The organism is Variovorax sp. LjRoot290, assembly GCF_964253985.1.
Classification (GTDB): domain Bacteria; phylum Pseudomonadota; class Gammaproteobacteria; order Burkholderiales; family Burkholderiaceae_C; genus Variovorax.
Window position 1 is genome coordinate 1,067,138 of sequence record NZ_CAXURW020000002.1, and the last position, 56,736, is coordinate 1,123,873.

52 protein-coding genes and 1 pseudogene (2 of these 53 only partly in view) are annotated in these 56,736 nt (G+C 64.3%); 13 read left to right on the forward strand and 40 right to left on the reverse strand.

The genetic code is table 11. The features are described 5' to 3' along the window. From ACSQ9A_RS34155 to ACSQ9A_RS34220, 14 genes are all read right to left on the reverse strand, one after another. Positions 1–943 carry the 5' portion of a PstS family phosphate ABC transporter substrate-binding protein gene (locus tag ACSQ9A_RS34155; RefSeq protein WP_436307206.1) on the reverse strand. Its footprint begins 212 nt before the window's first position, so the window shows 943 of its 1,155 coding nt (coding positions 1–943); it begins with the start codon at positions 941–943; the stop codon falls past the left edge of the window. A 59-nt stretch (positions 944–1,002) separates the two neighbouring features. Continuing rightward, entirely contained in the window at positions 1,003–2,034 is a 1,032-nt protein-coding gene (locus ACSQ9A_RS34160) for a PstS family phosphate ABC transporter substrate-binding protein (protein ID WP_436307207.1), read from the reverse strand. A 32-nt stretch (positions 2,035–2,066) separates the two neighbouring features. After that, the gene (locus ACSQ9A_RS34165) at positions 2,067–4,976 is read right to left on the reverse strand and encodes a TonB-dependent siderophore receptor (RefSeq protein ID WP_436307208.1); all 2,910 of its coding nucleotides are present in this window, start codon (positions 4,974–4,976) and stop codon (positions 2,067–2,069) included. Positions 4,977–5,092: 116 nt separating this feature from the next. Beyond that, positions 5,093–6,205, reverse strand: a complete 1,113-nt coding sequence (locus tag ACSQ9A_RS34170; RefSeq protein ID WP_436307209.1) for an ABC transporter substrate-binding protein — start codon at positions 6,203–6,205, stop codon at positions 5,093–5,095. Positions 6,206–6,279: 74 nt separating this feature from the next. Next, positions 6,280–6,510 (reverse strand): hypothetical protein, encoded by a 231-nt coding sequence (locus tag ACSQ9A_RS34175; RefSeq protein WP_436307210.1) that lies wholly within the window; start codon positions 6,508–6,510, stop codon positions 6,280–6,282. A gap of 23 nt (positions 6,511–6,533) precedes the next feature. Further along, the gene (locus ACSQ9A_RS34180; RefSeq protein WP_436307211.1) at positions 6,534–8,612 is read right to left on the reverse strand and encodes a PepSY domain-containing protein; all 2,079 of its coding nucleotides are present in this window, start codon (positions 8,610–8,612) and stop codon (positions 6,534–6,536) included. Positions 8,613–8,821: 209 nt separating this feature from the next. After that, positions 8,822–9,535: a hypothetical protein gene (locus ACSQ9A_RS34185; protein WP_436307212.1), complete on the reverse strand. Its 714-nt coding sequence runs from the start codon at positions 9,533–9,535 to the stop codon at positions 8,822–8,824. Continuing rightward, on the reverse strand, positions 9,532–10,497 hold the full coding sequence (locus ACSQ9A_RS34190) for a Bug family tripartite tricarboxylate transporter substrate binding protein (RefSeq protein ID WP_436307213.1): 966 nt from the start codon (positions 10,495–10,497) through the stop codon (positions 9,532–9,534). Before ACSQ9A_RS34190 ends, ACSQ9A_RS34185 begins: the two co-directional genes overlap by 4 nt. 10 nt (positions 10,498–10,507) lie before the next feature. Then, positions 10,508–11,566, reverse strand: a complete 1,059-nt coding sequence (locus ACSQ9A_RS34195; RefSeq protein WP_436307214.1) for an ABC transporter substrate-binding protein — start codon at positions 11,564–11,566, stop codon at positions 10,508–10,510. Positions 11,567–11,599: 33 nt separating this feature from the next. Continuing rightward, positions 11,600–12,664: a YncE family protein gene (locus tag ACSQ9A_RS34200; protein WP_436307215.1), complete on the reverse strand. Its 1,065-nt coding sequence runs from the start codon at positions 12,662–12,664 to the stop codon at positions 11,600–11,602. Positions 12,665–12,817: 153 nt separating this feature from the next. Beyond that, complete coding sequence (locus tag ACSQ9A_RS34205) at positions 12,818–13,531, reverse strand: hypothetical protein (protein WP_436307216.1); 714 nt, start codon at positions 13,529–13,531, stop codon at positions 12,818–12,820. 96 nt (positions 13,532–13,627) lie between these two features. Further along, complete coding sequence (locus tag ACSQ9A_RS34210; RefSeq protein WP_436307217.1) at positions 13,628–15,205, reverse strand: hypothetical protein; 1,578 nt, start codon at positions 15,203–15,205, stop codon at positions 13,628–13,630. Positions 15,206–15,222: 17 nt separating this feature from the next. Further along, a complete protein-coding gene (locus ACSQ9A_RS34215; protein WP_436307218.1) occupies positions 15,223–16,212 on the reverse strand; it encodes a hypothetical protein in 990 nt (329 codons plus the stop codon). A 77-nt stretch (positions 16,213–16,289) separates the two neighbouring features. After that, positions 16,290–16,823 carry a hypothetical protein gene (locus ACSQ9A_RS34220; protein WP_436307219.1) on the reverse strand — a complete coding sequence of 178 codons (534 nt, stop codon included), beginning with the start codon at positions 16,821–16,823 and terminating at the stop codon, positions 16,290–16,292. A gap of 164 nt (positions 16,824–16,987) precedes the next feature. Here ACSQ9A_RS34220 and ACSQ9A_RS34225 point away from each other — a divergent pair, with 164 nt between their 5' ends. Then, positions 16,988–17,653, forward strand: coding sequence for a winged helix-turn-helix domain-containing protein (locus tag ACSQ9A_RS34225; RefSeq protein ID WP_436307220.1), 666 nt, complete (start codon positions 16,988–16,990; stop codon positions 17,651–17,653). After that, a complete protein-coding gene (locus ACSQ9A_RS34230) occupies positions 17,650–19,023 on the forward strand; it encodes a sensor histidine kinase (protein WP_436307221.1) in 1,374 nt (457 codons plus the stop codon). The genes ACSQ9A_RS34225 and ACSQ9A_RS34230 overlap by 4 nt, the downstream gene beginning before the upstream one ends. Here ACSQ9A_RS34230 and ACSQ9A_RS34235 read toward each other — a convergent pair. Then, the gene (locus ACSQ9A_RS34235; RefSeq protein WP_436307222.1) at positions 18,987–20,123 is read right to left on the reverse strand and encodes a tetratricopeptide repeat protein; all 1,137 of its coding nucleotides are present in this window, start codon (positions 20,121–20,123) and stop codon (positions 18,987–18,989) included. The genes ACSQ9A_RS34230 and ACSQ9A_RS34235 overlap by 37 nt on opposite strands. 1,003 nt (positions 20,124–21,126) lie before the next feature. Then, on the reverse strand, positions 21,127–23,199 hold the full coding sequence (locus ACSQ9A_RS34240; RefSeq protein ID WP_436307223.1) for a thioredoxin domain-containing protein: 2,073 nt from the start codon (positions 23,197–23,199) through the stop codon (positions 21,127–21,129). A 78-nt stretch (positions 23,200–23,277) separates the two neighbouring features. On the opposite strand from ACSQ9A_RS34240, the gene ACSQ9A_RS34245 reads away from it, so the two are divergent. Next, entirely contained in the window at positions 23,278–23,523 is a 246-nt protein-coding gene (locus tag ACSQ9A_RS34245) for a hypothetical protein (RefSeq protein WP_436307224.1), read from the forward strand. Between the two features lie 134 nt (positions 23,524–23,657). Continuing rightward, positions 23,658–23,969, forward strand: coding sequence for a hypothetical protein (locus ACSQ9A_RS34250; protein WP_436307225.1), 312 nt, complete (start codon positions 23,658–23,660; stop codon positions 23,967–23,969). A 663-nt stretch (positions 23,970–24,632) separates the two neighbouring features. Here ACSQ9A_RS34250 and ACSQ9A_RS34255 read toward each other — a convergent pair. After that, positions 24,633–25,859: a GTPase gene (locus ACSQ9A_RS34255; protein ID WP_436307226.1), complete on the reverse strand. Its 1,227-nt coding sequence runs from the start codon at positions 25,857–25,859 to the stop codon at positions 24,633–24,635. Positions 25,860–26,205: 346 nt separating this feature from the next. Here ACSQ9A_RS34255 and ACSQ9A_RS34260 point away from each other — a divergent pair, with 346 nt between their 5' ends. Then, the gene (locus tag ACSQ9A_RS34260; RefSeq protein WP_436298182.1) at positions 26,206–26,418 is read left to right on the forward strand and encodes a hypothetical protein; all 213 of its coding nucleotides are present in this window, start codon (positions 26,206–26,208) and stop codon (positions 26,416–26,418) included. 384 nt (positions 26,419–26,802) lie between these two features. On the opposite strand, the gene ACSQ9A_RS34265 is transcribed toward ACSQ9A_RS34260, so the two are convergent. Next, positions 26,803–27,667 (reverse strand): IS5 family transposase gene (locus ACSQ9A_RS34265; protein WP_436298215.1). Its coding sequence is split into 2 segments (ribosomal slippage): positions 26,803–27,250 and positions 27,249–27,667, totalling 867 coding nucleotides; the frame shifts between segments, so codons are not numbered across the junction. 75 nt (positions 27,668–27,742) lie between these two features. Here ACSQ9A_RS34265 and ACSQ9A_RS34270 point away from each other — a divergent pair. Next, a complete protein-coding gene (locus tag ACSQ9A_RS34270) occupies positions 27,743–28,105 on the forward strand; it encodes a transporter substrate-binding domain-containing protein (RefSeq protein WP_436307227.1) in 363 nt (120 codons plus the stop codon). 1 nt (position 28,106) lies between these two features. Next, complete coding sequence (locus ACSQ9A_RS34275) at positions 28,107–28,379, forward strand: hypothetical protein (RefSeq protein WP_436307228.1); 273 nt, start codon at positions 28,107–28,109, stop codon at positions 28,377–28,379. Positions 28,380–28,671: 292 nt separating this feature from the next. On the opposite strand, the gene ACSQ9A_RS34280 is transcribed toward ACSQ9A_RS34275, so the two are convergent. Both ACSQ9A_RS34280 and ACSQ9A_RS34285 read right to left on the reverse strand, forming a co-directional pair. Then, positions 28,672–31,860, reverse strand: coding sequence for an AAA family ATPase (locus ACSQ9A_RS34280; protein WP_436307229.1), 3,189 nt, complete (start codon positions 31,858–31,860; stop codon positions 28,672–28,674). 818 nt (positions 31,861–32,678) lie between these two features. Beyond that, a complete protein-coding gene (locus ACSQ9A_RS34285; RefSeq protein WP_436307230.1) occupies positions 32,679–33,578 on the reverse strand; it encodes an alpha/beta hydrolase in 900 nt (299 codons plus the stop codon). 697 nt (positions 33,579–34,275) lie between these two features. Between ACSQ9A_RS34285 and ACSQ9A_RS34290 the strand changes: the two genes are divergently transcribed. After that, complete coding sequence (locus ACSQ9A_RS34290; RefSeq protein ID WP_436307231.1) at positions 34,276–35,661, forward strand: Fic family protein; 1,386 nt, start codon at positions 34,276–34,278, stop codon at positions 35,659–35,661. A 67-nt stretch (positions 35,662–35,728) separates the two neighbouring features. Here the strand turns inward: ACSQ9A_RS34290 and ACSQ9A_RS34295 are convergent, their stop codons facing one another. Together ACSQ9A_RS34295 and ACSQ9A_RS34300 are read right to left on the reverse strand one after the other, a co-directional pair. After that, positions 35,729–36,316 (reverse strand): nucleotidyltransferase family protein, encoded by a 588-nt coding sequence (locus ACSQ9A_RS34295; protein WP_436307232.1) that lies wholly within the window; start codon positions 36,314–36,316, stop codon positions 35,729–35,731. Between the two features lie 59 nt (positions 36,317–36,375). Next, complete coding sequence (locus ACSQ9A_RS34300) at positions 36,376–36,627, reverse strand: hypothetical protein (protein WP_436307233.1); 252 nt, start codon at positions 36,625–36,627, stop codon at positions 36,376–36,378. A gap of 157 nt (positions 36,628–36,784) precedes the next feature. Between ACSQ9A_RS34300 and ACSQ9A_RS34305 the strand changes: the two genes are divergently transcribed. From ACSQ9A_RS34305 to ACSQ9A_RS34315, 3 genes are all read left to right on the forward strand, one after another. After that, complete coding sequence (locus ACSQ9A_RS34305; protein ID WP_436307234.1) at positions 36,785–37,054, forward strand: hypothetical protein; 270 nt, start codon at positions 36,785–36,787, stop codon at positions 37,052–37,054. Continuing rightward, a complete protein-coding gene (locus tag ACSQ9A_RS34310) occupies positions 37,051–37,476 on the forward strand; it encodes a type II toxin-antitoxin system PemK/MazF family toxin (protein ID WP_093110896.1) in 426 nt (141 codons plus the stop codon). Before ACSQ9A_RS34305 ends, ACSQ9A_RS34310 begins: the two co-directional genes overlap by 4 nt. A 432-nt stretch (positions 37,477–37,908) precedes the next feature. Beyond that, positions 37,909–38,721: a class I SAM-dependent methyltransferase gene (locus ACSQ9A_RS34315; protein ID WP_436307235.1), complete on the forward strand. Its 813-nt coding sequence runs from the start codon at positions 37,909–37,911 to the stop codon at positions 38,719–38,721. Positions 38,722–39,450: 729 nt separating this feature from the next. Here ACSQ9A_RS34315 and ACSQ9A_RS34320 read toward each other — a convergent pair. From ACSQ9A_RS34320 to ACSQ9A_RS34380, 13 genes are all read right to left on the reverse strand, one after another. Further along, entirely contained in the window at positions 39,451–40,056 is a 606-nt protein-coding gene (locus ACSQ9A_RS34320; RefSeq protein WP_436307236.1) for a class I SAM-dependent methyltransferase, read from the reverse strand. 102 nt (positions 40,057–40,158) lie between these two features. Then, entirely contained in the window at positions 40,159–40,611 is a 453-nt protein-coding gene (locus ACSQ9A_RS34325) for a hypothetical protein (RefSeq protein ID WP_093110950.1), read from the reverse strand. 931 nt (positions 40,612–41,542) lie between these two features. Beyond that, positions 41,543–43,144 (reverse strand): IS66 family transposase, encoded by a 1,602-nt coding sequence (gene tnpC / locus ACSQ9A_RS34330; RefSeq protein ID WP_436306685.1) that lies wholly within the window; start codon positions 43,142–43,144, stop codon positions 41,543–41,545. 76 nt (positions 43,145–43,220) lie between these two features. After that, positions 43,221–43,559 carry an IS66 family insertion sequence element accessory protein TnpB gene (tnpB, locus tag ACSQ9A_RS34335; protein WP_436306686.1) on the reverse strand — a complete coding sequence of 113 codons (339 nt, stop codon included), beginning with the start codon at positions 43,557–43,559 and terminating at the stop codon, positions 43,221–43,223. Continuing rightward, positions 43,556–43,951: an IS66-like element accessory protein TnpA gene (gene tnpA / locus ACSQ9A_RS34340; RefSeq protein WP_436306687.1), complete on the reverse strand. Its 396-nt coding sequence runs from the start codon at positions 43,949–43,951 to the stop codon at positions 43,556–43,558. The genes tnpB and tnpA overlap by 4 nt, the downstream gene beginning before the upstream one ends. A gap of 154 nt (positions 43,952–44,105) precedes the next feature. Then, on the reverse strand, positions 44,106–44,897 hold the full coding sequence (locus ACSQ9A_RS34345) for a GNAT family N-acetyltransferase (RefSeq protein WP_436307237.1): 792 nt from the start codon (positions 44,895–44,897) through the stop codon (positions 44,106–44,108). A gap of 285 nt (positions 44,898–45,182) precedes the next feature. Next, the gene (locus ACSQ9A_RS34350; protein WP_436307238.1) at positions 45,183–46,595 is read right to left on the reverse strand and encodes a M20/M25/M40 family metallo-hydrolase; all 1,413 of its coding nucleotides are present in this window, start codon (positions 46,593–46,595) and stop codon (positions 45,183–45,185) included. A gap of 144 nt (positions 46,596–46,739) precedes the next feature. After that, positions 46,740–47,162 (reverse strand): GNAT family N-acetyltransferase, encoded by a 423-nt coding sequence (locus tag ACSQ9A_RS34355; RefSeq protein WP_436307239.1) that lies wholly within the window; start codon positions 47,160–47,162, stop codon positions 46,740–46,742. 108 nt (positions 47,163–47,270) lie between these two features. After that, entirely contained in the window at positions 47,271–47,996 is a 726-nt protein-coding gene (locus ACSQ9A_RS34360) for a site-2 protease family protein (RefSeq protein WP_436307240.1), read from the reverse strand. A gap of 17 nt (positions 47,997–48,013) precedes the next feature. Next, positions 48,014–48,878, reverse strand: a protein-coding gene (locus ACSQ9A_RS34365; RefSeq protein ID WP_436298215.1) for an IS5 family transposase whose coding sequence is annotated in 2 segments (ribosomal slippage) — positions 48,014–48,461 and positions 48,460–48,878 — 867 coding nt in all. Because the reading frame shifts where the segments join, the coding sequence is not laid out codon by codon here. A 65-nt stretch (positions 48,879–48,943) separates the two neighbouring features. Further along, positions 48,944–49,918, reverse strand: a complete 975-nt coding sequence (locus tag ACSQ9A_RS34370; RefSeq protein ID WP_436307241.1) for a DUF2167 domain-containing protein — start codon at positions 49,916–49,918, stop codon at positions 48,944–48,946. A 212-nt stretch (positions 49,919–50,130) separates the two neighbouring features. Next, positions 50,131–50,889: a uracil-DNA glycosylase family protein gene (locus ACSQ9A_RS34375; protein WP_436307242.1), complete on the reverse strand. Its 759-nt coding sequence runs from the start codon at positions 50,887–50,889 to the stop codon at positions 50,131–50,133. A 61-nt stretch (positions 50,890–50,950) separates the two neighbouring features. Beyond that, entirely contained in the window at positions 50,951–51,178 is a 228-nt protein-coding gene (locus ACSQ9A_RS34380) for a hypothetical protein (RefSeq protein WP_436307243.1), read from the reverse strand. Between the two features lie 828 nt (positions 51,179–52,006). Between ACSQ9A_RS34380 and ACSQ9A_RS34385 the strand changes: the two genes are divergently transcribed. Beyond that, entirely contained in the window at positions 52,007–52,354 is a 348-nt protein-coding gene (locus ACSQ9A_RS34385) for a hypothetical protein (RefSeq protein ID WP_436307244.1), read from the forward strand. 59 nt (positions 52,355–52,413) lie between these two features. On the opposite strand, the pseudogene ACSQ9A_RS34390 reads toward ACSQ9A_RS34385, so the two are convergent. The 5 genes and pseudogenes from ACSQ9A_RS34390 to ACSQ9A_RS34410 form a co-directional block, all read right to left on the reverse strand. Further along, positions 52,414–52,596, reverse strand: a pseudogene (locus ACSQ9A_RS34390) (ABC transporter ATP-binding protein); the annotation flags it as partial. Positions 52,597–52,660: 64 nt separating this feature from the next. After that, positions 52,661–52,822, reverse strand: coding sequence for a hypothetical protein (locus ACSQ9A_RS34395; RefSeq protein WP_436307245.1), 162 nt, complete (start codon positions 52,820–52,822; stop codon positions 52,661–52,663). A gap of 10 nt (positions 52,823–52,832) precedes the next feature. Then, positions 52,833–53,228, reverse strand: a complete 396-nt coding sequence (locus ACSQ9A_RS34400) for a DUF2917 domain-containing protein (protein WP_436307246.1) — start codon at positions 53,226–53,228, stop codon at positions 52,833–52,835. 306 nt (positions 53,229–53,534) lie between these two features. Further along, positions 53,535–53,945: a hypothetical protein gene (locus ACSQ9A_RS34405; protein WP_436307247.1), complete on the reverse strand. Its 411-nt coding sequence runs from the start codon at positions 53,943–53,945 to the stop codon at positions 53,535–53,537. A 21-nt stretch (positions 53,946–53,966) separates the two neighbouring features. After that, entirely contained in the window at positions 53,967–54,200 is a 234-nt protein-coding gene (locus ACSQ9A_RS34410) for a hypothetical protein (protein WP_436307248.1), read from the reverse strand. A gap of 139 nt (positions 54,201–54,339) precedes the next feature. Between ACSQ9A_RS34410 and ACSQ9A_RS34415 the strand changes: the two genes are divergently transcribed. Continuing rightward, positions 54,340–56,736, forward strand: the 5' portion of a protein-coding gene (locus ACSQ9A_RS34415; protein WP_436307249.1) for a BTAD domain-containing putative transcriptional regulator. It continues 1,419 nt past the right edge of the window; the window shows 2,397 of its 3,816 coding nt (coding positions 1–2,397); its start codon is at positions 54,340–54,342; its stop codon lies beyond the right edge, outside the window.

A 56,736-nucleotide genomic window follows, 5' to 3' on the forward strand; every position in this document is an offset into this window, starting at 1 on the left:
ACGTCGGCGCCTGAGGCGCGTCTCCCGCATTGGCAACGACTGGAATCATCCGCACGGGCGCATCGATGTACGCGATGCCGGAATAGCCGACGCCGTAGCGGTCGCTGGCCACATTTTTGGCCATCGGGAACACCAGCTTTTCAAACTGGATGTCGTCGCGCCATTCGCCGCGCTTGTCACCCTTGCTCATCACGCGCTGGCGCACGAACTCCTCGAAGCCGTTCCATGGCTTGATGCCGTACAGCTTGACCGGCTTGTCGGCCCATTCGCCCGTGAGCCCGAGCTCGCCCCAGGTCGTGATCGCCTTGCCGCCCCGATGCCGCGTCGTCGAGTACATCGCATCGATCTGATCGAAGCTGAGCTTCTCGATCGGGTTGTCCTTGTGGACGAAGAAGCCGACCGCGTCGAGCGCGCCGTAGTGGCGATACGAGCCACCCACGACCGGCACGGTCAACGGGTCGTAGCCAAACTTCGCCTTGAAGTTCACGATGTCGTCGGGCTTGAGCTCGCGCGACACGAACACGAAGTCGAGGTTCTCCTTCACCAGCTCGTTCGCGCCGTAGCTGCCTGCAAATGGTGGAGAGATGCTCAGCGTGACGCCGGGGTGGTAGGTCTTGAACTTCTCGAACCATTTCTGGACCAGCGCCTTCAGCACGTCGGACGAGGCGCCCTTGAACGTGCCGGTCAGCTTTTCCTTTCGGGGCTGATAGGCGGGAAGCGCCTTGTCGAGCGTCGGCTGCAGCACTTCGGGCGCCGGCAGTTGGCGTCCGCGCTGCCGGCTCGCGTCGGCCTGCTCGGGCGTCTGCGGCGCGTTCGTCGGCAGGGCCGGGATGACCCACTCGACCATCGGACGGGTATCGGCGGGCTGTGCGACCGATGCCGCCGCGGCAGCGCAGGCAACGATCGATAGCATCGCTTGTCTTGCACGAAGTAGTGCTTTCATGGGGCGGATTCTCCTTGTTGGCTCAACCACGACTTCAACAAACCAGCGCGAGTGCCGCGCTATTCGACCTTGGCGCGCTCCGCGGCGGCGTCTTTCGCCGACAGCGGCAGGTAGCCTTGCGGTGAAGCGGCAATCGCCTCCTGACCTTCTCGCGAGAGGGCGAAGCGAACGAACTCGCGCGCGAGCGGCGTGACCGGCCACGGTACATAGATCAGCAGGTGACGATCGAGTGGATAGCGGCTGGCGATGATGTCCTCGCAAGTCGGCGTGACGGCTTCGGCCCCTTCTATCGCGGCGATCGCAACGGCGCGCACGTCCGGCGTTGCGCGCATCGCTGCCGCGAATCCGATCGCCAGGGGATCGGACGCGACCTTTTCGACGAGCTCGGCGGACTGCAGCACACCAACCATGCGCGCGCCGAAATCCCTGCGAGGCATCACCCTCTGCTGCAGCTCGAACGCCAACGCGGTGCCCGGCTTCATGCCATAGGCATTCACGCCGCGCCCCGCCCAGGCACCGCCGAGGCCAAGATCGCTCCAGCGCGTGACGTCGCCCGCGAAGACCTTCGCGACCTGTGCCAGCGTGAGGGAGCGGATCGGGTTGTCGCGATGCACGAAGATCGCGAGCGGCCCGCTCAGCGCACGGGCGTCCAGTGACGCGTGAGCGATGCGCACGGCGAGCGGATCGCTGCGCGCGATCGTCCGGTATTCCTCGAGCTGCTGCGGCGTGAACAGCGCCCCCATCGGGGCGAACGCGGACACGCCTCGCGCCAGCGCGGCCGGCGCGAAACGCGTGCCGGGAAGATCGAGCTTGAAGCGAACGTTTCGATGCGCCGCGCTGAACTGCGAGGTGAGCGATTCCATCATCTCGCGCATGTCGTTGTAGCCGACCACCATGACAGCGCCGTCGGGACCGATGTAGCGCTCCTCGCGCGCCAGTTCGATCGCGAGCGGTTCATAGCCCGGCAGCGCCGGATCGATGCTCGCCGCACGAGCACCCGCGCACGCGACGTCGGAGGGCTGCGCCGCCTGCGCAGCGCCACCGAGGAGCGCGCACAGCACGACAGCGCGGATGCAGAACTTGTGTTTCATGACCGGAATCCGCTGCGAGCCGGCGGCTGCGCTCAGAAATTGACCTTCGCGTTGAACCTGATCGAGCGGTCCATGCCGATGCCGTAGGTGCCGTCGGCCACCGAGTTCCAGTAGCGCTTGTTGGTCAGGTTGTCGATGCTGAGGCTGAACGACGTCGGGCGGCCTTCGATGCGCGTGGCGTAGCTCAGGCCGGCGTCGTAGAGCGTGGTGCCGGGGAGATAGCCCTGGTTCTGCGCATTCAACGGCCGCTTGGTGATGATCTTCATCCCGGCCCTCACCGTCAGGCCCGGGACCGCCGCCACCCGGTAGCTCACGCCGAAGTTCGCGTTCCACTTCGGTGTGTTCTCCGGCGCCTTGCCGTCGATCAGCGGCTGGCCTGGCGCGTCCTGCTTCGCGTTCAGCCGCAGCACCGCCGCATTGACCTTCCAGTCGCGATTGATCTCGTAGCTGGCCGTCGCCTCGATGCCCTTGTACGAGAGGTTGCCGTTGTACCCGAAGATGCCGGTCGCCGGGTCGGTCACGGCGTTGGCGCGCATGATGTCGAAGTACGAGACGCTGAGCTGCAAGCCCTTGAAGTAGGAGTCGCGGATGCCGATTTCCTTCTGCTTCGAGATCGCCGGCGGCAGGATTTCGTTTGCGTTCGCGGCGTTCGCGGGCGCGGTCGCGCCCGCTTCGAGACCTTCCATGTAGCTCGCGAACAGCGTCGTCGTCGGTCGGATGTCGTACAGCACACCGTAAGCGGGCGAGGTGTGGTAGGTCTTCGTCTCGGTGCTGCCGAAGACCTCCTTGTCCTGCACCCTGCGCACGCCCAGCAGCATCTTCAGCTTGTCCGTGATGCCGATCGTGTCGTAGCCATAGAGGCCGGTGTCGGTGCTGCTTTGCATCGGCCTCGGGACCGACGGGCCGATGAGCGGCGGGTTGAGCCGGATCGGGTTGTAGATGTTCTGCCTTTGCGGCAGCGTGATGGTGGCGCTCTGCGAGGTGTTCGACTCGCGTTCGCTGCTCGACAGGCCGATGGTCAGGTCGTGCGTGAGCCCCCAGGTCCTGAATTTCCCGAGCACCTCGGTGCGCCAGAAGGTGTTGGTGTAGTCGTTGTCGATCGGTTGCACCGTCACGATGCCGCCGGCGCCGGTGAGGATGTTGTAGTTGCGGATGCGCACCGTATTCCGGTGGCGCTCCGACTGGGATTGCCCGCCCTGGAGCAGCACCTTCCAGTCGTCGTTCAGGACGTAGTCGGCCCGCCCCTGGATGTTGGTGGTCCTGGGCGTGTAGAGATTCCAGGTGCCGGACAGCAGGTTTCTCGGACTGGGGACCGGCGTGAGCGGAATGACCCCGTTCACGGGCGACAGCAGCGCGATGCCTGCCTGCTCGGGCACGTCGCGGCGGTAGTGCTCGAAGTCGCCCTGCAGGGTCAGGCGCGGCGTGACCCGCACGTCCACGCCGAGGCTGGCGAACGAGCCGTCCCCGCCCATGTCGCGCACGCCGTTCTCGAGGTGGGTCGCCGATGCATTGAGCCGCACGCCGACCTGCTCGTCGGTGCCGAAGCGTCGGCCGAGATCCAGGGCAAGGCCGTATTGGCCGAAGGAATTGCCGGCTGCGCCCACGGTGGTGATGTCCCGCGGACCCGCCCGCTTGGTCACGAAGTTGATGATGCCGGCCGGGCTGGCCACCCCGAACATCAGCGCGTTCGCGCCCTTCAGCGTCTCGACGCGCTCCTTGTTCTCCGTCGGGTTCGTGATCACGCCTGCGACCGGCAGGCCGCCGTCGAGCCTGTAGTTCGAGAACAGGTTGAGCTTGATGCCGCGGATGGCGAAGGCATCGTTGGCGCTGCCGGCCGAGTTCGTCGCCTGCACGCCGGCCTGGTTCTTGATGGCCTCCGAATAGCCTTCCTGCGTCTGCCCGATCGCCTGTCCCGAAGCGACCTCCTTGGTCATCGGCAGGTTCTGCTTGTTGCCGAGCTCCTGCTTGTTGTACTCCTCGATCGCGTCGGGCTCCTTCGCCAGCGCCGTGGCCGGGTACGGACCTTCGAGCAGGGCGGCGCTCGCGATGCGTTGCCCCATCTCGGCCGCAATCGCCTCGGCGCGGCGTTGCAGCGCCTCGGGGTTGGCAGCCGCTCCGAGCGGGAACACGACCCCGAGCGCACCGACGATGGCGCCTGACGCGTCCTTCACCGGAACCTTGACTTCGAAGCGTGCGCCGCGTGCATCGGCCTTGCCGTACGGCTGGCCGCTGCGGACGACCGCGAGATCGCCCTCGTCGGCCGGCCTGCCGATGCGGCCGATATTCGAGGCGACGATGGGGTAGTCGCTTCCCGTCCTCGGCGTGCGCGCGTGCAGCGCGATCACCTCGATCCCGGGATGACGGCGCAGCAGGTCGTCGACGAGGAACTGCGCGTAGCTGCGCAGCGGGATGCGCGGGTCGAGTTGCGCCGGCTCCATGAGGCTGCCGGCGTCGAAGATGCGACGGCTCATCTCGTCGCGGTAGTGTCCGGCCTTCTTGACGAGCGCATCCGGGTCGGTCTCGGGCGGGTACGGGAAAGTGAACGCCACACTCCCGACGGTCTGGCGGAAGATGTCGAACAGCTGCACCTGGACGTCCACGTTGCCGTCGCCGCGGCGGTTGATTTCGATGCGCGGCTCGCCGCTCCTGAACACCGCGATCGCGGCGTCGTCGTCGGGACGGCCGATGCGCGCGGGCGACTTCGCCGCGACGATCGTGCCCTGCGTGGCGCCGGAAGGCGTTGCATGCAGGTCGATCTCGATCAGCTCCGGGTGCATCGCCGCGGTGCTCTCGACCAGCGTCTGCGCGTAGCTGGCGGCGCCGGTCGGTGCCGCGTGCAGGACGCCGGGCGGTTGCGGCGTCGGCAAAGCATCGCTCTGCGCCTGCGCCAAGGGGAATGCGGCGATCATCGCCAGCGCCAAGGCCGTCTTCGTGCTTCCCATCCTCGTCTCCTTCATTTTTCTCTCGAGCGTGGGCGGCCGCACTGAGGTCAGCCTGCATCGCTCATGAACAATTCTGAGCTTTCCTTCCGCTGCGCGCCTCCCGCGGGGGCTGCACTTCAGCGCGCGACGCCCGCCAGCGCGCTCTTCCAGTTCGCGATGAAGGCACGCTGCTGCTTCTCGTCGAGCGCGGCGGCGATCTTCGGGTCGATCGGGATCGGCCGCGCCGCCGAGCCGATGCGCTCGCGCAGCTTGGCCGCGGTGTACTCGGCATCGACGTCATCGCGCACGGCGAACAGCTCGATCGCGTCGCCGATGATCTTCTGGCCACGCTGCGACAGCAGGTAGTCGGCCCACAGCTTCGCGGCGTTCGGATGCTTCGCATGCTTGCTGATGAACATCACGCGCGACAGCACCAGCGTGTAGTCGCGCGGCAGCACGACGCCGAGCGACGGCAGCTCCTTCTTGCTGCGCACCAGCGCGTAGGCGCCCATGATGTTGTAGCCGAGCAGGTACTCGCCGGAGTTCACCTTGGAGAGCATCTCGCCGGTGCCGACACCCTCCTGCACCCGGGCGCGGCCCAGCGCCTGCAGCAAGGCCGGCAGCCGCTGGCCTTGTGCCTCGTCCTGCACGGCGAACAGGTAGCCCACCCCTGCCTTGGCGATGTCGAACATTGCGACCTTGCCGGCGAACTTGTCGGCGCGCTCGGTGAGCAACTTGGCGAGCGCGGTGCGATCGCGCGGTACTTCATCCTCGGCGACCCGCGTCTTGTTGTAGACGAACACCACCGGCTCGAAGGTCGTGCCCCAGGCCTGGTCGCGCCAGCGCGCCCACGCGGGCAGATGCGGCGCCTCCGGCGAGGCGTACGACGCAGCGTGGCCATCGCGCACCAGCATCATCTGCAGGTCCATGGCGGAGCTCCACATGACGTCGGCCGAGGGCTTGCCCGACTTGAGCTCGGCGAGGAATCGCTCGGTGATCTCGTTGGAGCCGCTGTTGCCGTCGTACTCGACCTCGATGTCCGGGTACAGCGCCTTGAAGCCCTCGACGAGCGGCGTCGCGGCCTTGTTGCCGAGTACGCTGTAGACGACCACCTTGCCCTCCTTCCGCGCGGCCTCGACGACCTTGGCGTAGCCGGCCGGATAGCCGGCCGGTACCTGGGCGAATGCGGTGCCGGCGCAGGCGCAGGCGCAGGCGGCCAGCGCGAAGATGATGGAATGCAGCAGTTTCATGGTCGTCTCTGTCGTGTGATCAGCGAGGTTATGGACCGCAGCTAAAGCCAGCCTGTACCGGGCCTGAATTCGAGTTAAGGACGGCCGGCGATCGGCGCGAGCGGCGTCACGTGGCCTTCGGCCGCGATCCGGATCGGCAGGTCGGTCCGCTGCGCCGGCGTGACGCTGACAAGCGGATCGGACCTGGCCCGCAGCATGGGCGGGGCGGCGCGCGGCTCGGAGGCGGCGCGATAAGCCAGCGCCGCGGCACCCGAGGCCAGCAGCGCGGCCACCACCGACGACACGAGCTTGCGTGCGGAGATCATCGCTTGCTCCAGGCCCGCCGGCGCTAGAGGTCCAGGACCAGGCGAGGCGTGCTGGCGCGCGATACGCAAACCAGCATCTTGGCTCCCGCGATGCGCTCCTGTGGACTGAGGAACGCATCGCGGTGATCCGGCTTGCCTTCGAGCACCCCCGTGAGGCACGTGCCGCAGACACCCTGCTCGCAGGAGGTCGCGACGCAGACGCCGCGCTCGGCCAGCACGTTGACGATGCTCTTGGACACCGGCACGGTGAAGGTGCCGCCACTTCGGGCCAGGGTCACTTCGAAGGGCTTGCGCTCGCCCGCCGAGGCCAGCGGATTGGCGGCGAAGTGCTCGACGTGCACGGTCCCGGCCGGCCAGGCCGCTGCCGCCAATTCCTCGACCAGGTTCATGAATCCGCGCGGTCCGCATAGATACAGGTGTGCATCGGCGGCGCGGCGCGACAGCAGGGGATGCAGTGTCTCGCGCAGCCGGCTGCGCTCGATTGCGCAGTGGAAACTCACGTGGGGCGCGAACTCGGGTGCGGAGAGCGCGGCATGGAATGCGGTCTGCTCGATCGACCGGGTGAAGTAGTGCAGCTCGAAGGATGCCCCGATGGACAGCAGGTGGCGCGCCATGCACAGCAGGGGCGTGATGCCGATGCCGCCGGCGACCAGCACGTGGTGCGCGGCTGCCGGATGCAGCGCGAAGTGGTTGCGCGGTGCGCTGATGGACAGCAGGTCACCCTCTTCAACGAGTTCGTGCATGGCGCGCGACCCGCCGTGCGAGCCGGCGATCCGCTTGACGGCGATCAGGTAGCGGTGCCTCTCGTTCGGATCGTTGCACAGCGAGTACTGGCGCTGCAGGCCGTCTTCGATCCTGACGTCGATGTGCGAACCCGGCGTGAAGGCGGGCAGCGGGTCCCCGGTCGTACTGACCAGTTCGAACGACTTGATGTCGGCTGCCTGGAATGCGATGCGCCTGACGCGAACCGGCATCGGGGCCGCCAGGGCCGGTGCGGCCGCAGGCGACTTGCGGCGGCGCAGGTAGCTGCGAATGCCCGTATAGGCGAGCACAGGCACCATGAGCGTGCCGAAAAGCAGGATCAGCTTCATCGGCCATCCGCCGACAGAGCCGGTGTGGAACGAGATCATCCAGAAGTACAGCTTGAAGCCGGCGCTGGCCTTCTCGTACGGCGTGTAGCGCAGGACCTTGCCGCTGTAGGCATCGATGAACAGCAGCGAGCGGGCGTTCTCGTGCGGCGCGCCGCGCGCGACCATGTACGCTTCGAGCGGCGCGTTGGGACCTTCCCCGGGGTATTTCAGCAGCGCATGCTCGGGGTTCGGCTCCAGCGCCTGCACCTTCTGCCAGAACGCTTCCATCGACACCCGCGGCGAGTCGCGGTCGGCCGGCGCCGACTTCGGCGGCTTCTGCGGCAGGGGCGAGCCGGTCAGGGTGTAGAGGCCGTTGCGGTACCACTCGAACACCAGCGGCAGCCCGGTCAGGATCAGCGCAATCAGGAACAGGCTGCCGTAGACGCCGGCGATCTTGTGCTGGTTCATGCTGCGCGCGCGGCCCTCCAGCCGTACGTCGAGCCTGAGCGCGCGACCGTAGCCCCTGCGGCGGGGCCACCACATGTAGGAGCCGCCTCCGATCAGCACGATGCCGAAGATGATCGCGCACACACCGGTGATGCTGCGTACCCACTTCTCCTCGCTGAAGCGCAGGATGTGCGTCTGCTCGATCGTCCCGAGCACCCCGCCGTAGCGCGGCCGCTCGCCGACCACTGCGCCGGTGCAAGGATTCATGTACACGTCGACCTGCGGGTCGTCGAAGCGCACCCGCGCCGCCGGCATGCGCGCTGCGCCGGGTTCACCGGCGCTGAGCTTGATGTAATCGAGGCGACCGCCCATGTGCGCGGCGCGTGCGGTCTCGCCGAGCGCATCGAGCGGCACCCGCTCGCTGCAGGTGGGCACCGTCAGCAGCTCGCGATTGACGGTGGGTTCGAGCTGCGGCCGGAACAGGTTGACCGCGCCGGTGAGCGCCATCATCAGGATCACCATCCCGATGGTCAGGCCTGTCCAACGGTGGACCTGGAATACGCATTTGTAGAGGTTCGGTTTCATGCTCTTCGTCCTTGGTGGCGACTGATCTGCTGGCGCCGTAGGCACTCTATGAGCGCCGGCTGTACCGAATCTGTAGCGATCCTGAAACTTCGTTCAGGCTCTGCGCCGGCTTCGCCGTTCACCGGCCGCGGCGCCGCAGCCGTCAGCGAGCGCATCTGCATCGCGCCCATCGCCTGGGCCGCAGCGGTCAAAGGTGACATGGCTCGTGCTCAGAATGCGTACTTGAGACCGACCGTCAGCTTGCGGGCGTGAGCGTCGCCGGTTTGCACGGCGAAGGAAAAGTCGACGAAAAGCTTCTCGGCCCTGAGGGCGTAACGCGCGCCGGTCCCGATCCAGGGGCGCTCGCTGCCCTGGCCGAAGACCTCGAGACCGACATCGAGGCCCCGTTCGCCGAGCCGCTCGACGGCCAGGGCGTACGTGCCCACGGTCTTGCCCTCGAGGTGGTTGCGGGCAACTCCGAGGTTGGCGTGCACGATCGTGCGCCCGTTCGGAATCGAGACGACGAGCGCGGCCGCCGAGCCCGCATGGCGCATGTGCTGTCCGGAGGACCTGAGGCCCTCGAGTACGTAGGCGAGAGTGACGCCAACGCTGTCATCGGACAAGGGGCGCAATGCCGTCTTGCCGCCGAGCGCCGCGACCGTGTTCGAACCGCCGCCGGACTTGAATCGCCCGGCGCCGACTGCGAGTTGCGTGTCGAAGCCGATCCCGCACCCGACTTGGCTCCAGCCACCGCGTTCCGAAGGTTCGTGGCGCGGGCGGACGTACGCACCGAAGGACTCCAGCTCGCAGGCACCGTCGGCGATGACGCCGGCATCCTCGGTGGTGAACGGTCGGCCGGCCCAGCCCGGCTGCGAAAGCAGCATCAGGCTGGCGGCGAGGAGCAGCGTGCGTGAATGGATCGTCTCGAATCGGCAGAGGCTCACGAACCGATCATTCCGGACTTGGTCATGATGGCCTGAAGGCGGGTGAACTCGCTCTCGACGAACTTGGCGAATTCATCGCCGGTGATCGGCGCGGGCGTCCACTTGTTCTGCTCGACGGCCTGTTGCCAGGCATTCGTCTTCATCGCCTTCACGATGCCGTCGATGAGCGTCTTGCGCTGCTCGGGCGTGATGCCCGGCGCGCCATAGAGGCCGCGCCAGTTGCTGATGACGACGTTGATGCCCTGCTCCTTGAGCGTCGGCGCGTCGACCTCCTTGAGTCGCTGGGCGGAGGTCACGGCGATCGCCCGCATCTTGCCGGCCTTCAGGTATTCCCCGAACTCGGTATAGGCGCTGCCGCCGACGGTGACGTTGTTTCCAAGAATGGCGGAGACCGCCTCGCCGCCGCCACGGAAGGCGACGTAGTTGATCCTGGCGGGATCGACACCCACCTCCTGCGCGATCATGGCCGCGGCGATGTGCTCGGTCGAGCCGCGCGAGCCGCCGCCCCACTTGACGCTGCCCGGGTTCTTCTTCAGCTGGGCGATGACGTCCTGCATCGATTTCAGCGGCGAGTCGGCGGGCAGCACGAAGACCTGGTCCTCGGTGAGCAGGCGTGCCAGAGGCGTCGCCTGCTGCAGTTGTGCCGGCTGCCTGGCCGAGATGAGGCCGCCGATCATCACCGCGCCCATGATCATCAGCGCGTTCGGATCGCCCTTGCTGCTGTTCACGAACTGTGTCAGCCCGAGCGCGCCGCCGGCGCCGCCCTTGTTCTCGTAGACCACCGTGCTCGCGAAGCCGGCCTCCTGCAGCGCCTTGCCGAGCGCGCGGCCCGTGGTATCCCAGCCGCCGCCGGGATTGGCGGGAATCATCATCTTCATGCTGGCCGCTGCGCTTGCGGGCAGCGGCAGCGCGGCGCAGGCGGCCATGGCGGCCAGGCTTTTGAGGAAGGTGTCTCGACGCATGATGGGTCTTTCAGGTGTGGGAATAAGGAGAGCGGATCGGATGGATCAGGTCAGGGCGCGCCGCCTTCAGCGCTTCCTCGACGAACGCGTTGGTGTAGGTGCGCTTGACGTCGACCGGCTTGAACTTCGGATCGAACTCGGCCAGCGCGCGAAGCTCGTGCGCCACGCCGTCCGCCGGCATCAGGCCGTTGGTGGCGAACATCGGGAGCGCTTCCTTCATCGCCTTCATGTACTTCTCGCGGTCCTTGCCGCTGACCGCCTCGGGCACGATCGCGGCGATCTGCTCGGGGCTGTGCGTGTTGATGAAGTGCAGCGCGCGCGTGAACGCCTTCGCGAGATGGCGCGCGATGTCGGGCCGCTCCTTCATGCGCGCGGTCGCCATGAACACGGTGCTGCTCGGGAACGGCACGCCGAACGCCTTCTTCGTGCCCTCGGGCGTCGTGAGGTCGGCGAACACCGTGGCCACGCCTTGCGCTTCGTAGAAGGTCGCGTCCGGCGTCGGCGCGACGACGAAGTCGGCCCTTCCGTCGCGCAGCGCCGCGACGTTCAGGTCCTTGCCGTCGGTGCCGAGCCGTGTGTAGTCCGACAGCTTGTGCCCGCCGGCGAGCACCAGCGCGTTGGCCAGCGTGGTCTTCGACGAGCCCGCGCCGCCGGCGATGAAGCGGCTGCCCTTCAGATCGGCCAGCGTGCGGTACTTGTCCCTGGCGTGATTCGCCACCAGCACCTTCACGCCCGGCGTGACGCCGAGCGTGACGATCGCCTGCGTGTCGCGGCCAATCGACTGGTTGACCGCGTTGTGGTGCCAATACGCCATCACGGCATCGACGCGGCCGTCGACCAGCATGTCGCCGTGCCAGACGTCGTCGCGCACGTTCATCACCGTGACGTCCATGCCATCGGCCTTGAGGTACTCCAACCGCTCGGCGACGACGACCGGCAGGTTGCGTACCGCCTTCCATTCGTCGACCACCAGCACGATGCGCTTGTCGACCGGGAGCGGATCGGCCGACGCGATCGAAGCAAATGTTGCGGCGAGTGCCGCGACTGTCCAGACAAGTAGCTTCCTCATCGTGGAATCCTTTCTTCATTCAAAACAGGTCGCTCAGCGCCGCTGCAGGGAGATCACCGCCAGGGTGTCCTTGAAGTAGGTGTTCGGGTAGTAGGGCGCCACCTCGCTGTTCCACTTCTTGCCGGGGTCGACGGTGCCTTCAGCGGCGACGAGCCAGACCGTCTTCGTACGCGGGTCGAGCGCCATCGTGCGCGCGTAGGGCCGCGTCGTCGGCACCTCGGCAACCCTGTAGGTGTCGGCGTCGATCTGGTCGACGATCGTCAGGTTCGCATCAACGCCGTTGGATGAGTACAACCTGCGCTGCTCGGCGTCGAAGACCAGCACGTCGCTGCCGCGCCCGATGGGCACCGTCGAGACGACCCTGCCGTTGGCGGCATTCATCACCGTGAGCACCGGATCGCGGCCGCGGCAGGCGACGAACACGCGTTCGTTCGCCTGATCGAAGGCCACGCCGTTGGGCTGATCGCATGGGGCGGGCGTCGGCCATTCGGCGCTGACCTCCCGACGCTTCATGTCGATGCGAAGGATCTTGTTGCGATCGCGCAGCGCCATGAACATGTTGCCCTTGCCGTCGGACGCGGTGCCCTCGAGCTTGCTGCTGTCCACGTGCATCCGGCCGAGTACCTCCGAACTCCTCGGATCCAGAAAGACGGCCTCGTGGGCGCCGCCCGTGGTCACGAGCAACTGCCTGGTGGCCGGATCGTAGAAGCCGTTGTCGGCTTCCTCGGCAAACTTGACCCGCTTCAGCGTCTTGTGCGTGGACAACTCGAACACTGTGGCGGAGCCGTCCGTGTTGATCACGAAGCCGCGGTCGAACTCCGGAAGCAGCACGAAGGCGTTCGCGCCCTTCGTGTCGTCGATCGTGCGCACCACCTTCTTGCCTTTGGTGTCGAACACCTGCGCGCCGTCCTGACGCAGGGAGACGTAGAGCAGCGAGGTCGCCGGGTCGAACGCAAGGTAATCCCAACTGGGCGCTGCCTGCCCCTGGATCGTGACTGCGGAGTCGATGCGGTAGAGCGGGCCGGCAGCGGCACCGAACGCGACCAGCGCGCCGGACAGCGCGAGGAGGCTTGGCAGCGAGCGGAGAAACGGCTTCATGATGGACGAGGTCTCCTGTGTTTTCATCGTGGATCCGATGGACGTGAACGGTATGCCGGTCGGCTGAAGAGAACCTGTAGCGTTCCTGAATTCCGCTTCAGGAAAGGCAGCCGTCGGGTCGGTCGGGGCCCCGGCGGCTGGTCCCCCGGGTCGTCAGTGGGCGGCCAGCATTGCCGCGCCGACGTCGATCGCCGCCGTCGACGAGATGTCGGAGCGGATCGTCTCCTTCACGTCGTTGAGGCGCTTCCACTCGGGGTCGGCCAGAAGCTTCTGCTTACCGACTTCCTTGATGGGCTCCCGGTGCGCGTAGGCGGCCGCGTCGGCGTACTCCATCACGAGCAGCGAGCGGGTCTGGCCGGCGACGGGCTCTCGCTCCACGTACATCGCGTACTGGCTCATGATCCCCGCGGCGCGCTGCAGGTTCATGTTTGGCGCGATGTAGTGCTCGGTGTAGCGCTTGTAGTCGCTGGCAGAGACATGCGTCGAGTAGAAACTCGCGACGTGCACGGCCGACGCAGGCGTCTTCGACGGCTGGCCTTCGTGCCGGACCCGCGTGGCTCGGCGCACGATCAGCTTGTCGCCGAACTTCGGCGCCGTCTGGGAGCTCCAGGTCTTAAAGGCGGCTTCGTCCGGCAGCTCGACCACAGCGAGCGCGGCGAAGCCCGGCTCCTTCTGGTCCGCTTGGGCCTTCAGCAGCTTGAAGTCGGTCAGCACCCCGGCCTTGCGCCAGGCCTTGAACTGTGGCGCCATCTCGGAGAGACGCTCGCTGCCGAGCGGCTCCGTGATCACGGCATGCACGGGTTCGGCGCGTGCGGCTGCGGCGCCGAGCGCCGTGCCGAGCACCACGCCCAGGCTGCAGAAGAACACCTGGCGCCTGATGGAATAAGTAGGTATGAACCTTCCTTGACGGTGGAATGGGAGGGGCGGCGCCGCCTTCGGGTAGACGCTGCGGCGGCTCGTAGCTCAACGGCCCGAGGCGACGGTGGTGGCGATCGTGTTGCTGCTCGCGGAAACGACAGGCGCCGATTGACCCAGCGCCCACACGAGCGTATTGCCGTACAGCACGCGCCCTTCGTCCGTCAGGTCGGGGAAGCGCGTCGCGTCCATCGGGAACAGCACGCGGCGCGCCGGCGCGATGTGGTCGTTGGCCATCACGGCGCCCTTCTCGTACGCGAACATCGTGCCGTGGCGCGGCTGGTTCGGGATGCCGGCGATCACCTCCGCGCCGGGCGGCACGACCGCCCAGGCCAGGACGCCCGGCGTCTTGAACAGCTTGAAGTTGCCGGCCGGGAAGCCCGCGGCGAGCGGGTGCGCGGGACGCACGATCTGCACGTAGTTCTCCGGCGGATATAGGCTTTCCTTGTGGTCGTTCACGCCGTACTCGGTGTTGCGCTGCCGGCCGACCATGTTGATCTGGTCGACCGCCTTGGCCTCCATCATCACCAGGGGCGCCGTGGTGTCGGCGTACTTGAAGCCGAGCTTGTACTTGTTGATCGACGCGGAGATCAGCACCAGGTCCTTGCCCTTGGCATGCGTGTCGGGCTCCATGTGGTCGACCGCGGTCACTTCGGCCCCGAGCGAGCGCAGCCATGCCAGGTGCGCCTGGTCGGAAGCCTCGTTGGCTGGCCAGGGCATGTCGAAGCGGCGCACGAACAGAATCTTCTTGCCGCGCAGTTGCTTCGCGATCTCGGCCTGCGCCTGCGCGTGGTCGGGGCGCTGGGCCGGCACGTCGGGCGGACTAGCGGCCCAGCGCAGCGCGGCATCGAACAGGCGGCGGCCCGAGAACCACTGGCGCGACTTCGGGTCCTGCGCGGCCGGGCCCGTTGCATCGGTCAGGATCGAGAAGCTGTTGTCGCCGAGGAACAGCCCGACGCGGCGCGCTGGCGCGCCGGTGTTGTTGGCCATCACGGAGCCCTTCTCGTACGAGAACACCGCGGCCTTGTCGGGGGTGCCTTCGAAGACCACCGAGATGTCCGCCCCGATCGTCGGCCGGCCCCAGGACGGGTCGGTCTCGCCCGCGCTGAAGGTGAACGGCGCGATCATGCCTTCGTGCATGCCGGCAGCCTGCAGGATCGGCTTGGCGGCGCTGGTGGCGTAGGCGTAGTAGGCGGCGTGGTTGGCGTTGTGGAACACCTTCTCGCGCACCACCGAGAAATCGCGGTGCAGCTCGCTGCCGGTCATGCCGAGTTCGGGGAAGCTGTACGCGTTCCACGTCACCACTGGCTGTGGCGCGTTGCGGTAGCGCTCGCCGAGCACGCGCGCATCGGCGGTGGACGAGATCATCACCAGGTCCTTGCCCTGAGCCACGGTGGCCGGATCCTCGGCGCCGGCGAGCGTGACGCTGGCGCCCCGCGACTCGAGGTACTCCTTGATCAGCAGGTCGTCGTTCTTCTCGCCCTTCTTGGCTTCGCTGACAACGAACAGGATCTTCTTGCCCTTGAGCGCAGTGGGCGACACCGGGCCGGCAGTGGCCAAGGAGGCAGCGAGAGCGGCCGAGAGCGCGACTGAAAGCGCGCCGATGCGGATGATGGACTTGTTCATGTCGGACCTCTTGCAATTCACTTGTTCAGGACCAGGATGTCGTTGGCGTTGGCCATGAAGGCCTTGCCGCTCTTGCCGTCGACCGCGACCGCGGTGCCGCGCGCCCCGTCCGGCCTGGCCGTGCTCTCGACCGCCGCGCTCAGCTTGGCGTTGGCCACGACCGTGAGCTGGCCGTCGGCGGTGGGCACGAACAGGCGCACGAAACGATTGGGCTGGTATTGCGCCACGATGCCGCCCTCGCCCGTCCCGGTACTCACGTAGCCGACCATCTGGCCGATGTCGGGATCGATCACGACCATGCGGCCGCTGGCGGTCGCCACGTAGACGCGGCGCTCCTTGTCGTCGACCGTGATCGAAGTCGGCTTCGTCGCCGGCCAGGTCAACATCAGGCCCTTGGCCTTCAGCTCGCGCGCGTCGATCACGTGCACGCCGTTCTGCTCCTCGTCGGCCACGTAGATCGCGCCGCGCGTGTCCGAAGCCACGCCGCGCAGCTTGCCCTTCAGCGCGACGCTGCCCACCGCCTCACCGCTGTCGGCCGCCAGCACGCTCAGCGCGCCGCCCTTGCCGTGCGAGACGAAGAGCCGCTTGGTCCTGGCCTCGTACTCGATGCCAGCCGGCTCGCTGCCGCCCGACTTCACCGTCTTCAGCAGCTGCAGCGTCTTCAGGTCGAACAGCACGACCGTGTTGTCGCTCGCGATGGTCGCGAAGCCACGATTCAACTCGGGCGCCAGCGCGATGGCACTCACCGCGCCGGACACGGCCAGCTTGGCGGTGCGGCTGCCGTTGTCGATGTCGATCGCCTCGATGGCGCCCTGGCGAGCCACGTAGAGGCGCCGGGCATCCGTGTCGGCGCGCAGGGCCAGCACCGGAGCCTGGATGTCGGTCTTGATCGTCGCGGCGACCTTGTAGGCCTCCGCCTTTTTATCGGCCTTCGGTTCGGCGGCGGAGGCCGGCAAGGCCAGTACGAGCGCCGCCGCGATGGCGAGTAGCGAAGGGGTCGGTTGCATGCATATCTCCTGGAGGGGTGAAGAGGCCCGCGCCGCCCGGTCCCCGGGTGCGTGGAGGGGATGAAAGCGGTGGCGTGTCAGGGTTGCGCAGCCGGCCCGAACAGCGCCGCGTGGCTGGGGATGCGTTGCGCCAGCTTGTCGCGGATCTCGGAGGCGGCGAGGAAGAACTCCTTCTCGCTCTTGTTCGTGCCCGCCGGGTTCTTGAACACGACCACCGCCAGCCCGACGTTCTGGCCCGCCTTGTCGCGCAGCGGCGTCAGGTAGGTCGACTTGCGCGGGTTGTCGTCCTGGTTCCAGCGCGGATCGAGGATCGTGTAGCCCTTCGTGATGACCAGCACGTCGACGGCGGACGACACCTTGCCGATGCGGTCGGGAAAGGAGCCGGCGAACATCGTATAGACGCCCTTGTGTCCGGGCGGCTCGCCCTGCAACGTCAGGCTCAGCAGCTCGGGATGGCTGGCCATCACGTCGTCGACGAGCGCCTGCGCCAGCATCTTGTGCATCGGCGCCGTCCAGTTCTTCTGGATGGCCGCGGGCTCGGCGGCAAGCGCCGCGGTGGCGGCCAAGACGCCAAGGGCGGCGGCAAGGGTGATCTTCCTGAGCAGTTTCATGGCGGGATGGTGGGTGGTTGAACGGTGCGCCAAGGCTAGGAGCTCGTTCTGAATCCGAACTAAACGCATTCTGAAAATGCGTTCAGGTCCCTGCTGGTTGTCACCGATGACCAACGGCGCCGGGCGGCGGAACATCGGGCCGACGAGTGTTCCAGGAGTGCGAGATGAAGGTTTTGATCGTCGAGGACCAGGCGCGCCTCGGCCAGTTCCTCAAGCAGGGGCTGATCGAGTGCCGCTACACCGTCGAATGGGCGCGCAGCTGCGCGGAAGCCAACGACGCGCTGGCGCAGAGCACTGTCGACGCGATCGTGCTCGACCTCGGCCTTCCCGACGGCGACGGGCTCGACCTGCTGCGCCGCTGGCGCGACAGCGGCTTCAACGAGCCGGTGCTGATCCTGAGCGCCCGCGACACGGTCGAGGACCGCGTGAAGGGATTGAACCTCGGCGCCGACGACTACCTGCCCAAGCCCTTCAGCCTCGACGAGCTGCAGGCGCGCGTCCGCTCGCTGGTGCGGCGCCAGGCCAGCGTGAAAAAGTCGGTGCTCGAGCACGACGGCATCGAGCTCGACCTGCTGAGCCGCACGGTCAAGCTCGAGGGCAAGCCGATCGAGCTCACGAGCCGCGAGTACGCGCTGCTCGAGATCTTCATGCAGAACCAGGGCCGCATCCTGCCCCGCACGATGATCGCCGAGAAGATCTGGGCCTCGCACTACGACGTCGACACCAACCTGCTCGACGTCTACATGAGCCGCCTGCGTGCGAAGCTCGATGTCGTGCCGGGCAAGAGCCGCTTCAAGACGGTGCGCGGAGTCGGCTACCAGTTCACATGAGGTCGATCGGCGCACGCATTGCGCTGTGGTATGCCGGCGCCGCGACGGCGACGCTGGCCGTGCTGTTCGTTGCCGGCTATGCGCTGCTTGAACGCAACCTGCTGCACGGGCTGGACCTGCTGAACCGCGCCGAGTTCCAGCAGATCGCCTCGCGCCTCGGACCCGAGTACGAGACGCTGAGCGCGCCCTTCATCGAGATGCGCATCCGCGAGACGACCGAGTCGGCATCGACGCTGTTTTACATCCTGATCCGCCTGCCCAAGCAGAACGCGATCTTCCGCTCGACGAACCTGAACGGCCACGACATCCCCGACGTGGCCGGCGCCGAGCAGTTCAGCGTCCGCATTCCCGAGGTCGGCGACGTGCGCGCAGCCGAGTTCTACATGAAGCCCTTCATCGTGATGGTCGCCACACCGCTCGCGCAGGTGAATGAGGTGATGGCGAGCTACGTGAAGGTGTGCGCCGCGCTGGTGGTGGCGATGCTGGCCGTCAGTCTGCTCATCGGGGCCGGGCTGAGCCGGCTGATCCTCGCGCCGGTGAGGCTGATCCGCGACGCGGCCTTGCGCATCAGCTCGGACAACCTGGGCGAGCGCATCGCGGTGGCCGACGTGCGCGACGAGGTGTCCGATGTCGCGCGCCTGCTGAACCAGATGTTCGACCGGCTAGAGGCCACCTTCCTGCAGATCCGCCGTTTCACCGCCGAGGCCTCCCACGAGCTGAAGACGCCGCTGTCGCTCATCCGGCTGCAGGCCGAGAGGATGATCGGCGACGAGTCGCTGCCGGTGCGCCACCGCGAGGCCTTGCAGGACCAGCTGGAGGAGATCGAGCGCCTGACGCGCATCATCGAGGACCTGCTGCTGCTCTCGCGTGCCGACGCGCACGTGATGCAGCTAGAGCTGGTGCCGCGCGATCCAGCGGCCTTCCTGCACGGCTTTGCGCAGGATGCACAGGCGCTTGCCGAGCACCAGGGCTTGCGCTTCGAATGGTCGCACGAGGGGCACGGGGCGGTGCCTTTCGACGAGCGGTGGATGCGGCAGGTTCTGCTGAACCTGCTGGTCAATGCGATCCGGGTGTCGCCGCCGGGCGCACCGATACGCCTGAACTCCCGCCTCGACCAGGGCGTGTGGCAGCTGAGCCTCCAGGACCAGGGTCCGGGCTTGACGCCCGAGCAGTGCGAGCGCGTGTTCGAGCGCTTCGTCCGCTTCGTCGACAGCGGCGCCGACGAGAAGGAGGACCGTGGCACAGGCCTCGGGCTGGCGATCAGCCGCAGCATCGTGGGCCTGCATGGTGGCACGATCAGTGCGCATCCTGCCGGTCCACCGGGCAGCGGCCTTCAGGTGTTGGTCGAGCTACCGGCGGTGCGTGCGTAGATCGACCAGATGCGACCGAGGTCCGCCGCGCCATGGACGCCGCCGATGTTGGTCAGCGTCTCGATCGACTTGTCCTTCTGCCCGGCGAGCAGGTAGGCGATGCCCAGGCGCAGCCTCGCATCCTGCGGCTTCTCACCCATGCCGCCTTTGCGCATGCCCTGTTCCATCAGCGCCAGGCCCTTCGCGAAATCGCCCTGCGTCACGTAGGCGAAGCCGAGGTTGTGCAGCCAGATGCCATCGCGCGCGGCCGTCGCCGCGGCCGCGGCATCGGGCCGGGCCAGCGTCTGCCGCGACTCGTCCTGCTGGCGCAGCGCCTTCGCACGCAGCGCCTCGTGCTCGCGGCCCTGCGCACTCTTGCCGAGCGCGCCGCTGGCGAAGCCCTGCTCGAGCACCTTCACCGCTTCGGCGGGAAAGCCCGCCTGCAGCGCCTGCGTCCCCATCTCGACGTAGTCACCCGGGGCGCGCATCGTGCCGGTCAGCCACCGCAGCCGCAGCACATCGAGGGTGAGGCGGTGGCCGATGTCGATGCGGTTCTCGAGCCGGTCGAGCAGCTCGGACCAGTAGCGCTTGCGCGGATGGTGGACGAGCAGCTTCTCGAGCGTCCACGACACCGCGCTGGCATCGCCGAGCTGGGTGTAGCTCCTGTGCAGCAGCAACAGCTGCTCCTCCGGCGGGACCTGGCTCGAGCGCTCGGCGACAAGCAATCCTCGTTGCAGCTCGCGTGCCGCGTTGGCGAAGTCGCCGCTGTCGAAGTACGCCTGCGCGAGCCACGCGCCCACCTGCGGTTCGGCGCCGCCCTCCTTCAGGTAGCGCGTGGCCCAGGCGATCACCTGCGCGTGATCATGGCGCTGGTGATGCACGCCGATCAGCGCGCGCATCGTCGGCAGCCGATCGGCCGGCGCCAAATGAGGTGACGCCAACATGGTTTCGTAGGCACGCGCTGCCGACGCAAGATCGCCGGTCGCGTTCGCTGCCGAGGCACGAAGCTGCTCGACTTCGAAGGCGTCGATGGATGACCGGCTGGCGCCGTCGACTTCACGCAGCCGGATCAGGACGTCGCGATACCGTCGCGCCTTTAGCAGATCGTGAGCCTCGCGCAACGCCGACGCCCCACCGTCAGCCGCGGTCGTCTCGGGCGCACGATCCCGAGCCGCGGGTGCTTGCGGGGGGAGCGTGCCCGTGTGCGCCCCAACACTGGGGGCCAACAGCGCAATCAGGAGAATGGGTGAGCGCAGCATGTTTCGGAATGAACGTACGCGCTGTTCCTGAAACGAACCTGAAATGGCATCTGACGCGCGGAGCGTTTCGGGTGAAGCATAGCGAGCCTCCCGTCCGTGCGGCGTTACCGGGTTGTCTCAGGCGGCCTTATCTCTGAGGGTCAAAGGAGCGAAGCGTAGTCGCAGAATGCGTCCACCTCCTCCTTTGGCAAATGCCCGCGGCTTTTGCCAACAGGGATTGGCCAGCTTCCGGCCGCCATGTAGGCCTTTCCCGACCATCTTTATTGTCGTCGACGAACTTTATTCTTCCCGGTCACAGTTGAAGCCTTGGAATAAAGATCGTCGCGAACCGTCCCGACGAGAACGTTGAGCGAAAAGTTCGTCGAAATCTGCGTAAGGCGCGCGAGATCGATGGTTAACAGTGTCGGAAAGTTCGTCGCTGCCAGCTGTAGTGGCGGCAGGCCACACCGAGCGCTTCAGGCGCCTGCCAGGACCGGACCTTCAATCCAACCGCAGAATCTAGGAATGGACTGTCAGATTTGTGGGCGTGAGCTCGACCGAGACGATGACCCTTTGTCGGCCGACTGCGACGGCGATTGCTGGGGATGCGTCGGTGAGGTTGAGGCGGCCATGGGCTGGGAGCCATCCCTGAAGAAGGTGCGCGAAGAACATGCGTCGGGTCTCAGGGCAGCCTGGACCGAGCCTCCAAATGCCCCCTGACGGCCCAAGAGCCGACGGTCGTCGACGACGACCGCTTTCCGGCATTCCAGCACGCATCGGCGGGTCGAAGCCGCGTGCAACCGTCGGCGCAAGGGCATCGTCGGCCAATTTCCGCGTGTTGAACGATCGCCGGCCTTCTCTTGAACCGATGGCTCGGCCGCAACCCTCAAGCAGTGCCGTCCGATGCTGCGAACTTGCCGGCCGTGCCAGAGAACCCCTTTGCCAGTTGCTCTCGCAGCGCTTCGACCGATCGCGCCGGCAGCTCACAGCTTCCATTCCGACACAGGTAGGCCTCGCCCGCAATCCGTCCTTCGAGCAGCGGCACCGACCCCGGAAAGCCACGGAAGAGCGTGACCAGTGGCGCAAACGCCGGCTGCGCCGCCGCCCACAGGCGTTCGCTGCCCGGTCCCGCCGGGATCGCAAGATCAGCCCCCCGCTCAGCCAGCAGCTGTGCGTGCAGCAACGCTGGCGCGGCCATCGGCGCCTCCTCCATCAACGCGCCGCGGCCCTCGAGCGTCGCGCTTGCGATGTCGGTCCAGTCGCTGCGTTCATAGGGGCCCGCCAGTCGCAGCAACAGCTCGCACGCCGCCGCAGTACCCGAGGGCACTGCGCCGTCGTAGAGGCTGTGCGCCCGCATCGGCAGCTGCGTCGACGTGCTATCGAAGAAGCCTTCGACCGCATCGTGGAAGCGCTCGACCATTCCGCCGCACAGGTCGAGCGCGGCGTTTAGCCACTCCAGCTCGCCGGTGGCTGCATGCAGTTCCACGAGGCCGAGCCCGAGTTGCGCATGGTCGGCTAGGTACCCCTCATCGCGCAGCGTGCCGTCGCGCCAGGCGTGGTGGACCCGCCCATCCCGGACCATGGCCGCCAGCAGGAAGCGCGCGAGCTCTCGCGCAGCCTGCACGAAGTCGTCTCGCCCGAGCAGACGCCCTCCTTCAGCAAATGCGCGCAGCGCCATGCCGTTCCAGTCGGCCAGCACCTTGTCGTCGGTAATCGGCCGGGCGCGCTGGGCACGCGCGGCGTAGAGGCGCTCGCGCACCGAGCGTTCCCAGGACGCGAAGGCCTCGGGTTCCTGGTCGAGTTCGGCGCGTACGCCTTCCGGATCGCGGCGCTCGAGCACGTTCGTGCCGTGCTCCCAGTTGCCCTGCACCGTCACGCCATGCAGACGCGCCGCGGCCTGTGCATCGGCGCCGAGCACGGCGCGGAACTCGGCCAGCGTCCAGACGTGGAATTTGCCCTCGACGCCCTCGGCGTCGGCGTCCTGCGCGCAAGCGTAGGCTGCCGGCGCAGCCGCGGGGTGCATCTCGCGCAGCAGGTACGTCAATGTGCCCTCGGCGACAAGGCGCAGCCTCTCTTCGCCGGTCAGCCTGAAGGCGCCGGCATACACGCGCGCGAGCTGGGCGTTGTCGTACAGCATCTTTTCGAAGTGCGGCACATGCCAGCGCTCGTCGGTCGAGTAGCGAGCGAAGCCACCACTGACGTGGTCATACATTCCGCCTGCGGCCATGTGGTGCAGCGTCGCAACGAGCATCGTGCGCGCGCTCCCGTCGCCGCTGGCGGCCAGCGCCAGCAGATACTGCAGCAGCGGAGTCTGCGGGAACTTGGGCGCGCTGCCGAAGCCCCCGCGCGTTTCGTCGAAGCGCAGGGCGATCTGGGCCACGGCTCGCCGGTGCATGTCATCGGCCGATGTACAGGCCGAGAGGGTCGTGCCGCGGCGCACGAGATCGAGCAGCGTTTGGGCCTCCCGCTCGATGTCACCCCGCCGGTGGACCCAGGCCTCGCGCACGGCGGCGAGCACCTCGGAAAAGCTGGGGATTCCTTGGCGCGATCGCGGCGGGAAGTACGTGCCGCCGAAGAAAGCGCGAAGTTGCGGCGTGAGGAACATGTTCATCGGCCAGCCGCCGCGGCCCGTGAGCGCCTGCAGCGCGCTCATGTAGACGTGGTCGACGTCGGGCAGTTCCTCGCGGTCGACCTTGATCGCAACGAAGGCATCGGCCAACTGGCGCGCCAGCCCCACGTCCTCGAAGCTCTCGCGCTCCATCACATGGCACCAGTGGCAGGTGGCGTAGCCCACTGACAGCAAGATGGGCTTGTCCTCGGCGCGCGCCTTGGCGAACGCCTCCTCGCCCCATGGAAACCAGTCCACCGGGTTGTGCGCGTGCTGCAGCAGGTAGGGACTCGTCTCGCGAGCAAGGCGGTTGGTGGGGCGGTCCGCGGGTTGCGAACTGCGAGGCGTCATGGACAGCGGCCCCGGCCTCGGAGTTTGTCTGGGAACGTTCGCCATTGTTTTAGCCTATGCCTTATCGAAGGCGCGGTCATGATCAAGGAAAGAAAGTACGCTACACCTCCACGGGAATGTGGCGGCGCTGAGATCCACGACGCCGACAAGGTCGAAGCGGTGCTGCGCTATCACGAGCGTACCAACGCGGCCGGTACAGCCAGCGAAGTCGGCCGACGACCGACTCAGCCGATGTCCGGGTCGGTGCCTCTTGAGAGTCTCGGCCACACATGCGCGTTGATGGTCCTGTGCGAAGGCGGTGCCATGGAACCCAGCATTGCATAGATTGTCTAAGAGCCAGCGCCGCAGTCGATGATGTCCATCTTGGCAAAGTCGCCGGCCCGCAAGAGGTATCAGTCTTCCCGATACGCTGTCAGAAACGACTGCGACTAACCACCGCCACCAGAAGGAAATGAATCGTGCATGAGCTGACCTTCCACACTCTCCTGTACCGCTACTTCTTTTTCGAGTGGCTCTTCCGGGACGCCACACAAGGCAGCCTCATCGAGCGCTCAGCGGCCTGGCGGCACAACCAATCTCAAGCTCACTGGCTTCCCACTTACATGCGACGCTGGCTGTGGTGCGCCGTGCTGTTGTACGGGTTGGGGGGGATTGTCGAAATCCTGATTGGCGCGCCGGCGGTATCGGCGCTGTTCTATGTGCCGAGCGCCTTGAGCGTGTCGGTGAATGCGGTGATCGCGGCGGCTTGGCTGGGGCTGAAGACCTTGTAGGAACCTCTCTGAGATCGCGGCCCCGGGTCGACGAATCAGAAGTTGTGGGCTTTTTCGCCGTGATCAGCGAGGTCGAGTCCTTGTTCCTGATCTTCGTCGCTGAGCCTGCGGCAACGACGACTTGGTCATGACCGGCTCCTTAGGGCGTCAAGAGTTCGCCCGAGCGTCTTCCAGTCTATGCCTTTTTCGCGTCGATAACGAAGACTTCGCAACAGCATCGAAGCCGACGTGGACGTCCGGTTGCTCGAAGATTCTTGGGCTCGGCTTGCTCAATGCGAGTAACAGCGCGGGGCTTGACAGACTCCGGCGCTCTGCCCTCGTGGTGAAAAGGTCGGTCGGTCAAGTCACGCCTGCCCGCGATCCATCCGCTTCGCGTCGTCCTGACCTTGCCATCAGACAGCCGCTTTGGGCTCCATCTGTCGCCTTGGCGAAGGGCGGAGCCGGCCAGGAGCCGTCCTCGTCGCAAGGCGGCTTTGAGTAGCCAGAGCCAGGATGTGAGGGGCCAGGTGGGAATTGCTCCTCCGCAGTGATGACCTTCGCCAGACCATCCTGCGGAATGTGGCCACCGGCATACCGGCCCCTGGCGGAAGCCGGCTTCGGGAAGATATCGAGCAAGTGAATGGCAAACGAGTGGCGAACGGCGGGACCGAGGGCTGACACGGCTCATGCGTGCAGCTCGACGATATCGCCATCCGCGACGCAGTGGTCGTGCCCGACCTGCTGCCCTTCGAACCCTGACCTGCCCCAGACGCGCGCGTAGCGCAACGAGCGCGCCAGATCCTTATGCACCAGCCGCGCGACGTCGCCCACAGTCTGGCCGCGGCGAAGCGTAAATGGCCGGTGCTTGTCGGCGGGATGCCCCGGAGTCTTGGTGTAGACGCGCACGATGCCGAGGTTCTGGAATAGCCACGGGCCGATGTCCCCCAGGCCGTGACCCGTGGCCGCGGAAACGGCGAACACCGGCAGGCGCGAGCCCGACAGCTCGCGCAGTGCGAGGAGTTCCGCATCGAGGTCGGCCACGCCATCCGCCTTGTTCGCGAGCATTAGGGTTGGCAGCCGCAGCGCGAAGGGGTCCTCGTCTGCGGTCGCCTCCAGACGCTCTGTAAGCGTCACGCGCTGCTGCCCCAGCATTGACCGCACGGCCTGCAGCTGCTCTATGCACGAGGGCTCGCCCAGATCCACGACCAGCAGCGCCGCGTCGGCCGTCTGCAAGGTGTTGACCAGCCATGGCACAGGATGCTCCGGGGCGATCGGCGGCAGGTCGATCAGTTGGAAGTGCACATCCTCGTGCGGCATCATCCCGGCTTCCGGGTACTGCGTCGTGAACGGATACAGACCGACGTGCGCCGCGGAACCCGTCAGCCGCGCGTGCAGCGAGGACTTTCCTGCGTTCGGTGGCCCTATCAGCGCGATCTGCGCCGCGCCTTCGGCGCGGATCACCAGCGCCGGGCCGCCGTGCCCTGCGCCCTTCGTAGCACCTTCCAGCTGTTCGGCGAGTCCCTTGATGCGGGCCTTGATATCTGCCTGCAGGTGCTCCGTGCCCTTGTGCTTGGGAATCGTGCGCAGCATCTCGCGCAACCACTCCATACGTTCGCACGGGTCGCGGCTCTTGCGGAAGGCGGCTTCGGCCGCCTTGTAGTCGGGCGAAAGATTCGCGGGCACGATATCAGCGTCCTCGCCTCTATTGTGTTCCTCGTGCAGCTCCAGGCCCCCGACCCGGCGTACGCAGGCTCCGAGCAGGCCCGAGCCCACTTCCGCCTTGCCCTCAAGATCGCCTTCGGTTTCGTCACGCTGATCTGGCTCATCGACGCGATGCAATGGGCACTGGGCCTGGAGCCGGACCCGTACGGCGTCCGCCCGCTTTCGGTGCTGGGCCGGGGTTCGGTCCACTTCGGTGTCAGCGGTTTGGTCCTGCTCAGGTTGAGGCGCCGCAGTGCCCCGGCATGCCGGTGGGGTTCACTCACTCCGAGAGCGCTCCTTCAAGTTCTATGAAGAGGCCGCTGAGAAGACAAAGGGACACCAGCAGTTTCTGACCTATCAAGGCGCGCTTTCCGAGAGCGAGAAGGTCTTGCGCAGCTGGCACGACATGCCGCAACACCAACAAAGCCCGTCTCCATCGGGTTTCGAGCTCGAGGTGGAGGTGCGCTTTCGGACGTGAGCCTACGGATTCGCGGAGGGGCGGTCGGACCAAGCTTCCATGCGGCTAAGATTGGACACCACCACATGGAGACATTGCATGACGCTCGATGAGTACACGGAAGCAGCGAAGAAAATCTATGCGGAGCAGCAGAGCCTCGCGCAGTCGATGTCGCAGCTGGCGCTCTCGGCCAGAGCTGTACCGGCCAACCCTGAATTCGTGGCTCTCATGACGAAGCAGTGGGGGCTGGTGCAGCAATTGGCCTCGCTCAATACCGAGCTGATGCTCGGCATCATGGTCCCCAAGAAATAGGGGCGGGCCACTACTGGCTGCGGCAACGCGAGCCTGTCCGTAATTTTTTGTGCGAGGCATGGCATGACGACCGGGAGCATGTATGCCAAGCAGGAAGACGACGAAGGCGGCAGCGGCCGCCGCGGCGGCGTTGCCGTCGATTCCCAAGGAGCTGATTGACCAGTTCATGAAGGGGCCCATGAGTGCCGAGGCGGTGCAAGCCGCGGGGTGCGAGTCTGTTGCTGGACATCCAGGTTAGTGAGCCACTCGAGTTCGGAGGAGGATGCTATGCGTATTGCTCGCTGGTCCATCATTGGCGTACTTGCTTCGCTTTTGGGTGGCTGTGCAAGTACGCAAACACCCACCCCTGAAGCGCAACATGCGCTGGCGCCGACCGGTAAGAAGTTATCCGTAAATAATATTCACCGCCAGCGGCACCTTTCGGTAGGCAATGATTGCGGCGGCAAGATGATTCAGTGCGAGGAAGCTGCGTTCGAGCTTCTCGTAGCGCACCAACAGCTTGCGGAAGCGGTTGAACCAACTGTGGCATACCTCGACCACCCAACGGCGAGCCTTCTTCCACGGCTGGCGCCGTTTGGCCTCAGTCTCTTGCCTACGGTCCACGACATGAGGGATATAGCCGTGCGACTCAATGATGTGAAGGGCCTCCGCGCTTCGGTAGCCGGCATCTGCGCACAGGTGTTTGCTGCGTCGAATTGGCGTCCGCTCGCGCTCGACCACGATGGCGCTGAGGACCTCATCGATTCGCTTGCCGTCATTCACGTTGGCCCCGGTCACGATGAACGACAACGGGACGCCACGGCCGTCCACCAGCAGGTGGCGCTTGCTCCCCTTTTTTCCCCCGGTCCGTCGGGTTCGGTCCGACAGATTCTTGCGCCAAGGGAGCCTTGAACATCGCCCCGTCAACGCTCTGCCATCGCCAGGCGATGCCTTGCATCTGGTCATACTCCGCCAGCCCTGCCTTCCACAGTGCCTCGAAGAAGCCTGCCCTCTCCCACTCGAGAAAGCGCTTGTGGATGGCGCTGGCGCTGCCGAAGCGTTCCTTGGGCAATGCTTTCCACTGGCACCCCGTGCGCAGCACGTACACGATGGCCTCGAACACCTGCCGCGCAGGCTTCGGCGGTCGTCCTGCGCCAGGACTTCGAACGTACGCCTTCTTCGGCAATGCGGCGCGCGCCGGAATCAGCGGTTCGACCCGCTGCCAGAACTCATCCGTCACCACCCAGGACTCGACTCGCTTTGCCGTCATCGTCTCGCTCCGACACCGCGCTCAATGCGGCTCGGAGGCGTAGTTTACTATTTACGGATAAGCTCTAAGCTTCGGGTGGCAATTCTCTCGGCGCCGCTCTATGCGATCAAGGACCCAGCGACAGGCGAGTTCAAAGGCCAGGCTGTCGATCTCGGGAAGGAACTGGCACGCCGCGTTGGCGTGCCGTTCGAGCCGGTCCCCTATGCAAACGCCGCAGCAATACTCAGCGCAGCGGAGTCCGCAGAATGGGATGTCGCGCTGATGGGCATCAATGCGGAGCGCGCGGCTGCCATCGAATTTTCCGCGCCCTACCTTGAAGTCGAGCAGGGGTATCTCGTCCGCACCGGCGTACCTATTTCCACGATGGCGGACGTGGACAAGCCCGGAATCGAACACCCTGAAGAATGCGACGCTTGTCCGCGCAAAGAGTATCGATGAGTTGTTCGATGCTGTGTTCGTATCGACGCAGGCGGACGTCATCGCCGCGACCAAGTCAGCCCTCTTCGAGCGGTCCGGCAGTCACCCGGGCTCGCGAGTGCTCGACGGCCGGTTCCTCGTCGAACCAGTCGGCATGGGCGTGCCCAAGGGGCGCAAGCCCATCGCTGCTTCGTACGTCGGCAAGTTCGTCGAGGATGCAAAAGCAGTCCACCTGGTCAAGACCGCAATCGATAGAGCCAGCCTGCATGGCGTAGCCGTCGCGCCATTGAAATGACATTCTCCAACGTTGTGTAGCAGCGGACAGCAGGCAGCCGACACCATCGAGCCCCCCGTTGGACGACCGTTTTGCGGCGCCAAGTGCGACTCGCCGAAGGACGGCTTCGGGCCCAGTCCTGCCTGTCGTCATCGACAGTCCTACGGCAGGTATGCGGCTGCGGTCGTTCGCGCTGCCTGAGCGTACCCGCCGCAGCCGGTCAATATCCGTCAGACCATGCCGTTCCCCGATAGCGGCCTCTCGGCGCCGCTATCGACCGAAGCAGTCGGTGGATTCTTGGAAGGGCGGACGGTCATCCGAGCCAGCCTCGCAATGCCCTTGCGGTTCGAAGGTCGGCGACTTCAGAGCCTTCCCTGAAGTCATCGACCACCGACAGCGCGGCGCGCGCCGCGCGGCGATCGCGAGGCGCGAGGAGGTACGCAAGGCTCATCGCTGCGCGAAGCTCGAGCGACTTCATCTGGCGTTCGCGGGCCAGCGCGGCGGCCTTGCGCAAGCGCGTTTCGGCTTCATCGGTTGCCTGCGGCGAGCCGGCCAACAGCAGGTTGCCATAGAGACGGTGTAGCTCCGGTCCGTAGAGTCCCTCGAAGTGTTTTGGTTCAAGCGACCGCAGCATGTCGAGCCCCTTGGCGGGCTGGCCCGTCCGTCCGTAGATGTCGGCAACGAGGCCGAAGCTGATGCTGGCGCTCCAGGGCCAGCCTGCACGCAATGAGGCCGGTAGGCTTTCCTCGGCGATGTGGATCGCTTCGTCGATGCGTCCTTCCTCCACCAGCAGCCGCGCGAGAATGATCGAGGCATGCTCGGGCCAGCCCATCACGCCATGAGCGCGCCCAAGGCGCGAGGCCGCCTTGGCGTGCAGGTTCGCTGCACCGCGGTCGCCAAGGTGGTAATAAACGACGGCGGCGAGCTGGTGCGCGAGCACGATCGTGCCCGGATGACGCACCCGCCTGGCCAACTGCAGTCCGCGCACGGCGTCGTCGCGCGCCTGGTCGAAGTTCCCGAGTAGCCACGCGCCGATGGCCCCCATCTGGTAGCAGCAAACCCCAGGGTCGTGAGTGCCGTAGATCCACCATGCCGAGCGTTCGTACTGACGATAGAGGAGGTGACCCTGCTCCAAATGAGGCAGGGCCTCCGTCGGCCGCCCCACTGCGATCTCCGTCGACCACAATGAATGTCGGGCCTCGAGCCGCATGTACTCGTCGTCCTCGCCGGCCACGCGCATGAGCCCAACTGCCAATTCCCTCGCACGCTCGTGCTCGCCGCGGCTGTAGTGACAGCCCCAGAGCCCGAACAGCACTGGAAACCGGCGCGAGGTCTCGCCCAGACGATCGCAGAGATCGAGCGCCTTCGTATAGCAAGCCTCGACGTCCCGGTCCCAACCGCCCTTGATCGCCATCAGCGCGGGCCCGAGGCCCGTGAGCGACTCGAGGGCGCTGGCGAGCGTCTCGCGCGTTTCAGGCAGACCCGCCACCAGGGCCAAGGCTTCTTCGAAGAACCCGGTCGCTTCGCGATGGGCCGAGCGCATGACGGCCTTGGTGCCCGCATCGTTCAGGTACGAGATGGCTTTGCCCTTCAGCCCACCGCGCAGCGCGTGATGAGCCAGCCACTCGGAATGTTCACCGATTCGATCGCGATAGAGCGCTTCGATTGCAGCGACGACGCGAGCGTGCAGCTCGCGCCGCCGTTCGCCGAGCAGGCTCGCATAGCTGACCTCATGCGTCAGCGCATGCTTGAACGTGTACTCGAGATCGGGGAATAGCGCCGCCTCGTAGAGAAATTCGGCCGCCTGCAGGCGTACAAGCGTCGCTCGCAGCACATCCTCCGCGACCCCGGCGATCGATCGCAACAGGGCGAACGGAACGTCCTTGCCGACCACGGCAGCAGCTTGCAGCAGCTGCTTGTCATCAGGCGCAAGACGATCGATGCGCGCCGCCAGAATCGCTTGCACGGTCGCGGGTACCTTAGACGCTTCTACCGCTCGGCCCAATCGATAGGCGCCCTGGTCACCGGCAAGCGCGCCGGTTTCGGCCAGCGCGGATACGGATTCCTCGATAAAAAACGGGTTGCCTTCGGTGCGCTCGATGAGGTGCTGCCGCAGATCGTGTAGATCGCTCGCCTGACCCAACAGCGCGTCGAGCAACTCCTCGGCGGATGCGCGCGGCAGTGGATCGAGGTGCAATTGCTGGTAGTGGGTCTTCTGGCCCCGCGGATGCCCGGCCTCGGGCCGGCAGCTCACAAGCAACAACAGTTTCGCAGTAGGCAGGCCCTCGACCAGCGTGTCGAGCACCGCCCGGCTCTCCGCGTCGACCCATTGCAAGTCTTCGAACACCAACACGACAGGCTGCACTTGGCACTCGCGCAGTACGAGCCGCTTCAGGGCGTCGACGATGGCCTGCCGCCGCTGCCCGGGGTCGAGGCGCTGCCAGGGGTCCTCTTCAGGCAGCACGTCCAACAGCGCCCACAGCGCAGGCAGCGTGGGCTCGAGCGAGCGATCGAGCGACAGCAGCTTGCCGGTCACTCGGTCGCGCACTCTGCGCCCGTCGTCACGTTCCTCAATGGCGAAGTAGGTCTTGAGCGCGTCGATGACGGGCAGGTAACCCTTCGTCTTGCCATAAGAAACACAGCCAGTTTCGAGGACCAGCCAGCCACAGGTACCGCTACCGTGAACGAACTCGTGCAGCAGACGTGACTTGCCGACCCCTGCCTCGCCGATTACTGTGACGATTTGCCCATGGCCCCGCGCCGCAAGATCGATGGCACTCGCCAGCGCACCCATTTCGCGATCGCGGCCTACGAATCGGCCCAGCCCTCGGGTTGCCGCGGCCTGCAGCCGGCTGCGCGCCGGGCCGACACCGATCAGTTCATACGCATTCACCGGCTCGCGCAGCCCCGCGACGCGGATCGGCCCCAGCGGATTGGCCAGCATGGTTCCCTGCGCGAGGCGCAGCGTCTCGGCGGTGATCAGGATCGAGCTCGCGCTCGCCATCTGTTCCATGCGCGCGGCGAGATGCGTGGTCTGTCCGACCGCCGTGTAGTCCATGTGCAAGTCGCTGCTGATCGATCGAACGACGACTTCACCGGAGTTGACGCCGACGCGGATCTCAACCGGCGTGGCGCCTGCGCGTCGCAGCCCTTCGCTATGGCGTTCCACAGTCGCTTGCATTCGAAGCGCCGCGCAGCATGCGCGCACGGCGTGATCTTCATGGGCGATCGGCGCACCGAACAGTGCCATGATGCCGTCACCCATCACCTGGTTGACCGTGCCCTCGTAGTAATGGACCGCTTCCATCATTTGCTCGAGCACCGGGTCGAGGATGTTGCGGGCCTCCTCAGGGTCACGCCCGGCCAGCAGCTCCATCGAACCCTTCATGTCGGCGAAGAGCACGCTGATCTGCTTGCGCTCGCCTTCCAGCGCGAGCTGGGAGCCGATGATCTTTTCGGCCAGATGCTTCGGGATCGCGACACCCGGCGATGCAGCATGCATTGGCACGTCCATCCGCGACGGGAGCGGTTGCGCACAGTCGTTGCAGAACCTTGCCCCTTCGGGGTTGTCGTGCTGGCAGTGAGGGCATCTCATGGCCGTCTCTCCTTGCGATCTTGGTTGCACCGTCCGCGCGAGTATGCGCCGCGTTGTCGACCATTTTCGTCAGACCATGCGGGGCGCTTGCAGCGCCACAACTGGCCGATCGCGATCGATCAACTTCCGCTTCTACGGGACTCTTGTGTCAAGTCTTTTTTAGCATCGCATCGATGAGAAGCGGTATTTCATGGCGGCCCCCGGGTGTTGCTGAGTGGACGGGACGGTGGCGTGGCACCGGTGATGCATCCTGATCCGAGGTCGGGGTGTGGCGAGCGTTCGAGCCAGTGCTCGGACGAACTTCTATCCGTGCAGGGTGCGCACACCTTGCACCTCATGCTGCATGCGCGCGAAGCACACTGGCAAACCCCATTTATCGGCGCGCCCCTTCTTTGGGAACGGTCACTTGGGGCTCGTTGCGGTTCGTCGACGTCGGGCGCCGAACGACAAGTATGCAGCGAAGCTGACCTTCGACCGCGGCCGGTGAAGTGGAACTGGCGGCCAAGACCTGCCGGTCGCGACGGTCACCTGTCGGGCTCGTCAATGACGGTCGGACTCGCGTTGCGTGCGCTGGCCCAAAGGTCGACACGACCGGCGCGCGGCGACACACACGGTGAGCCAACGGTGCATTGAACCGTTGCCTCCCACGCATGCGTAGCCAAACAGCGATGGCGCATGCAGCAGGCCCGCAGTCTGAGAAGCGATCATCTCGCTGTACCGATGCATCAGCCTTCGCCGCTCGAAGCCGCTTCCACGGCTTCACGCAGCAGCCTTCCAGCTCTGGCGACACCTTGCCTGCCTTGCGCCAACACCTGATGGTAGGTGGGCCAGACGTGGAACATCTTTGGCCAAATCTCCAGCCGCACGCTCACATCGGCGAGACCCGCCGCGCGGGTGAGTGCGACCGCGTCATCCAGCAAGGCCTCCGTGGCCCCCACGAAGATCGTGAGAGGGGCGATGCCGCTCAGATCGGCGAAAACCGGCGACGCGAGAGGTGTCTCTCGTGACCGCTCTCCAAGGTACTGCTCGGCCAAAAACTGCATGATCTCGCGGTTGAGGACCGGATCTCGCTTCGCGTTGCGGCTGTAGCTGTCCGCAGTCGCTGTCATGTCGGCCCAGGGCGAGAGAAGCAGTGCGCAGGCTGGCTGCTGCATGCCCAGTTCTTTCAGTCGGACCAGCAAGGCCACGGCCAGGCCCGCTCCCGCGCTATCGCCGGCGACCGCGATCTGACGAGGTTTGAAGCCGGAATCCAGGAGGAATCTGTATCCGCTGACCGCATCTTCCAGGGCATGCGGAAACGGGAACTCAGGGGCACGCCTGTAGTCGAGGGCGAGCGTTCTCATCGTCGCCGTGCGGCCCAACTCGCTCACGAGGTGCCGATGGCTCTTCAGCGAGCCCCAAACATATCCCCCGCTGTGAAGATAGAGGATGACTTCGCTGGTGCTCGCGACAGGCGTGGACGTCCATTCAGCTTGAACGCCGTGCGCCTCCACCTGTTCCACACAGACATCCGCTGCCAGCGGGAAGAGATCTCCCAGAGTGTCGGACGCTGCCCGACGTTGCTCAATGGTGAGGGACGCCGGCTGCGCACGAAGCATGGCTTCCAGTCGTTCAAGCTCATTCATCGGAACACCTCTTTCAGCACGACAGGCCTCAAGGCAGCTTAAAACACGCACCTGATTATGGACAAGCCTTGGCCTCGCCAGGTGTGACTCAAGTGATGAGCGGCGGAGACTGGAAAAGGCGACGTCATCGCGCCGGGACTGCACCTCTGGCCAAGAACGTTCGACGTTTCATGCGGCCCCCAGGGCAGGGGGTGAACTGGGTTTCGGCCCCGGCGTCGAAGAAGCGTCCGCTCCACGGAGTCGCGCAAACGGCAGCCTTGCGGCTCTGCGATCAGACGCGTCAGCGTCAGGATCGGGTCGTGGGCTGCCCGTCACTCGCCGCACACGAAGGACAGCTTGCAGTCTAGACCGGTCGTAGCGGGCGGACGCCCGACCGACCGCTCCTTTGGCCGATTTTCGCCCCTCAGGCGCCTCGCTCACGAGGACTGCTCCTTCGCATACAAGCAAAAGCGAAACGCGTGCAGTAGCCGCTTTTCGCAAAGAGTTGGTAGAAGGCTGCGCTCGCTCGGCTTCATCGAGAGGCCAAGCGCAGACCGAGTTCGGGACAGCCTCTAGCCCTAGCCCAGAGGGCTTTCAAGCCCGAGAATCGGCTCAACAATATCAGCTCGATTTATTCGGAATTGGCTCAAATATCGAGCCGATACTCGGCGAAATGGGCTCGATTCGATACAATCAGCTCACCACATCGAGCCGATTCATGCCTTACGACCACCGACTGACATCCGATGCATTGCTAAGAGCCATGGCCGCTCTCGCGTCTGCAGGCCACGAGCGCGTCTCTTCTGCCCAACTGGTTGAAGCCGCAGGCTCGAGCCTGCCTGCCGTCAAGCGCATGCTGTCAAGGCTTGTGGCGGATCAGCGAATCGAGGTCACGGGCAAGGCTCGTGCTACCCGGTATCGCCTACCGGCAACGGGAACCCCTGTTGCGGTTGGCAAGACTGCAGCTCAGCCACCTCTCGTAGAAGCCCGACGCCGCGTTGCTCCGACTTGGCGCACGGCGAGCGTGGCACTCAGACAGCGACTGGCATTGCCGCTGGCGTCCCGCTTGCCGGTGACGTACCGCCGCGAGTTCGTCGACGAATACAAGCCCAACGAGACTTTCCTGCTGCCGCGCGAGCTCGCCGAAGAGCTGGCTGCGCTCGGTCGCCACCCGGGGCAACTGCCGGCGGGCACGTATGTCCGCAAGGTCCTGGAGCAACTGCTGATCGACCTGTCATGGTCGTCATCTCATCTCGAGGGCAACCGCTACACCCTGCTGGACACCGAGGAGCTGTTCAAGAGTGGAGCGGCTGCCACGGACAGTGACGCGGTCATGCTGCTCAATCACAAGGCTGCCATCGAGTTCCTTGTAGATGCCGTCCCGACCCAGGGACTCAGTGCAGGACTCGTTCGCAATCTGCACTCGGTGCTAATGCAAGATCTTCTAGCGGATGTGGCTTCGCTCGGGGCTATTCGCGAAAAAGTGGTCAATATCAGCGGCACCACTTACGTTCCCACCCAGGTTCCAGCGCTGCTAAAGGAGATGTTCGAGCGCATCATCTCGATGGCTCAACTCATCAAAAATCCTATGGAGGCGGCCTTTTTCCTCTGGGTCAACCTGGCGTATCTGCAGCCCTTCGAAGACGGGAACAAACGAGTGAGTCGGCTTGCAGCCAATATCCCGCTGATGCTCTACAACCAGGCACCTCTGTCGTTCCTGGACGTCGACCGAGAAGATTACGCACTGGCCATGATGGGCGTTTATGAGTGCTGTGACGTCTCAATGGCAGTGGACCTCTTCGATTGGACCTATCGGCGCTCCCAAGCCAAGTACAAGGTGGTGCGGGAGTCCATGGGTTCGCCGGACCCATTCCGCGTAAAGTATCGCGAGGCGCTTAACGAAGCGGTGGGCCTGGTGGTTAGAGGCCGTAAGCCTGTGGCGGAAGCGCTTGCCGGTGTGGGGCTACCCGACGAGGATGCTTCGAAGTTCCAGCAGTTGCTTGCGCAGGAACTGAATGCGCTTGCGGCTTTCAACTGTGCGCGTTACCGGCTTGGCATCAAGGAAACTCAGGCTTGGATTGACGAAGGGCGCCCTCGAGAGTAGCCGTTTAGGTAAGGCATGGCTGCCGGTCACGTCGACCCGAACGACTGCTGTTGGCCGAATTCTGCCTTCAGTATGCGTCTATCGAAAGCAACGGCCATCGCTCGCCGAACCGCTTTGATTGCACTCGCTGCCGATAGGTAGCGGCGCTCGCTCTGAGCGGGTTGTGTCGAACGAGCAGTCCGAATAGGTCCTCGAGCCCGTGCGGAGCCACGACCCCAATCGTTTCCTCATCATCCAGGTTGACGCCCACACATGTGGCGAACTCCGGCCAGGTGGCCACGCCTTCTTCGAGGGTCCGAACCGGCGGTACCACCTGCCCGAAATTGTTGGCGAACCAGACGTGGACGGTGGCTTGGTTCGTGACCTCCCAACGCAACGCCGGCATAGCCTCGCGGAGGCGACGTTCAAAGTCCGCATCCTGCCCTGGACCGCCGGCCGCGTCGTCGAAGTAGACGACGTCGACGTCTTCAATCGCTGAAGGCCGTTCATAGCCATGGAGCGCGTCCCACACGAGCGAACGCACGGCGCCGGCGCCGATGCACCAACAGTTCAAACCAAGCGAGCGCACCACCCTTAATGCAGCCATCAAGCTGTTCGACGAGCGCACCATGGCGACAAGCCTTGCCTCGAGTTCAGGCTGAGAGTGGAGCTTCATGGTTTGTGGCGAAGGCAGAAGCTGTGCGCGACCGTCGACTTTTGGCCGGCTGCTGCCTGTCATGCGGCTCGCCAACCCGTCGGTACTGTGAATATCTCCCATGGCTCGGAGAGTACCTGAGGGCGCAGGAAAAGGTCTTCCAGTCGCTCAATCTCCGGCAGCAAGAATTCCTTGCTGGCGCGAACCTTTCCGACCATCACCACGTCCCCTGGAACAACGGCCGAACGTAGGTACGAATTCGTCTTTGCCATTCGTGGCAGGAAGGCTTCCAGCCTCTCATTTGATGTGATGTGCTTGTCGAAGGCGCTCATCACTATTCCGTCGACCCACCCATGCTCAAGCGCCGGCGCAAGGTCACCCAACTGTTCGGCGCCTCGGTCGCCTTATGAACAGCGTTGCACGTCAGCTTGCAATATAGCTACGCGATATGTACAATATACATACACGAGACCCATCCGCGGAGCCGCCATGCCTGCCACCACCAGCCGTCAGCCACTTAAGCTGAATTTCAAAGACGACACGCTGACTACCGTGTCGAGAGACGCGCTGCGGGCGCTGGCCAAAAAATTGGGCTTCAATGAAACCCAAACCGTCCTGTACGCACTCGCTAGACTGCGAGACGAGGTTTTCGTCGAACAGGACACGGAGAAATTGATGCCACTCACCAAGACACAGCACCAAGCCATCGCGAAGGCCGAACCAAAAAGGAGAGGTAAGGTCATCGACTCGCTGCTGTGAGCAGGAACTACTGGAAACCGCGGCCCAAACTCGGCGACATTGTTGAGTGCAGCTTTCCGCAGGAAATGGGCGTGCCAGGCCCCAAGAACCGCCCGGCCTTAGTGCTTCAAGTCGAAGAGGCGACCGATGACCCGGCCGGTTCTGTTGTGGTAGTCGCATACGCCACATCCCAGAACACCACAGCGGTGTACCCGGGAGAGTTCGTCATTGAGGCCAGCGCAAAAACGGGCTTAACCAAGGCAACCAAGTTTGACCTGGTCAATCATCACCGGCTTTCCTTTGATGACGCCTGGTTCGCGCCCGCGCCCGGCAAGACGCCAAGATACCCTCGGCGCGGGCGGCTTGACCTTCAGGATGCCATAGTGAAGCGCAAGCTTCAATCAGCAATCATGGAAGCCAGGAATCAACCCAAGAGCTTCTGAGATGTCTATTGCATCTTTCGGCCCTGTCATCGAATGACGGCTAGTGGCCGACTGTAGCCGGTCGCTGGATCAGAGCTTCGGGCCCATCTCGACCATACGGCGGCTGAGATTGCTCGCCCGACAGCGGCCATTCGCAGCATCACCGCGACAGCGCTGCCACGCAAGCATTCGTTCGACGCCAGTCAGCAGCCATTCGCCCTGAATCCCTGGGCTGAACGCGCCTGAGGCGCCTTACTCGGGCGGGAATGTCCGGCAAAAGTAGCCGGCAAGCATGATGGAGAAGACCGCAGGACGACGTTGACGAGGGTGGCATGCGCGGCCACCATAGCGCATCGTCACCAATGCCCAACTAGGCAGCGGGCTCGTTGGAGAGGCCTGACCCGCTCTGAAATGAGGGGTCAAGGCGACGTGCAGAGCTTTCAAGGAGATCCCATGGCTGAGAGCGACAAGGTGTTCGCGGGCTCGATCCCGAAGTTCTACGACACGCTGATGGTTCCCCTGATCTTCGAGGCCTATGCCGCCGACCTGGCGGAGCTTGTCGCTGCCTCCTCGCCCGGTTCGGTGCTTGAAACTGCGGCCGGCAGTGGCGTGGTCACGCGGGCGCTTGCGCCAAAGCTCAGCGCCGACGCGCGCTACGTGGTGACCGACCTCAACCAACCCATGCTCGACTATGCCGCCACCCGGCAGGGGTCCGATAGCCGTATCGAATGGCGACAGGCGGACGCGCTCGACCTGCCGTTCGAAGATGCCTCGTTCGACGTCGTTTGCTGTCAGTTCGGCGCGATGTTTTTCCCCGACCGGGTCGCCGGCTACGCCGAGGCGCGTCGCGTGCTGAGGCCAGGCGGGCGATTTGTCTTCAATGTCTGGGACCGCATCGAAGAGAACGCCTTTGCCGACGACGTCACCAACGCCGTCGCCGCGGTGTTTCCGCACGACCCTCCGCGATTCCTCGCCCGCACGCCGCACGGCTATCACGATGTCGCACTGATCCGCGAGGAATTGAGCCGCGCAGGGTTCACCGACATCGAGATCGAGACGCACGAGAAGGTGAGTCGCGCGTCCTCGGCACGCGACGTTGCCACCGCCTATTGCCAGGGAACGCCGCTGCGCAACGAAATCGAGGCGCGCGACGCCAGCTTGCTTCAGCTCGCTACGGACCGCGCGACGGAGGCGATCGCCAGCCGCCGTGGCGAAGGCCCGGTGGCCGGCAAGATTCAGGCGCATGTGATCGTGGCGGCGGGATAGCGGAGTCCCGGCGCAAGGCTGTTGCAGGCCCGACCGGCATTTGCGGTAAGTGCGGGCATCCGAGGCGCTGTGTGCCTTTGCCCGTGCGCACCAGAAAGCAGCCCGCCAAGACGAAATTCCCCGAGCTTGTGTTCTCGGGGCAAGCAGTCGACGCAGGTGCTTCATCGCGGCAACTATGGCCTAGTGAGATGCCAGGAAGCCGCCTGTGGCCAGCGACTGGAACTGGCCGAGGCTGTGTGAAAACTCAATGCGGTCGACATCGCTCCGAAAGTCGACCTCTCAGATGGACCCAGGTTGCATTTTTTCTGATGAGCCAAGGGGTCAAGGACCCCTGAAAACATGACTCAACGGAGTTTTCACACAGCCTCGGCCGTCAGCCGCCACGATACCAAGCATCCTCGATGTACTTCTCGGGGATTTCTTGAGCTTTAGTACGCACGCGCTCACACGGAATACATGCTGCGACAGTTGTGCGGCAACGACGAACTTCCGGTTTTGGCCGACTGTAGCCGGTTGCTGTCTTCGGAGCTTCGGGCCCATTGCAGACGTACGGATGGCCAGGAATCAGTGACTAGACACAATATCGTCGTCGTTGCCGGTGGCATCAACCACACTGTTGCCTCTTGGTTCGCGTGAGTGGACTCAAGGTAACCGTTGCGGACGGCGCCCGCTCGCCAAGCGGCCCGACACAGTCGCACTTTTGCCTGGAGGGCTTTCCGGGGGGAGACGTCACTCTGCTACGTACTCCAGTGAGAACAGTGGCACCTCGGCTTGCCGGCTCAGCCACACGCCGCCGCCCACCTCCTGAAAATGCCGCGACAGCCCGTGCCGGTACACCTCGGCGCGGTGGCGAAAGATGTGCGGGTCGGTCACGTCCTCATCCACGATGTCGCGCGCGTAGTCCTCGCGCGTCACGGCCTCCACATACAGGGCGCCCTGACACAGTAGGCTCAGGTTGCGCAGAGCGCGCTTCACATCTGGCGGGCTGAGATAAGGCAGCACGCCCTGGCAGATGACGAAGTCAAAGGGCTTCCTGACTTGGTAATCCACCACCGAGCCGCGCTCCCACCCGTAGCGCCCGCACAGGTATTCGCTGAACTCCACTCCGTGGTAACTGGCCAAGGGGAATTGCCGCGCCACGATGTCACGCCAGAGCCCGATGCCGCAACCCACGTCCAACACTCGCCTTATGGGCACGCGCAGGTATCGCAGGTAGGCGCAGACAAACGCGCCCAACCGCTCGACATGCTGGGGGTCCACCACTTTGGTCTTCTTGTCGAAGTAGTAGCGCTGGTAATAGGCTTCGTCGAAGGTGGCGGCACCGGCTGATTGCATATTCACACTACTCGTCAGGCGCTGCAATGTTACTAGGCAGACAAAGGCCGGACCTTCCGGCTGTGGCGGCCCCGAACGGCAGCTTGTGGCCCGGATTCTGACTTACTTTCCGGGCTCTGGCGCGTTGTGCGGGTCTTGCCACTGCTTGACGCCCCATGATTCGGCCAAGGAATCACGACATGCGCGCGCGAGCCGCAGCGACAATTGTTCGAGCTCTGGTCCCTTCTTGCCTGCGTTGAGCGCGTCCCTGAACTCCACCATCGCCGATTCGACGTGGCGGTCTTCCACCATCACAAGTTCTCCCCAAAACAGCAGGAGGAATCTGCTCCTCGCTGCGGCTACCTCCTCCGGTGATTTTGATGTTGCCATCGTCGAAGCAGCCTGAGTGGCATCTGTGTAAAGCTTCAGTTGTCTGTCAAGAAACGGCCTTGTGGCCTCGACTCTTCGCGTTTCAGCTTGGCCGCGTTGTGTAAGGAGGAACTGGTATGCGCCCCAACAGAAGGCAACCACTGCGCCCATCGCCGTGAGTATTTTTAGCGTCGATTCGAGGGACATCTTGAAGGTCTCCTATTGGCCGATTGTTGTCGGCCTAGATGCCGGTGCGCATGCGCTTCGCCGCCGCGCCAGGACCCTCACCTATAGGCCAGCCTCCTGCAGCGCTTCGCTGTCTTCACAGACCTCGTCAGGCTCCGGGTAGTGATACCAGTCCTCGTGCGGCGAATAGATGTCGCACTGGAGGCATTGCGTTTGGGGCCATCTAACGCTGCAGCCCGGGCAAACGCCCCGCGTCCAAAACGTATTCCAGGCAGTTCCGCAGCTTGGTACGCAGAACCACCGGTCTTCAGCTCGTGGTCTGAACTTGCAGTGAGGGCAATAGATTTGAGCTTTGCGGTCCATCCGATGGTCCTGAGCTTAGTGAAACCTTTGTGAGATTGGTTTCTGGTCGATTGTTGCTCGTCACGCTGTCAGTGCGCACGCGCTTCGGAATGCTAAGGTCGACCGTCTCCTTCTGGCCGCCTGCCGTCTATCGCGGCGGAGACCAGCGGACGGTGAGTATGCATGCCGGCTGGACTCCAAAGGCGCGGTGGAAGAGGCCTGGGCCCCATATGACAAAGTCACCATGGCGGCGCAAGGTGTGCGCCATGACATCCTGTGACGCGAAGTCGGCGGTTACCGAGAACTCAATCCTGAACTCGCTGGTCGGGCTCACCAAGACTGACATCGTCCTCCCGTCGCTCAGCGGCTTGAACTCGCCGTTCGGATTGCCTGCCGGATGAGAGAACCACTTGACGCACAGCCCAGCGGCAGGTTCGTCGGCAGGCACGTGGCGGAGGTGGCTTGATGCCCCCTTGGTGCAGTCGCTGAATCCGACAAACCAGCCGGTTTCATGGGTGTCCATATCGCCGGCGTTGCCGAACTCGATGTGTAAGCGGCTCGCCGTCCCACCTTGACGGCAGTTGGCGAAGCCCGGTATGCGCTGTGCTGATCAGCCTGCGGGCTGCCAGTTGTGTGGGAGCAGTTCATCGATGCGGCTGTTCAGATGTGTCGGCAGCCGCGTGAGCACGTCCTTGAGGTAGGTCCACGGATCGTGGCCATGCAACTTGGCCGACTGCACCAGACTCATCACGACCGCAGCACGTTGACCAGCCAGTTCGCTGCCGGCGAACAACCATGCTCGCCTGCCAAGAGCCCATGGACGGATTTGATTCTCGCAATGGTTATTGTCGACGTTCACGTCGCCATCCAGCAGGTTTTGCGTCAGCGCCGTCCAGGCGTTCAGGCTGTAGTTCAGCGCCTTGGCCGTCGAGCTGCCGTCAGGCACGCGGCTTCGCTCAAGGCGCAACCAGGCTTGCAACTTCTCCCACAGCGGCCTGGCGTCCGTTTGCCTTCTGGCCAGTCGCTCTTCGGCCGTCAAGGCGGCCAGCTCACGCTCGAGCCGGTAGATCTGCGCGATGCGTCGCAACGCCTCATCCGCGACCGCGCTCCTGCCCCCGTCGCGCAGCAGCTCGTCGAACTTGCGTCTGGCGTGCGCGAGACATCCTGCAGGAATGCGTCCGGGCTGGGCGATCATCACCTTGTCATAGGCAGTGTATTCATCACGCACCAGCGTGCCGCGCCACGCCGGTGCGCCTCGCCCGTCATCCTCCGGACCGAGGAAGGCCACGGGGTACTGCGCACCCCGCCCGACACAGAAGTCGTAGATCACCCCCGGCACCGCATCGAAGGCGCCGCGCGCATAGGTCCAGACATAGGCCCGTTTGGTCTTGCCCCGGCCCGGATCGAGCATGGCCACCGGGGTCTCGTCGGCATGCAGCACCTGTGCCGACAGCACGAAGCGCTTGTGCGCGTCGTACAACGGCATGAGCGCCGCACCGCCTTGCCCGGACCAACTCGCCAGCGTGGAGCGCGGCGTGTGCACGTTCGAGCGTGCGTTGATGGACTCCATCCGGTAGTACGGCAGATGGTCCACGAAGTGGCTGACCATCGTGTGCGCGATCAGGCCGGCCGCCGGCATGCCGCCGTCGATGATCTGCGGTGCAACTGCCTCCTGCACCAGACATTGGCAGCAGCGGCAGGCCCACTTGCCGTAGATGTGCCGGTGCACGAAGAACTCCGCTGGCACGATGTCCAGGCGCTCGCTGATGTCCTCGCCCACGCGCACCATCGGCTTGCCGCACCCCGGGCTCGGGCAAATCGTGTTCTCGGGCTCGTGGTGGTGCTCCTCTCGGCGCAAGTGATCGGGCAGCCGTCGACGATGTGGCTTGCGTTGGTTGTCGCCCGCCGCTGGCGGTGTCGCCGGCGCGCCCCTGGCTCGCGCCAGCTGCGCTTGCAAGCTGGCCTCGTCCTCGGCCAGCGTCTCCTCGAAGAGCCGGCGCTGCTCGGCGCTCATCGCCTCGGTCTTCGCGCCGAACTTCCAGGCCTTCAGCCGTGCGAGCTGGAAGGTGATCTTCTCGATCTTGGCGTCCTTGAACTTGATCTCGCTGTCCTGGCGGCGCAGGCGCTGAAGCATCTGCTGCGCGAGTGCGGCGATGGCCTCGGGAGCCAGACCTTGCAGGTCTTCGTCCTTGAGGTCGTGCAACTCTTGCATGCGTGAATCATGCAGATTCCAGCGGCCCGCCGCCACTCGGGGATGCGCTGTCAACGCACCTCTCGCGAGCTAATCGTCAGAGTCGCGTGATCGCGCTCATCTCGGGCAAACGCTGCCAGGGCAGCCCGACCACGAGTGCGTCGAACTGGGCTTGCGTCAGCGCGATCGGCTTGGTCGCATCGATCTCGCGTGGCCACACGAAGCGCCCAACGTTCAACCTTCTCGCAGCGCACCACACGCCGAATCCGTCGTGCACGAGCATCTTGATGCGCGTGGCCCGCGTATTGGCAAACATGTAGCCGTGGTGGGCGTTCGCGCTGCCGAGTGCATGGACCACGTGCGCGAGCAGGCGCTCGGCGCCAGCGCGCATGTCTACTGGCTTCGTGCACAGCCACAGCGCGTCAATGCGGATCATCGCAACACCTCGCGCAGCCACGCTGCGCAGTCGGCGGCGGCCGAGACCGGCCATGTCACGCTCACACCGAGCGCACCACGCTTGAACTCAAGAAGGATCGCCTCGACAGCGACAGCAGCAATCGCTGGCGCTGGCGCCGGAGCTGAGGTCGGTGGTGACAAGGGCAATGACAGCGCGATGAACTGGGGGGCCGACTCGGCAACCGTTGTCGATGTTGACGATGGCACTGGACTCGCCCCGCGTCCGCGGCGCCATTGATGCACCAGGTTGTCGTTCAACTTGTACGACAGCGCGACTGCTGCGACAGATGCCCCCGGCTCTGCGCAGGCAGCGAGGACCTGCGCCTTGAACTCTGCGCTGTGACGGCGCCGCTGCTTCGGGTTGACGTGCATCGATGATGTCCAGCTAACTTAGATGGACAGCATCGTCTCCGGCTCAAGGGACAGTCTCAAGGTGGGCCGACTGGCCGCTTACCTCGATGTTCCGCGCGAGAAGCTGCTTCGATTGCATGCCAAATTCTGCCTTCGAGTTGGACGTCTGGTTGTGTCAGGGACGCACCCCATGGTAGGTCGGAACCTCCACCCGCGCCTCAAAGCCTAGCTTCTCAGCAAGAACCACCGAGGGCTGGTTGTTGGTCCAGCAATCCCAATTTGGGACCAGGTCATGGTTCAAACAGTGATCGATGAAGGCGCACGCCGCTACCGTGCCAAGCCCTTTACGGCGATGACCCTCAGCGGTCAAGATGTCGATGTCGTGATGACCATGCCAAGCGAAGGCCGTGTAGCACATGCTGACGATGACATCTTGATGTAGGGCGCAGAAGCCGACGCCGTGCTGAACGAAATCGGCAGCTGATTTCCAATAGCTGCGGCTGTAGGGATTGGCAACGTCGCGTATTCGCTGCATCAACTGTTCATCAATGCGAAGGAGTTCATAGCCCGTCGGAACAGTGCTCTTCCAGCCCTCAATCCGAGCAAATCTTGAACGATTGAAATCGAAGTCAAGACGCCGTCGCTTCTTAGCGGCGCTCCCGAGGATGCTGTCCAGCACTGCTTCCCATGCATCAGGGAAGGCATAGAGGATAAAGTAGTCCGAGCCGTGGTATTCGAGCAGCCATTGACAGACCTGCTCGGCGAAGACAACGTCACCGGCGGTCCCGCCGAGCGTGCAGGCGCCGTTGTTGTAGACAAGGGCTGCCGTCGGCCGTGTCGGGTAGTTCGCGAACACCCTGCCATGCCCGACACCGGCAATGACCGAGTTGGGGATGCTGGGACCGTACGGAAGATTGTCAAAAAGGGAAGCGACGCGATGAAACTCCGAAGGCTTCAGTTCGAGCATTGTTGCGTTGCGATTGAGTTGGTCAGTTGAAGGCCGCTTCTGGCCGCGTTCGGCCCTTGCTCACGGGTCTCGTCTTGCATGACTACGCGAAAAGAGATCTATTTCTCACGTGGCAGCCGAAAGCATCGGTGATCGAGTGGGCGCGATGGCTCGCGGAGTTTCCTTCTTCGATCCCCTGTGTCCGCTGAGGGGTGCGGCGCGAGCCGCACCCAGCATGCGCCTACTAAGAAGCACTACCCGCACCCCATGCTTCATGCGCCGGGGTCGGGCCCGCCCGATGGCGAACTACTGAGAAAGCTGCTTAACCATCCGGTACATGAACTCGCGGCCATCATAGAGCCGCGGAATAGCAACGCGCTCGTCCAGGCCGTGGGCGCGAGCGTCGCTGGGCTCCGAGAAGATGCCGGAAACGCCGTACATCGGGATGCCGACGTTGCGCATGAAGCGGCTGTCGGTTGCGCCCGTGCTCATCGTCGGGACCACCGGGATGCCGGGCCACATCTGTTGAGTGATGGAATCGACGACTTCCAGCACGTCGGCGCGCAGCGGCGACGGCGGACTCTTGAGCGGCGGATTGCTTGTTTCAATCTTGATGCGACTGCTGCCCAGTACCTTGCGCAGAGTGGCATCAACCTCAGCGGGATCGTCGTGCGGCAGGATGCGGCAGTTCACCGTCGCTTTTGCCGACTGCGGCAGCGCGTTCTCCGCATGGCCGGCCACGAGTTGCGTCGCCACGCAGGTGGTGCGCAGGGTGGCGTTGTACAGCGCTGAGCGCGACAGGCGATCGATCGCGGCCTCGTCCGGCGTTCCAGACGCGACCGCGCGCATGTCCTGACCCATCTGACCGGTTTCGAACTGGGCGCTTTTTTCGAAGTAGCTGCGCGTGACGTCGGCCAGTTTCACGGGGAAGCGGAACGCACCGAGTCGATCCAGTGATGCGCTGAGCTCGTAGATCGGGTTGGCGGGAGTAGGCAAGGAGCTGTGGCCGCCGACATCGCGCACCTCGAGCTTATAGGTCGTGTACATCTTCTCGGCTACCTGCATGCGGTGCAGCACGGGCTTGCCGTTGTTGAGCTGGCCGCCGCCGCCCTCGTTGATACCGAACTCCGCGTCGAGCAGCGCGCGCTGGTTGTTCACGAGCCAGAAAACACCGTTGGTGGGCACGTCACCGAGTTCCTCGTCTGCCGTGAGCGCCAGCACGATGTCGCGATTGGGCTTGAACCCCTCGCGCTTGAGTTGGCCCAGGATAGAGACGAACGAAGCCGCCATGGCCTTGTCATCCGATGCGCCGCGCGCGGTGAAATAACCGTCGTCTTCCTTGAGCTTGAACGGATCCGTCTTCCAGTCCTGACGGCGAGCCTCGACCACGTCGAGGTGGGCCAACAGCAGGAGCGGCTTCTTCCCGCCCGTGCCCTTGTAGCGAACGACCAGATTGCCCTTATTGGGGTAGGGCTCGAAGAGTTGAATCTCGTCGGCCTTGAAGCCCGCATCCAATAGGTGCTTGCGCATGGCCTGCGCCGCCTCGGTGTTGCTGCCCGTCAGATGGGTCGTGTTGATCTCGACGAGTTCCTTGTAGATGTCGTGGAAACGCTGCTGCTCGGGTGTCAGCGGCGGCGTCTGCGCTTCTGTTTGGGCGCCAGCCCAGGAAGTGACGCACAGCAGTGCCGCCGCGGCGCAATGTAGTAACTTGTTATTCACCAAAATGGGCCTCCGTATCGGACGATCTTCATGCCCCGCCAAAGCCGATGCGGCGAGGCTCCGCTCAGTATATTTGGCTGCTTGCAATGGGCCAGAAACGCCTGGCTGACGCGTGCTCGTGGCCGCGCATTCTGCCCTGGGTCCTCAAAGCTTCTTCATCATGAACGCTAGGTAGAACCCATTGGTGTGGTTGTCGATGCGGCCAAACTCATGGTAGCCGCGCCTCGCATAGAAGTCGGGGGCCTGCCACTCAAACGTGTCGAGCTTGGCGCCGTGCGCGCCCAAGGTCTTCGCCTTCGCCTCGGCCTGCTCAAGCAGTTTGCTGCCAAGCCCGGTAGCCCTGACCGCCTCGTCGACCCAAAGCACGTCGATGTGGAGCCAGTACAGGAAGACGTATCCGCGAAGCCCTCCGACCATTCGACCTTCTTCATCCCTGGCGCTGAGCCACACCGGTTGCGATTCGGGATACTCGCCCACGAAACCGTAGTTGAAGTGGCGCAGCCGTCGACCGAGCTCGCCCGACCTCACCTCCTCTTGTGTCGCTTCGATGATGGTCCAGGCTGTCATTGAGAGGCTCACGATGTTGCGGAGGCGGCCGATTCTGCCCGGCCTTCAAAGTCGGCTCCTGGCCGTTACCGGGTACGCAAGAATCCAGACCGATCAGATCGACTTGGGCTAGCCACGCAGACTACGGACTGCGCCCAACATCTCGTGAGTGTCATGAGCCATGACCGCGAGAAACGCCAGAAGGCCCAGATAGTAGACGCAGTAGGTCAAACGGGTCTCGGCCGTGACCGCGTAGTACGCCTGGTTAGCAGGATCCTCCGGATCGTATTTCCAGGCGCGGATCACCTGGGGCGCCGCGAGCACGGCGACGAGAATGAGCAGCGGACTCGGTCGCCAGAGAAAGACCGCTACCAGAACGGGAACTCCGACTAGCCACACGCGCGGCGTAAGAACTGCGGTGATCCGACCACCATCCAGCGGAGAGATGGGAATCAGGTTGAAGAGGTTGATGAAGAACCCCGCGTATGCCAGCGCAAGCAACAAGGTGCTGCCCCCTTCGCGTGCAGCGAAATAACAGCCGAGCGCGGCCAGGCTACCCAACAGCGGCCCGGAAAAACCGACCCATGCCTCCGTCTCGACGTCGTGCGGCTGATCCTTCAGCTCGATCCAGGCGCCCACGAACGGGATGAAAGTTGGCAGCCCAACATCGAGTCCGCGCTGGCGCGCGGCAAGGTAGTGGCCCATCTCGTGGACGAAGATGAGTCCCACGAAGCCGACGGCGTACCGCCAGCCGAAGATGAGAGCGTATGCAACGACCGACAGCAGCATCGAGCCGCCGGTGAGCAGCATCTTGCTGAACTTGCCCGCCGTCAGCAGCAGGAGAACCAGCTTCATTGCCGGAGGCTTAGAAGTTATCCGTAAATAATATTCACCGCCAGCGGCACCTTTCGGTAGGCAATGATTGCGGCGGCAAGATGATTCAGTGCGAGGAAGCTGCGTTCGAGCTTCTCGTAGCGCACCAACAGCTTGCGGAAGCGGTTGAACCAACTGTGGCATACCTCGACCACCCAACGGCGAGCCTTCTTCCACGGCTGGCGCCGTTTGGCCTCAGTCTCTTGCCTACGGTCCACGACATGAGGGATATAGCCGTGCGACTCAATGATGTGAAGGGCCTCCGCGCTTCGGTAGCCGGCATCTGCGCACAGGTGTTTGCTGCGTCGAATTGGCGTCCGCTCGCGCTCGACCACGATGGCGCTGAGGACCTCATCGATTCGCTTGCCGTCATTCACGTTGGCCCCGGTCACGATGAACGACAACGGGACGCCACGGCCGTCCACCAGCAGGTGGCGCTTGCTCCCCTTTTTTCCCCCGGTCCGTCGGGTTCGGTCCGACAGATTCTTGCGCCAAGGGAGCCTTGAACATCGCCCCGTCAACGCTCTGCCATCGCCAGGCGATGCCTTGCATCTGGTCATACTCCGCCAGCCCTGCCTTCCACAGTGCCTCGAAGAAGCCTGCCCTCTCCCACTCGAGAAAGCGCTTGTGGATGGCGCTGGCGCTGCCGAAGCGTTCCTTGGGCAATGCTTTCCACTGGCACCCCGTGCGCAGCACGTACACGATGGCCTCGAACACCTGCCGCGCAGGCTTCGGCGGTCGTCCTGCGCCAGGACTTCGAACGTACGCCTTCTTCGGCAATGCGGCGCGCGCCGGAATCAGCGGTTCGACCCGCTGCCAGAACTCATCCGTCACCACCCAGGACTCGACTCGCTTTGCCGTCATCGTCTCGCTCCGACACCGCGCTCAATGCGGCTCGGAGGCGTAGTTTACTATTTACGGATAAGCTCTTAGCCCCTAGGAGATGTCGGGTTGTTGCTGATCGGAGCAGTCGCATCCTCAGGGAGCTGTGCCGTCGTGGCAGGAACGTTTGTCTTCTTCTTAAAAATCTTGGTCGCGCCCCACGCAGCGGCGGCAGCTGCAAGAACGCCGACCTTTGCAAACTTCGCGATGAAAGCGAGAAGTATTGCGAACAGGCCAAACTTCTTCGCCGCCGCCCCCGCCACCAGCGCCGCGAGACCGTAGGCCGCGACCTTGTCTGTTGAGCTGTTGAAGTCCGCGTACTTCTTGCCGTCGTTGTACTCGAGCGCTGAAAGCAGCCTGAGTGCGTCTGGCTTGTATGTCTCGATGGCCTTCGCGTCGGTCACCAGGTTCAGGCTGATGTATCCATCGCGTCCCAGTGCGTACGTGTTGTAGTTGACGCCTTGCTCGCCCGCCGGAGCGCCCTTGTCGATCGTGAGAGCGGACCACACGAGGCGATGGCTCGACGCGTCGTAGTGCGGCTTCTGCGCCCAGCCGACGACGTCCATGGCCGCTATGCCGCGCTTGGTGCGTTCTTCGTTCGCTGCCGCAGTTCCCTCCTTCAGGCTCTTCAGCAGATCGTCGGCATTCCAATCCTTGGCGTCGTCGTCCTTGATGTAGCCCTCCTTGACGACGTTCACGACAGCGAACCAAGGCGCATCGCTTGCGGGAACGATCGCCCCAACGAACCCGTCGCCAACGCGATTTCCCATCGCTGCCAACAACTGTGTCGCAGCAGGATTCGGAATCCAGACATACCCGGCGGGCAACCTCAGATATGCTTGGTCGCGTACAGGAACATCGACCGGCCCGAGCTGCTTGGCGGCCTGCGCGGCAGCGAAAGCAGCCTGGCGCTCAGCTTCGAGTGAATTGGCCGAAGTGGTGTTGGGTGCAGCGCCGGCGCCGGCAACGGCGGACCACGCGATCAGGATTCCCGCGGCGACGCGGGCAAAGCGACAAATCATGCTCACTCCTCAGTTGTTTTTGATTTTTCCCATCTGAGAGTCTACCGAGCGGCCGCAGGTGGAGATTGTGAATTTCTGGGCGGATTTGGACACGTTTTCGTGGTGTCAATGGGATGGCACTGGCGCTAAAGCGGTGTGCGCGATGCGCACTTACAAGTTCCGGGTGCCTGCGAAGGTCCGCATTTGGCCGATTCGAGGCGCTCACGGCTGACTCAAGTGTTCGCAGCCCGTGCATGCGACAGCGCATCTCGCAGCATCCTACGTTCAGCTTCAGCTCCGGCGAACTCGCCGTAGCGTCGATGTCGAACGCAAGCGTGGCGCATGCTCGGGTGGACAAGCGCAACTACCACCGTTTGAAAGTCGGGAAGCGCTGAAATGCGGACGTTAGGCCGAACAGGCCCGACCCGGTCAAGGTGCTTTAGGCCCATTCCCTCGCCCCACGACGTGAGGTCATGGGAGAGCGGTGCGAGCATCACCGGCGAATGAATGCCAAGCGTCACGATGAGCGATGGTCGTTGGACCTCAAGCTGCCGCACAAGAAAGCGACGGCAATACGCGACGAATTCCGGGTCGCGGGCGCCGGGGAATGTCCCGGTGGTCGCTGCGCCGGCACGAAGGCCCATGAACACGTTTGTGAAGAAACAGTCGCTCGGCTCTATTTCGGCCGCGGCGAGCACCGCGAGCAGGTTGCGCCAAGTTGGCTGCAATTCGCTTTCTGAGCCTCTCCGCAACGAATCGCGGTAGCCAAACTCAGAGTGAAAGTCGTGCCCAAGAATCATCGTGCCCCCAAGCGGAAACTCGGGCATCGTCTCGCCCAGATTTGGGTTCCAAAGACCGTGGCCCCCGGGGAAAAAGGCGGTGCCACGAATAGGCTCCGCGACGGGCAAGACACCCGCCGGATAGTCGACTGCAAGGGCTTGCTCAGCCCAAAGCAGCTCTGCGGGATGCGTGTGACGTTTTGGGTTGCTCATGGCCGTCGCCTCAGCGGATACTCGCAGAATCGTACGTCCGGCTGTGGCCGAACTGAGACCCTTACGGCCATTCCCTGTCAAGATAGCAGCTCAGAATCTGCGCTTTGCGATACGTGTCCGCCCCGTCGATGGCTTGTTGAGGCTCGTCGAACTCCACCCAGTAGAAGTACTCCGGTCCCCTCACCGTATCAACAGGCTCAGGCTCGCTCACGACTACTCCACGAAAGGTGCTTTTCCATCCGCCAAGCGGCGAAACCGATACGCGGTCGAACAGGGCAAAACTTTTCATGGGCAGCCGATTCTGCCGCATGAGCGGTTCAGTTCGGACCCTCAATCCGTGCGATGGAAAGCGCGGCGCTGGAGCTAAGTGTCAGCTTTCGGCCTGCATCGGGACCGGAAACGACTGGCCGCTGTTGGCCGTTATGAACATCTATTCATAACGGCCAAAAGCTGTCATTCGCTTAGATCCCCAAATTTGATGAGATCTACCATCAGTTGAGCGCTGCGGCCGGGCTTTCGCAAGCGCTCGGTCATCCCGTCTTGACTGCGGACGCAGATCAGATTGCTGACCCCGGCTGGCAGTGATGCGGCAACAGTTCAACGACGCGACTGGTTGGTTGAGTAGGCAGCGGCCTCGCGGTAAGACGATTGAGAGTGCATCAGGCATGAACTGCAGCGCGATCTCGGTCGTGCTGCTCGGGCAGGCGCACACCACCGTCCCTGCCCCATCGCCGCAACAGGTGTGATGCGCATGCCCAAGCAGGACGAGTTCGATGTTCGTGAAGTGGCGCAGCAATGCCTCGAGCGGCGCAGATCCACGCAGCGATAAGCGTCGAGGTGTGGAATGCCGCTGATCAAAGCGGGAAAAGCGAGTAGCGCACGCAATTTGTCGTAAGAGATGCCCGCCACGGGACGTCCGCCGAAGTTGCACGCGAAGCTGCCCAGCAAGCCGATCCGGAGACCGTGATTGGCGGGCCGTGCAGGCCGATTCAGGTTCTTGCCAGTCATCTCGCTCCCATCGGGGTAGCGTCAGCTTGCGAACGATTGGCGAACGATGGCGCAGTAACTTCGGCCAGCTTCATCGATGATCAAACCAACCCACAGGAAGGAACAAGCCATGAATTTTTCTCGCCATCATTCTGCCGGCCCAAGAAGGCTCTTGACCGCTGCATTCCTTGGCTTCGCCGCTCTCGTCCACCAGCATGCGCTCGCTCTCGAATTCAACGATGGCAGCGTCTATTTTTGTCCGACAATGACAACTGCGGCGGGAGGGGAAATGAATGGAATCATGTGCGATGCGGAGCATTGCTACAACAGCCGGTCGCCCAAACTCGGCACTGCACAACGGCTCTTTCTGGAATCCGCGAAAGAGAAGTGCCGCTATTTGTCCGATCAGGAAGTCACGCTCCACTGGCCTGAATACGCGCCCACAACCGCGGCGGTTCCCGAACCCACCGCCAAATAGCAAGGCGGTCAAGGATTCGACCGGGCTTCCTCCTGGAACCTCCTGGGGCGAACGAATGGCTAAATCGCTATCAACTGCCGCACACCGTTGGCTTCCATGTCCTTGCCCCGGCCGCGTGCGATGAGCTCGCGGCGCTCCATGACCAGGTAATCGTCGGCCGGTCCCTGCGCAAAGTCGTAGTACTGCTCCACCAGCAGGTTGGCCATGTCGCCACGGTCGGCCAGCATGCGGATGACGCGGCCCGAGGCACAGACGCGCCCTCTATGACCCCTATCGTATCGTCCGGTAGGCGGGGCTTCTGATGGCTCACTGCTTGGCGACAGCGGGGATGGTACTAATGTTCTCTACCCAGTCGAGCGCTGATTTGCCTAACCGGGGCGGGATTTGCACCAGCGCCCAAAAACGGAGGATGCGGGCGCGCATCACCGCGAGACCTTCGAGCACGGATACGCCCGCGTTGGTATTCAATCAGCCAGAGCTACAGTCGAACGGGCTGTGGCCGGTGCTCGCGCTGGCCGGCTTCACCGCGTTGGCCTTGATCGCAGCCGCGGCGGCTTGCCTTCATGCGTGCGAAGAGCCGGCGCAGGCGCTCACTCAGTTTCGGCTCGATGGCGACCGGCGGCTCAAGCATCACCAACGTCAACGGAGCGTATTGGCATGCGTTCGCAAGCGTCCGGCCGCTGCGAGTGATGCAGAACGACTCGCCGGCGTTCAGATTGACGTCTTCGCTGGCAGCATCTTGAGTGACCCACACTGATGCACGCATAACCCGCAGCTTCATGCCGCGCACGTTGTTGAGGCAAATCATGCCTCCACGCGGGACGATGATGTTCGGCGGTTCCGTGCAGTCGATGAGATCCAGGTTGGCAAGCATGGTCGATTCCTTCGTGGCGGATTGGGTGGTTCAGCGGGGCTTGCCTCTAGCACATGCAGGGCGTTCGATAGCGTGCGGTTACGTTCATGCGGCACTCTGTTCGTCATCGGAGCAAGAGTAGCGGCCGGGCTGCGCGCCACATCCTGCGATCCCGGTATTCGCTTGCAGCTTTCCGCCCCTGTGCCACTGCCCTTCATGATGCGATTTAGGGGAGACACTCGCCGTCGGCGCGGGCCGGCCCGATGGCCAGGAAGCCGGCCAGCAACAGGGCGATCCACAGCCGGTGCATGACTCGCTGCGCAAAGTTCACTCGCCGAGGAGGCAGAGCCAGTGCCAACGCACCACGCGCTGCCCGCAGTAGTTGGCGACGATGCGCTGAGACAGCTCCGCATTGCCGGACAGGTCCCAGCGCCTATCGACCCAGACCATGGCCTCGTAGAGCTCGTCAGGGTCGCCGCTCAGGTCGTACCTGTCGATCAAGGCCGTGGCGAGCTCCCGGTTCGAAAGATCGTCCCCGCTCGCCGCTTCGTTGCGCAGAAGATCGAGCCAGGACTGGCCCATGGGAAGGGGCGGCGCCGCCGCGGCTGCCCGTGCCGGGTTCAGAGTCGCTGCATCATTCTGGGGCGGCCTGTTCATCGCGAACGCCACGAGCGCGCCGGACACGATCGCCCCCGCAGCGAAGCCGCCGATGACTTGGATGATCCACATCGCCTTCATGTCTGTATCGTCATTCAATGCCTAGAACTGGCTCGGCAGTTGCGCATCCTCGCCGTGCAGGGCGGCATGGACATGCGCTGCAGCGACCCAGGTGATATAGGCCTGGAACAGATCTTCCCCGTCCGACCGGCCCGCAGCCGTCTCCGTTGCCGGGACTTCCGCGCGCACCGGGGGCACGTGGAGCGCGGCATAGCCCACCCACCCGAGTACGCCGCTCAAAAAGACAGGAATGATGACTGCACGCAGCTTCGACATGCCGCTCTCCTCGGTAAGATGTTGCGAGCCATGCTGGCTCGAGGGGCTTCAACGGTGAAGCTGCCAGACAGTACCGAGCCATCGTTCGCCAATCGTTCGCCGCGGACGCCACCCTCCGCCCAGTGATGATCGAAAGCACTTGAATCAGCCCGCACTCCCCTTCGACAACGGCCTCCAACTCAGGTTGCTGGGCGGCTTCGACTGCACACTGAACGGGCGTCCGATTGCCGGGATTTGGTACGACAAGATGCGTGCGCTGCTCGCCTACCTTGCGCTGGAACCGCAGCAGGATCACAAGCGGGAGGTTCTGGCCGAACTGTTCTGGAGCGGCAACGATCCCGTCACGGCGCGCGGCAACCTGCGCCGGACGCTGTCGGATTTGCGCCGCGTGGTGGAACTGCCCGCCGGCAGGCCCTTGTTCTCGGCCAGCAAGAGCACCATCCGTTTCATTCCGAACGCCTCCATCGACGCGATAGAGTTCAGCGGATGGGCGCTGATTTCGCCGCACGATCGCGACTCGCCACAGCAACGAAATGAGAGAGTCGTTGACCTTTATCGCGGTGAATTCATGGCAGGTTTTTACTTGCCGGACTGCCCCGATTTCGAAGACTGGCTTCTTGTCCAGCGTGAAGCCCTGCACCGCCGGGCGCTCGCCATGTTGGAGCAGTCGGCGAATTTTCACGAGCCAATCGGCGACTATGGCATGGCCCTGCAATTCGCCTTGCGTCATACCGACCTCGAGCCGTGGGACGAAGCCGCACATCGTCGGGTGATGCGCCTATACGCCTTGAACGGTCAGAACGGCGCGGCCCTCGGGCAGTTCGACGCGTGCTGCCGTCTGCTGAAAAAGGAGTTGGGCGTCATCCCCGGCGAGGAGACACGGCAGTTGGCCGAGCGCATCCGCAACGCTGAATTCGTGCGCGACTCGCCAGAGATCCCGACGGCGCCGTCGCATGTCGTCCCGCAAGCGCACGCGGAGCGACGACAGGTCACCGTGCTGTTCTGCGAGCTGGCTCCATCCGGAATCGACGACCCCGATGACGCGATGGAACTCCTGCTCGCACCCCGAGCGCACTGTGTCGAGATCATCCGGCGGCTCTCGGGACATCTCGTGCCAATGCATGGCGGCGGATTGCTGGCATATTTCGGCTACCCGCAATCCCATGAGGACAGTGCTGTGCGGGCCGTGCGAGCCGCCTTGGCCGTCACGCGGGAAGCCGCTCGCAGCATTGAGATCCGCTCAGGCGTGCATACCGGGCTGATCACGACAGGCAGCGACCCATCCCTGCCGGACATTGTCGGCAAGACCTCCGGGGTCGCCATCCAACTGCGCCATTGCGTCGGGTACAACGAAGCAGCGATCAGCCAGGAGACGCACAGCATCGTGGCCGGCTATTTTGATTGCACGAATCTGGGCGCCCAATCCTTGCCAGACTCGTCGCGGCCCGTGGCTGTGTTCAGAGTCGAAAGGGAAAGTGGCGCCCGCACACGGCTGGATGCTGCAACGCCGCTGACGCCGCTGGTCGGACGGCAGGCCGAACTCACGCAACTCACGGGTTTGTGGGAAGCGGCAAAACAAGGCGCCAGCCTTGCGGTGCTGGTGCAGGGCGAGCCGGCCATCGGCAAGTCCCGTCTGGTGCATGTCCTCAAACAGGGGCTGGCGGGCGAGCCGCACGCCGTCCGCGAGCTACGCTGTTTCCCGGAATACAGCCAGTCACCGTTTCATCCACTGCTGGTGCTCCTCGAGGCAAACCTGGGCTTTGCCCCTGGCGACACTCCGGAGGTGAAGTCCGCCAAGCTGGCGCAGCATGTCGCAAGGAATTACCCCGCATTGGCTCGGGAAGCCGTCCCCTTGCTGGTCTCGCTGTATTCGCTGCCGCAACCCGCACACTCCCGCGCGACCGGTCTCTCACAGCAAAAGCAGAAAGAACTGACGATCAAGCTCCTGCGCGCGATGTTGAAGGGGCCGACGGCGAAGCTGCCGATGTTGCTCATTGTGGAAGACCTGCATTGGGTGGACCCTTCCACACAGGATTTCTTGACGGCGCTGATCGAGCAAAAAGGACCGGAGGCCCTGCTCGCGATCTTCACCGTGCGGCCCGGGTTCATTCCGCCCCATGCGGCTTCCGTGCTGTCGCTCCCGCCCCTCGCCGAATACGAAATGGAGCAATTGATTGCCGCGGTCGGCGGGAAGCTCCCGGCAGCGACTGTCCGCCGTATCGTGGAACGCGCCGATGGCGTGCCACTTTTTGCAGAGGAGCTGGCAAAGACGGCCACTCGGGTCGATTGGGCAAGCATTCCGGGCACATTGCACGATCTCCTGGCGGCCCGCATGGACCAACTGGGGGAAGCGAAATACACCGCTCAGATCGCCGCCACGATCGGGCGGGAATTCGGGGTTGACCTGCTGCGCAAGGTGTCCCCATCCAGTCCGAATGCGCTGGCGAATTCTCTGAGTCAATTGATGGATTCCGGCCTGATATTGAAGGTCAATGAAGCGACCTGCCAGTTCAAGCACGCGTTGATCCAGGAGGCG

What these genes read in the sequence shown, in the direction of transcription:
- ACSQ9A_RS34305 (WP_436307234.1), top strand. Translation starts at nt 36,785, where the DNA reads ATGCCTGCCACCACCAGCCGTCAGCCACTTAAGCTGAATTTCAAAGAC.
- ACSQ9A_RS34165 (WP_436307208.1), bottom strand. Translation starts at nt 4,976, where the DNA reads ATGGGAAGCACGAAGACGGCCTTGGCGCTGGCGATGATCGCCGCATTC.
- ACSQ9A_RS34375 (WP_436307242.1), bottom strand. Translation starts at nt 50,889, where the DNA reads ATGAGCAACCCAAAACGTCACACGCATCCCGCAGAGCTGCTTTGGGCT.
- ACSQ9A_RS34280 (WP_436307229.1), bottom strand. Translation starts at nt 31,860, where the DNA reads ATGCATGCTGCATCGCCGGGTGTCGCGATCCCGAAGCATCTGGCCGAA.
- ACSQ9A_RS34230 (WP_436307221.1), top strand. Translation starts at nt 17,650, where the DNA reads ATGAGGTCGATCGGCGCACGCATTGCGCTGTGGTATGCCGGCGCCGCG.
- tnpC (WP_436306685.1), bottom strand. Translation starts at nt 43,144, where the DNA reads ATGCAAGAGTTGCACGACCTCAAGGACGAAGACCTGCAAGGTCTGGCT.
- tnpA (WP_436306687.1), bottom strand. Translation starts at nt 43,951, where the DNA reads ATGCACGTCAACCCGAAGCAGCGGCGCCGTCACAGCGCAGAGTTCAAG.
- ACSQ9A_RS34245 (WP_436307224.1), top strand. Translation starts at nt 23,278, where the DNA reads ATGATCAAGGAAAGAAAGTACGCTACACCTCCACGGGAATGTGGCGGC.
- ACSQ9A_RS34190 (WP_436307213.1), bottom strand. Translation starts at nt 10,497, where the DNA reads ATGCGTCGAGACACCTTCCTCAAAAGCCTGGCCGCCATGGCCGCCTGC.
- ACSQ9A_RS34355 (WP_436307239.1), bottom strand. Translation starts at nt 47,162, where the DNA reads ATGACAGCCTGGACCATCATCGAAGCGACACAAGAGGAGGTGAGGTCG.
- ACSQ9A_RS34320 (WP_436307236.1), bottom strand. Translation starts at nt 40,056, where the DNA reads ATGCAATCAGCCGGTGCCGCCACCTTCGACGAAGCCTATTACCAGCGC.
- ACSQ9A_RS34295 (WP_436307232.1), bottom strand. Translation starts at nt 36,316, where the DNA reads ATGAAGCTCCACTCTCAGCCTGAACTCGAGGCAAGGCTTGTCGCCATG.
- ACSQ9A_RS34260 (WP_436298182.1), top strand. Translation starts at nt 26,206, where the DNA reads ATGACGCTCGATGAGTACACGGAAGCAGCGAAGAAAATCTATGCGGAG.
- ACSQ9A_RS34285 (WP_436307230.1), bottom strand. Translation starts at nt 33,578, where the DNA reads ATGAATGAGCTTGAACGACTGGAAGCCATGCTTCGTGCGCAGCCGGCG.
- ACSQ9A_RS34180 (WP_436307211.1), bottom strand. Translation starts at nt 8,612, where the DNA reads ATGAAACCGAACCTCTACAAATGCGTATTCCAGGTCCACCGTTGGACA.
- ACSQ9A_RS34200 (WP_436307215.1), bottom strand. Translation starts at nt 12,664, where the DNA reads ATGAAGCCGTTTCTCCGCTCGCTGCCAAGCCTCCTCGCGCTGTCCGGC.
- ACSQ9A_RS34360 (WP_436307240.1), bottom strand. Translation starts at nt 47,996, where the DNA reads ATGAAGCTGGTTCTCCTGCTGCTGACGGCGGGCAAGTTCAGCAAGATG.
- ACSQ9A_RS34215 (WP_436307218.1), bottom strand. Translation starts at nt 16,212, where the DNA reads ATGCAACCGACCCCTTCGCTACTCGCCATCGCGGCGGCGCTCGTACTG.
- ACSQ9A_RS34175 (WP_436307210.1), bottom strand. Translation starts at nt 6,510, where the DNA reads ATGATCTCCGCACGCAAGCTCGTGTCGTCGGTGGTGGCCGCGCTGCTG.
- ACSQ9A_RS34325 (WP_093110950.1), bottom strand. Translation starts at nt 40,611, where the DNA reads ATGTCCCTCGAATCGACGCTAAAAATACTCACGGCGATGGGCGCAGTG.
- ACSQ9A_RS34300 (WP_436307233.1), bottom strand. Translation starts at nt 36,627, where the DNA reads ATGAGCGCCTTCGACAAGCACATCACATCAAATGAGAGGCTGGAAGCC.
- ACSQ9A_RS34195 (WP_436307214.1), bottom strand. Translation starts at nt 11,566, where the DNA reads ATGAGGAAGCTACTTGTCTGGACAGTCGCGGCACTCGCCGCAACATTT.
- ACSQ9A_RS34225 (WP_436307220.1), top strand. Translation starts at nt 16,988, where the DNA reads ATGAAGGTTTTGATCGTCGAGGACCAGGCGCGCCTCGGCCAGTTCCTC.
- ACSQ9A_RS34400 (WP_436307246.1), bottom strand. Translation starts at nt 53,228, where the DNA reads ATGCTTGCCAACCTGGATCTCATCGACTGCACGGAACCGCCGAACATC.
- ACSQ9A_RS34410 (WP_436307248.1), bottom strand. Translation starts at nt 54,200, where the DNA reads ATGTCGAAGCTGCGTGCAGTCATCATTCCTGTCTTTTTGAGCGGCGTA.
- tnpB (WP_436306686.1), bottom strand. Translation starts at nt 43,559, where the DNA reads ATGATCCGCATTGACGCGCTGTGGCTGTGCACGAAGCCAGTAGACATG.
- ACSQ9A_RS34290 (WP_436307231.1), top strand. Translation starts at nt 34,276, where the DNA reads ATGCCTTACGACCACCGACTGACATCCGATGCATTGCTAAGAGCCATG.
- ACSQ9A_RS34210 (WP_436307217.1), bottom strand. Translation starts at nt 15,205, where the DNA reads ATGAACAAGTCCATCATCCGCATCGGCGCGCTTTCAGTCGCGCTCTCG.
- ACSQ9A_RS34240 (WP_436307223.1), bottom strand. Translation starts at nt 23,199, where the DNA reads ATGACGCCTCGCAGTTCGCAACCCGCGGACCGCCCCACCAACCGCCTT.
- ACSQ9A_RS34405 (WP_436307247.1), bottom strand. Translation starts at nt 53,945, where the DNA reads ATGAAGGCGATGTGGATCATCCAAGTCATCGGCGGCTTCGCTGCGGGG.
- ACSQ9A_RS34370 (WP_436307241.1), bottom strand. Translation starts at nt 49,918, where the DNA reads ATGATTTGTCGCTTTGCCCGCGTCGCCGCGGGAATCCTGATCGCGTGG.
- ACSQ9A_RS34345 (WP_436307237.1), bottom strand. Translation starts at nt 44,897, where the DNA reads ATGCTCGAACTGAAGCCTTCGGAGTTTCATCGCGTCGCTTCCCTTTTT.
- ACSQ9A_RS34160 (WP_436307207.1), bottom strand. Translation starts at nt 2,034, where the DNA reads ATGAAACACAAGTTCTGCATCCGCGCTGTCGTGCTGTGCGCGCTCCTC.
- ACSQ9A_RS34220 (WP_436307219.1), bottom strand. Translation starts at nt 16,823, where the DNA reads ATGAAACTGCTCAGGAAGATCACCCTTGCCGCCGCCCTTGGCGTCTTG.
- ACSQ9A_RS34385 (WP_436307244.1), top strand. Translation starts at nt 52,007, where the DNA reads ATGAATTTTTCTCGCCATCATTCTGCCGGCCCAAGAAGGCTCTTGACC.
- ACSQ9A_RS34380 (WP_436307243.1), bottom strand. Translation starts at nt 51,178, where the DNA reads ATGAAAAGTTTTGCCCTGTTCGACCGCGTATCGGTTTCGCCGCTTGGC.
- ACSQ9A_RS34315 (WP_436307235.1), top strand. Translation starts at nt 37,909, where the DNA reads ATGGCTGAGAGCGACAAGGTGTTCGCGGGCTCGATCCCGAAGTTCTAC.
- ACSQ9A_RS34170 (WP_436307209.1), bottom strand. Translation starts at nt 6,205, where the DNA reads ATGAAACTGCTGCATTCCATCATCTTCGCGCTGGCCGCCTGCGCCTGC.